This window comes from Enterococcus timonensis, from assembly GCF_900104595.1.
In the GTDB taxonomy this organism is placed as follows: Bacteria; Bacillota; Bacilli; order Lactobacillales; family Enterococcaceae; genus Enterococcus_J; species Enterococcus_J timonensis.
Map to the genome: position 1 here is coordinate 806,572 of NZ_FNVY01000004.1, position 57,671 is coordinate 864,242.

The following is a 57,671-nucleotide window of genomic DNA, read 5'->3' on the forward strand; positions in this document are numbered from 1 at the left end:
AAACTTTTTTTGTCAAGGTTTATTTGCTTACGGCTTAATGCGAATGACTTTGTAAAATTGAAAATCCGTAGTTGAATAAGTATCGCTTTGCTCTGTCGGCATAATGGTGCGGGCATATGGACTCAAAGGCATAATCGCTTCTAAAAGATTCGGCGCATTTAAATCAACGGGGCCATTTTTTAAGAGGCTCACTTTTTCCAGCAGTTGCCACGTGGATTGTCCGAGATTCATTTGCAGTCCAAACATATTTTCCTTCAATTGATATGGCGGGAGGACCTTTTGACCGTCAAAAAAAGTCTCGTGATGAACATAAGGAAATAAACGACGAGATCCAGCCGTCATCATATATTCAAACTCATCTTCTGTCGGCAAATAAAAATTAAAACGGCGCAATTTCTTTTTTAATTGCCCCAAATTTAGTAATTCGTGGGTGTAAAGATGATAATGATTATCTGCCGCATCCAAAAATCCATAATAACGACCTGGCTCAAAAATAGTTTTAGGAAATTCCCAGTCTAGCGCTTCTTTACTCGTTTGAGAAGGATAAATTTGTGGCAGGAGGTCATTTTCAAAGGTGGCATACACTTTTGTGTCGCCAGTAAAATTACCAGAAACAGTATCTAAATCGCCAATAAATTGTGCCCCCACTGGAACGGCATACTTTGAAACAAGCATCGGCAAAATAGTCGCTTTTCGCAGTTGAGAAGTGTGCTCATTGATAAAAGTAGCCAATTCGTGTGTTGTGGGGGGATTGATTTTTTCATGATGCTCCATAAATTGAAACGCCGCATCGCTAGCTAACCACTCGTTGATATTAATTTGGGTGCTACTTTGATCAAACCCTAAAATGGTTTCTGGGATGCCCGGAACAAAGACGAACGGTTCCCCGTTAATCGTAAATTCAAATGTCCGGCATGATATGCCTTGCATCGAAAAATTTTGGAGCTTTACATCTTTTACTAAAGTTAACGGCGAAACAAAATACATTAATACTTGTCGCATCAAAATCAATTTTTCTTGGTCATTTAAAGTTTGCCAGATGGACCAATTCATTTGTTCAAAGGCATTCATAATGATTTCCCCTCACATTTTTGCATTTTTTTTAATTTCATTATACCATTTTTTAAAAGGAGGCGAGGCGCCTAATGATTATTCACGGGACTCACCCAGTCATTCAAAAAGCAAGTTTTAAAATGCGGGCTGAAGTTTTTGTTAAAGAGCAAGGCATCCCAGCCCAACTGGAATTTGATGAAAAGCCAGGGGAAGTTTTTCGTTATTTTCTAGTCGTTGAAGACGGCCTTGTAATTGCTACTGCTCGCTATCAAGTGAAAAATCAACTGTTAAATCCTGATCGTTTCTGTGTCAAAAAAAATTTTCGAAATCAAGGTGTCGGTGAAAAATTATTGCAATCATTAGAAAAATATGGCGCCAATCACGGACTTTTGGCCGGATTTTTAAATAGTGAAGTTGATGCACGACCGTTTTATGAACATTCCGGCTGGCAAGTTGTGGGAGAACTTTTTTATGAAGATACAATCCCTGTTTGGCGAATGGAAAAAATATTAAAAAAACTTGACGAAAAAAAGCCATGAAAAGAAAACTTTTCATGGCTTTTTTATCGACAACCTCTAATTCACTGCGACCCAGAACACCAAAAAGACAACCTTGTTTAATATTCGCTGTTTTTCTTTTTGGTTTTGCGGTCGGTACGGAGACCTTGGCGTTTGGCGATTTTTGTTTTTTGTTTTTTAGATTTAACGATTTCTCGTTGAATTTCTTTTTTGTAACCTGGTTTAATTTTTTTCTTTTTCTTTTTCACCATACCAATAATTTTCGTATCAATATCGGCTTTGGCGGTGTCACTGCGTTTTCTCCGGCGATTACGATCATAGTCATCAACTAGGTCGCCACGTTTGAAAGTTTTAGGAATAAATTTAATTCCTTGAGATTCCACTTGTGCCACCAATTGTTCTTCTCCTGGAGCATACAATGTAATTGCCACGCCAGAAAGTCCGTTCCGTCCAGTCCGACCGATGCGGTGAATAAAAAAGTCTAAATCTTGAGGCAAGTCGTCATTAATAACTAACGAAATCCCTTCAATATCAATACCTCGAGCAGCTAAATCCGTTGCTACAACAAATTGATAATCCAAATTTTGAACTTGTTTCATCACTCGTTTCCGTTCGCGCGGAGGAATATCCCCATGAATTTTAGCAACTTTCAACCCTTTTTCTTGCAAAAAGCTAGTCAATTCATCCACACGTTGTTTCGTATTGGCAAAAATGAAAACCAAATAAGGTTGCCCCATCGTCAATAAATGGTAAATCACTTCATTTTTTTCATGCCCTTTGGTGGAAATTAAATAATTTTCAATGGCTGGTGCAATTTTATTATCAGGCGCAATTTCAACAATCGTTGGATTGTCGAGATATTTTTTCAAAAACGGACGCAATTTTTCAGGAATTGTCGCTGAAAAAATTAAGAATTGACTGCCTTTGCCAAATAAACCGGCAATTTGATCGACTTCTTTTAAAAATCCGAAATCTAAAGTCATATCTGCTTCATCGACTACTAAAGCAAATGCGGTATGGACTTTCAGCGCTTTGGCGTTAATCAAATCTAATAAACGACCGGGCGTACCAATAACAACTTGCGGTTGTTGGTTCCCTAATTTTTCGATTTGGCGCATTTTATCAGTGCCACCAAAAAAGCGAGCGACTTTTAAATCAAAGTCAGCATCAGCACTAAAAAATTTTGCTTCTTCATAAATTTGTTCTGCTAGTTCCCGACTAGGTGTTGTAATCACGACTTGCACATGGGAATCAGGCGTAATTTTTTCTAATAAAGGCAATAAAAATGCCAATGTTTTCCCGGAACCGGTTTGCGATTGGACCACGACACTTTTATTTCGTTGAATCATGGGAATCACTTTTGCCTGCACATCTGTTGGTTCGGCAAATTTTTTGCGGTCTAATGCTTTGTTTAAAAATGTTGGAAATTGAAATTCACTAAAGTTCATCTTTCACCTCTGGTATTTACTTTCTCGCATCAGTTTAACACAATTTGCAGGCCGTCAGTAGTTTTTTGGTCAAAATAAACAATTTTTGCTTTAATTCTGCTATAATTAAAGCAAAAATGAGGAGCAAATAATGCAATATATACTCGAAATATTTATCTTTTTACTTTTTATTAATACCGTTGCTTCCGTTGTTACCGTTTTTCGCAAACCTCGATCCATCCAGTCGGTTTTAGCTTGGATGATTGCCCTAGTTTTTTTGCCAGGGATTGGATTTATTTTATACGCTTTTTGCGGGCGCGGGATTGACCAGGAAAGTATTTTAAAATTAACCCCCGAAGACGTTCACGATATTGAATTAATTGAGTTGAAAGTCGAACAAGATGCGCTGGATTTTTCCGGTTGGGTCATCCCTCCGTTAGATTCCAACGGCCAAAAATTAGTGCGTTATTTGGATAAAACACAGCAGTCCCCTTTCACTCAAGGAAATGAAGTCGAATTATTTACCGATGGCAAGAAAAAATTTGACGGATTAATCGCTGATATTTTAAATGCCAAAGAAACTATTCATATTGAATATTATTCCATTTACAATGATCGTCTGGGCAATCGGGTGATGACGGCCCTTGTCCAAATGGCCGCAAAAGGTGTTAAAGTTCGGCTGATTTATGATCCGTGGGGTTCAAAAGGCGCCAATAAACGCTGGTTTAAACCTTTGATTACATTAGGCGGCGAGGTGGCGCCATTTGTCACAAGTAAAAATATTTTGTTGAAGTCCCGACTGAATTATCACTTGCACCGGAAAATTGTTGTTATTGACGGGAAAATTTCTTGGACCGGCGGCTTTAATATCGCTGATCAATATATTGGGGAAAATTCAAAATTCGGCTATTGGCGCGATTCCCACGCTAGAATTGTTGGGCCAGCCAGCTTTACTTTACAAGAAATATTTATTCGCGATTGGAATGCTTCTTGTGAAAAACAGCAAATGATTCACTATCAAGATCACTTTTTCCAACTTCCTGAAAAGAGTCAACGCGGTCCTTATAGTATGCAAATTGTTTCTGACGGCCCGGATTCTTTTGAAGATATTTTAAAAGGCGCCATTATTCGTATGAGCTCTGATAGCGAGCGGCGGATTTGGATTCAAACGCCTTATTTGATTCCTGATGATTCTATGATTACAACTTTATTGATTGCTGCTCGCTCGGACATTGATGTGCGGATTATGATTCCACAAATGCCGGACCACCCTTTTATTTATCGGGCCACCCAATATTACGCCAATTACTTGACGCGCCTCGGGGTGAAAATTTATATTTACAACAATGGCTTTTTGCACAGCAAAACTTGTATGGTGGATGATAATTTGTCTTCGATTGGTTCCATGAATCAAGATATTCGCTCTTATTCGCTAAATTTTGAAGTCCAAGCTTTTATTTATTCAGAGGAACTCAATCATCAATTCGAACAAATCTTCTTAGCCGATATGGAAAATTGCACGTTGCTCACAGAAGAAATGATTCAAAATCAATCTCGCTGGTTGCGTTTTAAACAGAATTTTTCAAGATTATTGTCGCCCATTCTTTAAAAGAAACTATTCGGGGCGATGGTTAGAGTCGCTTTTCACTATAAAAAGGATTTCTAGGCAATAAAAATAATAAGTTTAAAGCATTTGCTTACTATGGAAACAAACCAAATAACCTTTTAATATATTGTCAATTAATATAAAATTATTAAATAAATTGATTCAACAGTATGATTCCTCAAAATAGTGTTTATGATTTTGAGGAATCATACTACCGGTAGATTAATAGAGTTTTACAAGCTGAGTTAGCACCAATCTCCGCCACTAAAGTGACAATCTTCATAATGTGAATCACAGTGATTTAAAATACACTAAATATCGAGATTTTATGAAAAGTCTATTAATTTAGTAATTCAAAGAACACATATGAGAAAAAACGATGCATCTCAAGCGAAATTATAAAAATTCATGTAAAAAAAGCTCTCATTCGCTTGAACGAACGAGAGCTAGTTAGCAATTGTCCTAACTGTTAACAAAAAAATAATATCATACAATTGGAGGAAAGAAAATGAGTGTTTTTTTTAGTTTTGTATTATTGGTAGCAATTTTGGCTATTTGGTATTTTGCAAGAAAACGACCAAATAAGCTTTATCGTAATTTAGCGATCGGATTGGCAGCCTTAATGTTTATTATAGTAGGAATAACAGCCCCAGAACCCGAGAAAGTGGTTAAAACTGCACAGCCAAAAACAGGTTTAGTGGAAACCAAACAGTCTATTGAGAAAGAAGAGAAAAAAATAATTTTTTCTTCTGTTAAGCATAATTTTTCAGACGATTTTAAAAATGTTACATTTAGTGGCGGAGCCCCTAGTGATTTAGAAGTTATTATAGAAGCCGACGGGGAAACAGTTCAATCCACAAAATCTGCGCAAAATCATTTTGAAATTACAATAAGCACACCAACTGATAAAGAGATGAAATACATTTTAAAATGTGAAGATGACACGCGTACTTTTACAATAAAGACAGTTAGCCAGCTCGAAAATGATAAAAAATTAGCTGACGAGGCCCAAGCTCAAAAAGAGGCTGCAGAGAAGGCAGCCAAAGAAAAGGCAGATGCTGAAGAAAAAGCGGCTGCGGAGAAAAAAGCTGCAGAAGATGCTGAGGCAAAAGCAAAAGCAGATGCAGAAGCAAAAGCAGATGCGGAGAAAAAAGCTGCAGAAGAAAAAGCGGCTGCAGAAGCCCAGGCAAGAGTTGATGCGGAAAATGCGGCTCAAGCTGAAATTGACAATGCAACGAGAGAACAGCAAAATGCATTAGATCATGCATATAGTTATCTCGATTTTTCTTCCTTTTCAAAATCCGGTTTGTACGATCAATTAATTTACGAACAATATCCAGCTGATGCCGCTCAATTTGCTATCGATCACATTGAAACAGATTGGAACCAACAAGCATTAACGAAAGCAAAAAGTTATCTAGAATATTCTAGTTTTTCTAACGCTGGACTTAAAGACCAACTAATTTATGAAGGATTTTCTGATGCCGAAGCTCAATTTGCAATAGACAATTTACCAAACTGATAATTTAAAATGCTCAATTAGGTAGCTAACGAACGCATTAACCCTGTTTCACTACAGATTTTTACACTAGTAAATACTTGATAATTAAGAAAACACCTTAACAACCTGAATAATTCATAGCCTTAATTTTTTTGAATAGTTATTTAAAAAAAACGGACGTTTCTTTAAACGTTCTCTCTATTTCTAACAAAATTTAATTTTTTGTTCTACTTTTCTTGGCTATTGCTATTAAAGTGAAAGTCAATTCAGTTTTTTGGCAGACTCCACCCCTTTGATTTTTCATCCTTTTTTTCTAAGGTTAGGAAGGATTTATTGGCACCGCCTTAGGCGCCTGAAAATTGCATAGAATTCGTTTTGTTGCACATGATAGCTTGATAATTTAAGGTATATTTTTCTGGCTGTTTGAACAAGTTTTCCAGCAATTTTAAGAAAATGTAAACGAATCGTCTGGATAGTCATTCCTTGGTCTATTTTTTTGAATGCAATCGTTTTTAAAAAATTAACAAGGTTGTAAGCAAGAACGCTTATCATCATTCTCGTATGATTTTCTACAAAACGTGGACTATCTGTCTTGTCAAAAAAGAAACCCGTTTTGGCTTCTTTGATAAAATTTTCCATCGTTCCGCGTTTTTCATAAAGAGAGAAGACAACTTTAGGTGAGACATTTTCGGATAAATTGGTCACAATAAATGCGTGATGAAAGAGAAGTTCACCACTCTCGCGAACCGATCGTATGCAGACACGACGAGGTTTTGACCAAGATTGTGCTTGGTAAAAGGAAGAAAAATAATATACCTCTTGTTCATCCCATTTTTGATTGTCATCGTATTGAACAAATTGTTCTGCCAACTGGCTTAACTTGTTATTATTTTTCAATCGAATGACGTAGTGACTGTTGGTATTCTCGCAAGGTTCATACACCTCTGGTGTTGCAAACCCACTATCACCACGTACGAGTATATCTGTAGTAGGTAATGCTTCAATATAATGAGATAGCAATGGTTCAATGAACGCTTTTATTCCTTTCGAGGTGTATTGATTTCCTGGACGTAGTTCTGCTTTTAAAAAGTCACCAGTTAGTCCATCAAAGGCAACTAGCGGATGATATCCATAGGTTTGATAATGTGCATTGTAATTTGTTTGTTCTTGACGTCCAAATGTATCGGAGTGAGTGGAATCAATGTCAATCACTAATTCGGTGTTATTGCGAATCAAACGTACTTGATCTACCAATGCTTGATTTAACGCTTGCAATTGATGAATATTTTTCTCCATAAAACGATCAAAAAAACGAGAAAGTGAAGATTGAGAGGCTAGTTGCTTCTTACCTAAAATGGCTTGAAATACAGGGTCTTGTCTTAAAATATTCGCTGAAGAATCAGCCGAATAACCACTAATCAATTGCAAGATAAGTTGTTCCAATATTTCCACGTTATCATGTGTATAATAATTGCGCTTGTCCTCTATGTGAAGGAAATGCTTTGCTAGTTTTGAAAATTGAAGAGTATCCATTAACTCCTTCATTAGAACTAACCCTGAATCACTGGATAAGCAGCCACCTGTGTGTGAAATTATCATCGTTGAATTGAATTTCATTTGATTGTCATGTAAACTAGTCATTAGAAGAACTCCTTTCTTTTGGTTGGTTTAAGCACCTTTACCATAACAGAACGGAGTTCTTTTTTCATCACCTAATGGGTGAAAATGAAAAATGAGTGTTTTGATTATTGTTAAGCGATTTGTGAGCATTCGAATAGAATGTATGAATTATTCAGGTAACAATGTAATTTTTTAAAATTTTAAAAAGTAGGCATCAATAAAACAAGAACCCTATCGAATCACTCGTACAACAACATTTAACTAGGATTCTAATTTTTTACGCCTTCTAGATTCTGACAAATAATGGAAGGACAGATATTACAGAACGATTTTGACACAGTTTTATAGTGTTGAAAAACGTATAACCCTAGATTTTTCACAAAAATACTCGTCCCATATTTCACTTAAAGAATTAAGACAAAAAATATGCAGTAAAAAAATTTTATCTAATGTGAGGATACCGTTCACTTTATGGGCGGTTTTTTCTATAACCTAATTTTAACAACGCTGACTAACGTACCTATAACGCTCCCACGATTCATAGAACTATCATTCGATCACTTTTGCTGTAACTGGATGCTATCATTCCACTTTTGTATTTTTTTTTGCTTTCCAAATTACTTTTTCAATTTCATCACGTTCAATTGAAAATACGTCTTCTTAATCCGCTACCTCGCATGCTTCGTCATTTCCATGAATGAGGAGAATTGTCAGTTCTCGACCATCTTTCAAACGAACAACGTCATACAATTCTATCTTCATTTGTATTTCTCCTTAATTTAGGTTACAAAGATACTTACCTTTAATGGCAGGTGCAATTTATTCGATTACATCAATTATTGATTCACACATTATTCCAGTGTAGGTTGGATCGTAATACTTATCAAAACCTTTGATTTGTAACAAGTAAGAAGCTTTCTCTTCAATTTTGATGAAATCTTCGTCGGATAATTCACTATCGAAATTTACTTTAAATTCGTTTGCTTTCATAAAATCTATCTGATTTTTTGAAACATTCCTTCCGCCTCCGTACCTGACACGCTCAATCATCTTCGTGACTGGGTGCTATTACGATTCAATAAACAGTGAAATCTTAGGAAGAGGATAACTACTATCAAGTGGTCTTGGATTTACTAGATCATAAATATAATCTTCCTTACTATCATCAACAATTTTTATCGTCTTGGTTTCATCGTAAACTACATCATAAATACCTCCATTAGTTAAACTTTCAATACCAAAAGATTCACCAATATATTTTACTTTGCCTATATATTCTAGTGGAATTTCTTTATCAAGCACACACTGATAAACATTTATAGTCTTCATTACTTACTCACGCCTTCCAGATGATTCGTTTCTGTCAATTCTACAAAAAAAAAGATAACCGATCATCCGTTTCCCCTTCGACTACTTAAAAAAATTATCCGACTCAGCTTTAAGCAATTCAGCGGTATCTTCCAGTTCATCTAATTCTTAATTGAAAGAATATTACTTACCATTACCTTAAAATAAATCTTTTTGAATAGTTGTAAATTCTAGGAATCTTTTTTACAATAAAAGAGGTTCAAATAAAAATAGTAGGTGATCTTTTGCAAATTTATACAAGCAATCCAGAATTAAAAGGATTTGAACATTTGATTGAAAATGAACAACAAACCGTGACTCATTTGCTGATTAAAGCCGGTCAAGAAATTGCTTGGCACGCGGTGGATTATTCAGTTGTCGTAGTGCCAATCAATGGAACGTTGATTTTTGCTGACGAAAACAGCGAGGAAAAAATTTATCCCGGAAAAATTGTCCAAATGAAACCTCATGAAAAACATCGGATGATTGGTTTGGACGAAGATTCTGAGCTGATGGTGGTAAAAAGTCATCTAAAATAAATTTTTTTGGAATTTTCTTTGCCAAACGTCAACAAAAGCATTATAATAGTTTTTGTTGACATTTTGGGGCGTTGGTCAAACGGTTAAGACGTGTGATTCTCAGTCACGAAATAGGGGTTCGATTCCCCTACGCCCTATTTATGGAGAGTTGGCAGAGCGGTAATGCAACGGACTCGAAATCCGTCGAACCGGCTATAACCGGTGCGCAGGTTCAAATCCTGTACTCTCCTTACCTTTTTACCATTTATTAAACACTATAAATGCTTATCTGACATTGTTCAGAGCATTTATAGTGTTTTTTTATTTTCATAAGCAGTCCTCTTGGCATTTGAAAAAAATTTCGCTAGAATAAGGCGAGGTGTTATCAATGAATAAAAAAGATCAGTTAAACAAAACTTTAGTCGAAAAAATTCTCGACAAAGAAAAAATTCCCTACCAGCAATTAGAGCTGCCTTGGGAAGAAAAACATGACGTCGCTCAACTGCAATATGATAAATTATCCGTGGATCCTAATAAAATTTATAAAACTTTAGCCTTAACTGGCAACGTCACCGGACCGGTAATTGCGGTAATTCCCTTGAATCATACGGTGGTCTATAAACTGTTTGCCAAAGCGTCGGGCAATAAAAAAGTGGGGCTGATTCCCTTAAAGGATTTACAAAAAACTACCGGCTATGAGCACGGCGCCAATACGCCCATTGGTATTCATGCCACACATCCGTTTCCTATTTTTATTGACCAACAGGCAGCAATAGATGAAACAATTATTATTTCTGCTGGCAAAATTGGTCGTTCCATCGCCATTAAGTCTACTGATTTAGCTCAGATAGTCGCCGGCACATTTGCCCAAATTAGCGAAGAAAAAAAATAAAAATTGGTGTCAGCAACTCTCAATGCTGGCGCCAATTTTTATTTTTCAGTCGCCATTTTTTTTTGGCAATCTGGACATAGGCCGTAAACTTCTAAGCGATGTTCATCAATGGCAAAACCAGTTAAACTGGCAGCTGCTTGTTGGACATCTTCTAAACCGGGATAATAAAAATCCACCATCAGACCACAATTTTTGCAAATCGCGTGATAATGGTCCGACGTCACATAGTCAAAGCGACTGGCGTGATCACCATAAGTCAATTCTTTGACGACATTTAATTTCTTAAGCAAACGCAAATTGTTATAAACAGTCGCCACCGACATATTGGAAAAATTTTCGGCCAAAGCTTGATAAATTTCATCTGCTGTTGGATGGCGATGGTTTTCAATCAAAAATTGTAAAATGGCTTGGCGTTGAGGCGTAATGCGAATCCCCTTAGCTTGTAATTTTAAAATTTCTTGTTGGACAATCGTACTCATGTCTCCCACCTCTTTTATTAAATAATACTATTTCTAATCTAGTCAGGCAAGCGCAAAACAAAAAAATTGCAACCTAGAAAGGCTGCAATTTTGGCTCTATAATTTATTGGACTGATAGAATAAAAATTCTATCGGTCCCTATTTGTATTAAAAAACAAGAAAACATACAAATTTTCCGTTAGAATAGAATCACCATCATCACATTCTGGGGAGGAAAATTTATATGTTCGAATTTAATGATATCAAAAAATTGCTTAGAATAAAAGACTCAAATATTGAAATTCATAGCGTTGAGGAAGAAAGGGACAAAAAAGGTGGGCATCTCGTCGTCTATGCTTCCTTAATAAATCAGGTTTCACGCTGTCCTGAGTGTGGTCAGGCGGATGAAAAAACGATTGTTAAAAATGGCGGAAAACAGTCTCGAATCCTTTTGAATTCTGCGGGCAACCAGAGGACTTATCTCAATCTCAAGAAACAAAGATATCTCTGTCGCAACTGCCATAGTTATTTTACCGCCAAAACGTACCTAGTGGATCGCTTTTGCTTTATTGCTAAACAAGTATTTTACAAGGCATTTGAGGAGCTCACTGAAAAAAATACGGCTAAAAATATTGCCAAACATTGTTTCGTTTCTAGTTCTACTTTACAAAAATCAATCGACTTATTAGGTCAGGAAATCAACATTAAAAAGAATTGGTTGCCCAAATGTTTACTATTTGATGAATTTCGTTCTTTAACCACTGACAAAGGAAAATTTGCTTTTTCTTGTATGGATGGTGATACGGGCAAACTGTTTGATATTCTTCCTAGCCGCAGAAAGAATGACCTTGTGGACTATTTTATGAGCTTCGATCGCCAGGCCCGGCACAGTGTTCGTTACGTGGTGTCGGATATGAATGCCCCGTATCTAAAAGTTGTTAAAATTTGTTTCCCTAACGCTAAGCTTATCATTGACCGATTTCATATTGTCCAGCACATGAACCGTTGCTTTGATAACCTGCGGGTCAGAGTAATGAAAAGCCTCAATCAAAACGATCCCTCACAGGCCAAACAATACCGGCAATTAAAAAAGCTCAATCGTCTTCTTTTAATGAGTCACGATAAATTAGATTTTCAAACATTTAAAAAAAGAGCGAATTTTAGTTGGAGCTACTTAACACAAACCGAAATCGTGGACCGACTTTTAACCATTTCTGAGGATCTTTCCCTGGGATACAACTACTACCAAGATTTGATTTACGCCTTCAATCATAAGGATGGCGGCGAATTTTATCGTCTTTTAAGTGAGATGCCTGAAGAAATTCCAGCTGAGCTCCAAATATTAAAGCGCACTTTCCGTAAACATGAAGCAGGCATTCGCCTGTCCTTAGAAAAATCCTATTCCAATGCGAAACTAGAAAATATTCACACCCATATAAAAGTCCTCAAAAGAGTCGCTTACGGTTATCGAAACTTCTCCAACATGCGCGCCCGTATCTTCTTAACTAACAACCTTATTTCTATTAAATAAAAAAACAGCCAAAGCAGAAAATAAATTCTGCTTTAACTGTTTTAAATAATCCTATCAGTCCGATTTGACATTGAGCCGCAATTTTTTATTTTTCTTAAATTAAAGAGATTTAAATGTCTTAACAACGTGTTCTGAGGTGAAATCAAATGCTTCAATGATTTTTGGTCCTTGGGCACTTTCGCCGAAACGATCGATTCCAATCACTTTTCCGGCAGAACCTATTAAATCTCCCCAACCAAATGTTGCTGCCATTTCAACGGCCACGCGTTTAGTAACTTCTTTTGGTAAAACAGCTTCTTGATAGCTAGCGTCTTGTTTTTTAAATAAATCAAAACTTGGGACAGAAACGACAGAAACGTCAATATTTTCTGCGGCCAATTGTTCTTGCGCAGCCATAGCTAAGGCAACTTCAGAACCGGTAGCAAGTAAAATACCATCTGGCGTTGTTCCTTTTTGCGCCGATAATACATAAGCACCACGTTTCACTTGGTCAGCATTTTCGGCTGTCCCTGCTAACACTGGCAAATTTTGACGAGATAAAATCAAAGCAGTGGGATGATCTGTACTTTCTAAAGCAATTTCCCAAGCGGCAACTACTTCGTTAGCATCAGCAGGACGAATGACCGATAAGTTAGGCATTCCCCGCAAGCTAGACAATTGTTCCACTGGTTCGTGAGTTGGTCCGTCCTCGCCGACTGCTACTGAATCATGAGTAAGCACGTAAATCACTGGCAATTTTTGAATGGCTGCCAAACGAACCGCTGGGCGCAAATAATCTACAAAGACAAAGAATGTCCCGCCATAAATTTTTGTTCCCCCATGAAGTAAAATCCCATTCATAATAGCGGCCATCGCAAATTCCCGCACGCCAAACCAAATATTGCGGCCAACATAATTATCCGCTTGAAAATCTGTTTCAGCAGCAATCATTGTATTGTTAGAGGCTGAAAGATCGGCTGATCCGCCCCATAAACTTGGCATATTTTCTGATAAAATTTGTAAAACTTCTTTACTCGTCACACGACTGGCTTGAGAAGTTCCCACTTCGTAGACTGGTAATTTTTCTTGCCAACCTGCTGGCAATTCTGCTTTAACTCCTTGTAAAAATTGAGCAGCTAGTTCTGGATATTCTTTTTCGTAAGCAGCAAAATTTTCTTGCCAATTTTTTTCAGCTGCGCCACCTTTTTCAACGATTGCTTCTTGGAAACGTTCCGCCACTTCTTCTGGCACATAAAAATCTTCGCCAAAATTCCAGCCGTAAGTTTTTTTAGCAGCAACTACGCCGTCAACGCCAAGTGGTGCACCGTGGACTTTTGAGCTACCTGCATGAGGAGCGCCGTAACCAATCACGGTTTTCACTTCAATTAAAGTAGGTTGATCGGTATCTTTTTTCGCAGCTTCAATGGCTTGATCAATTGCTTGTAAATCATTGCCATCTTTCACTAAAATATGTTGCCAACCGTAAGCTTCAAAGCGCGCGCCAACATTTTCGGTGAAAGCTTTAGAAGTTGGTCCATCTAAAGAAATATCGTTGGAATCGTACAAAACATTTAATTTTCCTAATTTCAAATGGCCAGCTAAAGAAGCAGCTTCATGAGAAATTCCTTCCATCAAATCGCCATCGCCACATAAAGCATACGTGTAATGATCAACAATTTTGCCATCTTCTTTGTTATACGTCGCTGCTAAATGAGCTTCACTCATGGCCATACCAACAGCCATCGCAATTCCTTGTCCTAAAGGTCCAGTGGTGGCTTCAACGCCGTCTGTATGATTTACTTCCGGGTGTCCCGGTGTTAATGAACCCCATTGGCGAAATCCTTTTAAATCATCAATCGTTAAGTTATAGCCTGACAAATGGAGCAAACTATATAATAAAGCCGATCCATGTCCAGCTGATAAAACAAAACGATCGCGATCTACCCAGTTGCGAGATGTTTTAGGATTAATATTTAAATGTTTCGTCCATAAAACATAGGCCATGGGAGCGGCTCCCATGGGTAATCCCGGATGACCGGAATTGGCTTTTTGGATCATATCCATACTTAATGTGCGCACCGTATTGACGGCTAAAAAATCAGTTGTATCAAACAAAAAAATTGACCTCCTTCAAAGTTCTCCATTATTTTTTAACGATTGTGTAGTCCTTTTTCTTTTTGAATCTTTTTTAATTTATCGGGGGTAACGTCGTGGCCTTTGTCATCGACAATTTTTAACCCTTCAATATGGTGGCGCATATTTTTTTTGAATGATTGTAAATATTCTTGGCGGAGTTTCTCCTGCTCAATTTTTTCATCAGCACTTAAACCAACCGTCTTCTTCTTTTGCGAAAGCTCGTTAATGCGAGTAATTAATTCATCATTAATCATGGCGTCCTCCTTTTAAAACGATTATATCAAAAATTTGCGGCAAAATACACGAACACTCGTTTGATTCTCACAATTTTTATGTTATACTTAAAAAAGGAACAAGTGTTCAAGTAAAAAAAATGAAAAGGCGGTGGCACTGATGCCTCCAAAAGGTGAAACGAGACAAATGGAGATTCTCCGCTTCATTTATCAAGAAGTGGACGAACATGGTTATCCCCCAACCGTTCGAGAAATTGGTGAGGCAGTGCATTTGGCCTCGACATCAACAGTTCACGGGCATTTAGCTCGTTTAGAAAAAAAAGGGTTGATTGCCCGCGATCCAACCAAACCTCGCGCCATTGAACTAACGAGTGACGGCTTACGAGAATTGGGAATTGAAAGTCCATTGATTCCTATGATTGGAACGGTTACTGCCGGCCAACCGATTTTAGCGGTGGAAGAAACGACAGATTATTTTCCATTACCGCCCGATATTAAATACGAAGCCAGTCAATTATTTATGCTAACCATTCGCGGAAATAGCATGGTGAACGCCGGAATTTTTGATGGCGATTATGTGATTGTCAACAAACAAAGTGCCGCCAATGATGGTGAAATCGTGATTGCGATGACAGAAGATGATGAAGCCACTTGTAAAAGATTTTTCAAAGAAAATGGCTATTATCGCTTGCAGCCGGAAAATGATACGATGGCACAAATTATTTTAGAACAAGTTTCTATTTTAGGAAAAGTGGTTGGACTTTATCGCAGCCACATTTGGTAATATGAATTCTCCCTTATTAACGAGGGAGAATTTTTTTTTGAAAAAAAATAGTTTGTTCCCCTTTACTTTTAGAACGAGTGTTCGTATAATAAAAATATGAACAGGTGTTCGTATAAAAAAGAATGAAGGTGAGCGCATGAAAGGAATTCGTCGTGCAGGTTTATTATTTATTATTTTAATGATTGGAATTTTCGTTGGCCGCTTAGATTATACTGCAATTTTATTGATTACTTCGCCACTGGCCTTATTATGGTTTATGAACTGGGATGAAAAACGTTACCGTAAAATGATTAAACAAAATAAAAAAGTAATCCCTCGCTCCAATTGAAAAAAATAAAAAAAGTAAAATAAATGGCATTAGTGGCGCAAGTATTTTTGCGCCATTTTTTTAATCTCCGTAATAAAAAGTTGACAAGCCTCTTATTTCAGCGTATTTTTACCTTAATAACCAATAGAAAGAAGAGGGAAAAATGGCTAAAAAAAAATTAATTTTAATCGCTGGGGTTGCCCTTTTAATTACGCTATTGATTAGTATCTTTAATCATCATTTCTTTTTAACCCTCCCCTTTGCACTCTTAATGACTTGGGGTTTTTCCACCGGGTTTACTAAAGCTGAATAATATTATATAGATTTGCCTGTAAAAAGCGCCGCTAACTATAAAGTCAGCGGCGCTTTTTTTATATTAGGCTAACACTTTTGATAAAAAATCTTGCGTGCGGGAATTTTGTGGATTTTCAAACACTTCTGCTGGCGTGCCTTTTTCTAAAATCAAACCATCATCCATAAATAAAATCTCTGAGCCGACTTCTTTAGCAAAGCCCATTTCATGAGTCACAATGACCATCGTCATTCCTTCATGAGCAAGACCTTTCATCACGTTTAATACTTCTCCGACCATTTCAGGATCTAAAGCCGAAGTTGGTTCATCAAACAACATCACATCTGGTTCCATCGCCAAAGCTCGGGCAATCGCAATCCGTTGTTGTTGTCCACCAGATAAAGATTTTGGATAGCTGTCGGCTTTATCAGCTAAACCAACTTTATTTAACAAATCTAAAGCGACCAAATTAGCCGCCTCTTTTGTCATTTTTTTTACTTGCCGAGGGGCGAGGGTAATATTTTCTAAGACCGTAAGATTTGGAAATAAATTAAATTGTTGGAAAACCATTCCCATTTTTTCTCGCATTTTAAAAACATTATTTTCTTTGGCGGTAATATTGACCCCTTCAAAAGCAATCGTACCACTGTTGGGTTTTTCTAATAAATTTAAACAGCGCAAAAAAGTCGATTTTCCTGAACCAGATGGCCCAATGACTACGACCACTTGCCCTTTTTCAATCGTTTGATTAATTCCTTTTAACACTTCATTGGGACCGAAAAATTTATGCAGTCCACTAACTTCGATTAAGGCTTCAGCCATTATTTGATCCCCTTTCTACATCCCTTTGTTTAATTTTTTCTCCCAGAGACCTAACAGGCGACTGGTCGTAAAAGTTAAAATAAAATAAATCATCGCCGCAGCCAGTAATGGTTCTAAGCCGATGTAAGTAATATTTTGCACACTAGTGGCTCCAAAAACAAGCTCAGCGACACCAATGGCCGATAACAAGGAAGAATCTTTAATGACGGTGACAAATTCATTTCCTAAAGCCGGCAAAATATTACGAATCGCTTGCGGCAAAATAACAAAGCGCATCGTTTTTGATTGTTTCAATCCTAATGAATAAGCAGCTTCCGTTTGGCCTTTGTCCACCGCTTGAATGCCGCCACGAATTATTTCAGCCACATAAGCCGCCGAATTCATCGCAAGTGGAATTAAGCCGGCCAAAAGCAAGCTTAAATCGACATTCATAATGGAAATTCTCGGCACCGGAATTTTGCCATAAAGTAAAATAAAACCAATCAAAATTTGGAGAAACATCGGGGTGCCACGAAAAATTTCAATATAAGCACTGGCCAAAAAACGTAAAAAACGATTGCCCGATAATTTTAGTAAGGCGAGTAAAGTACCCAAAACCGCTCCTAAAACAACGGTGATTAACGAGATAAATAAAGTTACCACAGTCCCATTAATAAAGTAGCTGGAAAAATCGGATAAAAAAGAAAAATTCAAAACATGTCCTCCTTTAAAAATTTCAACACAGAAACCTTCCTTGAATATTTCAAGAAAGGTCGGTCTTTTTAATAGTATAACTTCTTTTGGACTTTTTTAAAAATTTTCTTATTGGGCGTTTTCGTCGGCCAACTCAGAATTTTTTTGGACAATCTCGTTGATCTTGTCATTTTCAATTAAATCGTTGATTACTTTGTCGACTTCCGTTTTCAAATCGCCGGAATTTTTTGGTAAGGCAATGGCATAACTTTCATCATCACTTGAGGTCAATTCGATATCGGCAATCGCTAAATCAGTATTTTGTTTAACGTAAGCTTCTGCCACGGCACCTTCTAAGACCATGGCATCGAGGCCACCTGAAGAAATTTGGATTAACATCGTAGTGTTTTTAGGAATTAAAATTAAGTTGGCATCTGCTAATTGTTCTTTAGCGACATCTTCTTGAATCGAACCTTTTTGGGCGCCAACATTTTTTCCAGCTAAACTTTCTGGCGTTGTATATGTTGCTAAATCTTTTTTATTAATAACTACTTTTTGTGAAGGGGTAAAATAAGGCGTTGAAAAATCGGCGCTCGCTTGACGTTCTTCAGTTGCTGAAATCCCAGCTAAAACCATATCTAATTTACCCGCTTGCATGGATGGCAATAAATTATCAAAATCTAATTGCATAATTTTAAGATCGACGCCTAAAGAATCGGCGACTGCTTGGGCAATATCAATATCGACACCGACAATTTCATTTTTGCCATCGACTTGCATTGGAAATTCAAATGGTGCGAAGTCTGGCGATGTACCAATCACTAACTCGCCGGCCTCTTTAATATCGGCTAAAGCGGTTGTGTTGTCTGCTGTATTTGCGTTGGGTGTGCTACTTGTATCCGTTGAACTTTCTGGTGTTGACGAACATGCTGCCAAAAGAAAAATAGAACTCGCTGTAAGTAAGGTTGCTAAAATTTTTTTCATATTAAAAACTCCTTTTATAATTATGCAATTTTGTTTTTCATTCTTGCATAATTATCATAACAAAATTTAAAATAATTGCAAGCATTAATTCGAAAAAAATTCATCTGAAAGCGAATTATTCAAAAAAACTTTTTAAAAATAGCGATTTTTTGTATATTATACGTTAATTTAGCATAAAAAAACTGAGTCAAATAAATTTTTGACTCAGTTTTTTGTTTTATTCCATTTTTTATTCTTTTTCGTGGCGTTTTGCTCGGCGAGCTAAACGACGTGCTTCTTTTTCGTCTACTGCAGTGTTTCCTTCAGTTGATGAACTTTCTACGACTTCAACTTTTTGTTCGTTTTTTTCAATCCGTTGGCGAATTTTTTCTTCTTGGCCCGTTAAGCGTGCATAACTATAAAATCGCCGTTTGGCATCACTGACCGTTTTAGCAAAAAGTTGCCCGGCTTGATCTGGATTAGTCGTTTCTAAAGCTGAAAAGCGCGTTTGTTTGCGCATAAAATCAGGCATCAATGAAAAATCAGGTTTCTTGAAATCTAAAACCATCGGCACTTTTCCATTTTCTTCTAATAGAGGATTATATCGATACAATGACCAGTAACCAGATTCCACAGCTTCTTTGGCTTCAGCCAATGTTTGGCTCATGCCAGCTTTCAAACCGTGATTGATACAAGGAACATAAGCAATAATTAATGATGGTCCAGGGAATTTCTCCGCTTCTTCAAAGGCGCGAATGGTTTGCATTTGATTGGCACCGGAAGCAATTTGCGCTACATAAATATTGCCATAGCTCATAGCCATCATGCCTAAATCTTTTTTCCCAAAATATTTACCAGAAGAAGCAAACTTGGCAATTGCTGAAGTTGGTGTAGCTTTTGAAGTTTGACCACCAGTATTGGCGTATACCTCGTTATCTAGTACTAAAATATTTACATCTTCACCAGTTGCTAACACATGATCAATTCCGCCAAAACCAATATCATATGCCCAACCATCGCCACCAATTAACCATTGAGATGGTTTAGCAAATTGATCTTTTTGTTCTAATAAATGCAGGAGATGTGTGGTTGGTCTTTGCTCATTTTCAGCAGTTAAAGCTGCCAATAATTTTTCTGCTCTTTGACGCGTTCCTTCGCCTGTTGAAAAATGTTCCAACCAATCACTAATTAGCACTTGAATTTCTTCAGAACTTTCTTTAGCATAAGCAATTAAATCTTGGGCTAATTTTTCCCGCCGTGTTTGATTGGCTAAATACATCCCAAAACCAAATTCAGCATTATCTTCAAATAAAGAATTTGACCAGGCTGGACCTTGTCCTTGATCATTTTTCGTATAAGGCGTTACTGGGAAAGATCCCCCGTAAATAGAAGAACAACCCGTCGCATTAGAAATCATCATCCGATCGCCGAACATTTGAGTAAGTAATTTCAAATAAGGGGTTTCTCCACAACCAGAACAAGCAGAAGAAAATTCAAATAAAGGTTTATTAAATTGCGTTGCTAAGACGGTATTATTATTTTTGATTGGATTTTCTTTAGCATTTAAAGTCATGGCAAAAGCCCAATCCATCGCTTCTTCTTTTTGCGTTTCGTAAGGCATCATTTTTAAAGCAGCGCCAGCTTTTGGACAAGCTTCGACACACAAACCGCAACCGGTACAATCTTCAATAGAAACTTGAATCCGATACAAAAGTCCGTCTGAACCTTTCATGGTTTTAACAATAAATCCTTCTGGTGCTTCTTCCATTTCCTTTTCATTAGCTAAAAATGGACGAATCGCCGCATGAGGACAAACAAAGGCACATTCATTACATTGAATACAAAAGTCCGCATTCCATTCAGGAACTTCTAAAGCAATTCCCCGTTTTTCATATTGCGTCGTCCCCACAGGCATGGCGCCTTCTGTTAAACCGTGGTCAGCCAAATCTTTCACTGAAATTGATTCGCCTTCTAGCGCATTGACGGGTTCGCTAATTTCATAGAAGAATTTTGGCAGATGACTTGGTAATTCTTTTTGAATTTCCACTGCTTGTGCCCAATCTTCTGGCACATCCACCCGGTGCAATAAGGCGACTGCCCCATCGATGGCGGCAATATTTTTCTCAACTATAGCTTGCGATTTTTTTCCGTACGCTTTTTGAGCGGACTCTTTTAAAATGGATAATACTTCTTCAAAAGGAATAATTTCCGCTAATTTGAAAAAGGCCGTTTCCATTGCTGTATTAATCCGTCGACCTAATCCCAAATTTTGAGCTAAGCTAACCGCATCAATCGTATAAAATTGAATTTGATTTTCGGCTAAATATTTTTTAAGTTTGGCTGGTAAATTTTGTGCTAATTGTTGATCATTCCAAACGGTATTCAGTAAAAATGTGCCGCCAGGTTTTAATCCTTTAGTCAAATCATACAAATGTAAATAAGATGCCGTATGACAAGCAATAAAATCAGCATGTTCAATTAAATAACTGGAACGAATGGGCGTATCACCAAAACGTAAATGAGAAACCGTTAAGCCGCCAGATTTTTTGGAATCATAATAAAAATAGCCTTGGGCAAATTTATCCGTGTTATTTCCGATAATTTTAATAGCTGATTTATTCGCTCCCACTGTTCCATCTGAACCAAAGCCCCAGAATTTTGCTTGGAAAGTTTGCGGATTCGTTAAATCTAAAATCGGTGTTTGCGGTAAACTCAAGTGGGTCAAGTCATCGTCAATCCCCACTGTAAAACGAGTTTTCATTTGGGACTGAGATTTCGCCAATTCATCGTAAACTGCGACAATATGATTAGGTAAAACATCTTTTGAACCTAAACCATAACGCCCGCCGATAATCACGGGATGTGTTTTTGCATCATAAAAAGCACTTTGAACATCTAATAAAAGTGGTTCGCCACCAGCCCCTGGTTCTTTTGTCCGGTCTAAGACGGCAATTTTTTCCACGGTATTAGGCATTATACTTAATAATTTTTCAATTGGAAATGGGCGATACAAATGAATATTTAAAAATCCTACTTTGCGTCCTTGTTTACGCAAATAATCCACTGTTTGTTCAATAATCGGACCGACACTACCCATCGAAATAATCACTTCGGTAGCTTCAGGGTCACCATAATAATTGACTAAATCATAATTTGTGCCCCGCAATTCGTTGATTTTTTCCATATAATGGCTAACCATTGCTGGCAACTGATCATAATATGAATTGACCGTTTCTCTTTGTTGGAAAAAGATTTCTGGCGGTTGGTTGGTCCCGCTGACGGTAGGATGATTAGGATTCATGGCTTTATTTTTAAATTCAGCCAAAGATTTTTGATTTAAAAGTGGCGCCAATTCTTCATAATCAATCACTTCAATTTTTTGAATTTCATGACTCGTCCGAAATCCGTCAAAGAAATTAATAAATGGTAATCGTCCTTCAATAGCTGCCAAATGCGCTACCGCTGTTAAATCCATCACTTCTTGAACAGAAGATTCTGCTAGCATCGCCACTCCTGTTTGGCGAGCGGCCATAACGTCGGAATGATCACCAAAAATACTTAGCGCGTTACTGGTGACGGCTCTTGCTGCCACATGAAAGACTGCTGGTAACAATTCGCCAGCCATTTTATACATATCGGGAATCATTAATAATAATCCTTGTGAAGCTGTATACGTGCTGGAAAGTGCGCCTGTTTTCAAAGAGCCGTGCAAAACACCGGCAGCTCCTGCTTCAGATTGCATTTCCACGACTTTAACTGGTTGTCCGAATAAATTTTGGCGCCCGACACTGGCCCACTCGTCCACTAACTCAGCCATGGTGGAACTAGGGGTAATTGGATAGATTGCTGCTAACTCTGTGAAAGCATATGAGATATAAGCTGCTGCTGTATTCCCATCCATTGTCTCTTTTTTTCGCATCGATTAAGACTCCTAATTTTTTAAATTTTACTTCCTCTTCATTATAGTCCAAAATTTCACAAATTCAAATAAAGACTAAAAAGGTTATGGAAAAAGAAAATCTTTTCCATAACCTTTTTCAATTGATTATTTTAATATAGTTCCAAATATTGTTCGCGTTCCCATTCGGAAACCGTTTGACGGAAAGCTGCCCACTCCATCTTTTTAGCTTCGACAAAATTATTTAAAATATGGCTGCCAAGTGCCTCTTTAACAACTTCATCTTCACGCAATACTTTAATCGCGTTGTGGAGCGTTGAAGGCAAATCTTCAATACCATTTTCTTTGCGTTCGGCTTCAGTCATGCCATAAATATTTCGATCAATCCCAACAGGCGGTTCCATTTGATTCACCACGCCATCAAGTCCTGCTTCAAGTAAAACGGCCATTGCTAAATAAGGATTCGCCGCTGGATCGACGGAACGTAATTCTAAACGCGTGGATAAGCCGCGAGATTCTGGAACTCGCACTAAAGGTGAGCGATTATGCCCACTCCAAGCAACATAAACTGGCGCTTCATAACCAGGCACCAATCGTTTGTAAGAATTTACCGTTGGATTACAAATCGCCGTATAACCTCTGGCATGTTCCAAAAGTCCAGCTAAAAATTGATAAGCCGTTTGAGACAATCCAGCTTCATTTTCTGGATCATAAAAAGCATTCGTGCCATCTGTATGAAATAAACTCATATTGCAATGCATCCCGCTACCATTAATGCCATAAAGTGGTTTAGGCATAAACGTGGCGTGAAGTCCGTGTTTGCGCGCGATTGTTTTGACAACTAATTTAAAGGTTTGAATATTATCACAGGCGTCAAGCACGTCGGCATATTTAAAATCAATTTCATGTTGGCCAGGCGCGGCTTCATGATGGCTTGCTTCCACTTCAAAACCAAGATGTTCTAACTCTAAAACAATATCGCGGCGGCAATTTTCACCTAAATCCATAGGGGCAAAGTCAAAATAAGATCCTTTGTCATTTAAATTTAAAGTGATTTCACCTTTTTCATCTAATTTAAATAGGAAAAATTCTGGTTCAGGTCCTAATTTAAAAGAAGAAAATCCTAATGTTTCCATATGTTTAATGGCTCGTTTTAAATTCCCCCGAGGATCGCCTGCAAAAGGGGTGCCATCTGGATTATAAATATCACAAATCAAACGAGCGACTTTACCATGGGCATTCTCCCAAGGAAAAATCATAAACGTATTTAAATCAGGATACAAATACATATCGGACTCTTCAATCCGGACGAATCCTTCGATGGAAGAGCCGTCAAACATCATTTTATCGTCTAATACTTTTTCTAATTGGCTAATGGGTACTTCGACATTTTTAATCGTGCCCATAATGTCAGTAAACATTAAACGCAAGAAACGTACATTTTCTTCTTCAACTAATTTAATAATTTGATCTTTTGTTTTCATCTTGATCATCCTTTACGGTTTATTAAGGGATTGACTGGCCCTAGTCCGCCTTGTTGGGCGATTTCATCATATAAAATTTTTCGAACTTCTTCATCGGTGAGCTGTGTTGCTTGAGACTGCTTTTGTGCTTTTTTTTGTTGATACAATAATTTTATTCCCGCCATGTTCAAGCCTTCTGTCAAATAATCTTTGATCTCTAATAAACGATCTAGATCATTGAGGGAATAAAGTCGGCGATTGCCACTGGAACGAACGGGTTCAATTAATCCTTGATCTTCATAATAACGAATTTTCCGAGCCGTTAAATCGGTTAAAGAAATAACCGTACCAATTGGAAAAACGGCCAACGATCGGCGCAATTCTTTTTCTCTCATAATGCCCCCTGCCTTTAAAAATTATCATTTACATTGGTTACTATACCAACTGATAAAAAATTTGTCAAGTTTTCATGTGAGGTTTTCTGACATGAAAAAAAGACCTCCCAAAATTTTTTTGGAAGGTCATCTTTTTTATTGGTAATACACTTCATTGACTGCTTGGCAAACTGCCAGTTTTACATGTTCGTAAGTTAATCCACCTTGCAAATATAAAATATATGGCGGGCGAATCGGACCGTCACTAGATAATTCAATGCTGGCGCCTTGAATAAAAGTTCCGGCGGCCATAATTATTTGATCGTCGTAACCTGGCATTTCAGAAGGAATTGGTAAGACGTTGGCATCTACTGGCGAATATTTTTGAATTTCTTGGCAAAAAGTAATCATCGCTTCTTTTTCATTTAGAGCAATTCGCTGAATTAAATCCGTTCTAGGTTCGTCCCAACGCGGACTTGTCACCACTCCATGCAAATCTAATAAAGCTGCCGTAAAGACGGCCCCTTTAATTGCTTGGCTAACCGTGTGAGGTGCTAGGAAAAATCCTTGCAACATCGTAGGAACCGTATCTAACATTGCACCGGTTTCTAAACCAACGCCTGGTGTAGTTAAACGATAACCACACATTTCTACTAAATCACTTCGCCCAGCAATATAGCCACCCGTTTTAGCAATGCCACCGCCAGGATTTTTAATTAAAGAGCCGGCCATTAAATCCACACCGACATCGGTTGGTTCTAAGACTTCAGAAAATTCGCCATAACAATTATCGGCAAAAATAATAACCGATTGGGAAAGTTCGCGAATTTTTTTGACCATTTCCGCCATTCTTTCAATGGTAAAAGAAGCACGATCGGCATAACCACATGAACGTTGCAAAGCGACAACTTTAACGTCTGGCGTTAATTTTTCGGCTAGTTGGGTAAAATCAACTTCACCATTTTCTAACAAGTCCACTTGGTCGTAAGTAATGCCCCATTCTTTTAAAGAGCCAATGCCAGAACCCGTCAAGCCGATGACTTCCATTAACGTGTCATAAGGCGTTCCTGTCAAATACAATAATTTATCTCCTGGCCGTAAAACGCCAAATAGAGCAGTGGAAATCGCATGAGTGCCAGAAATAATTTGCGGGCGAACCATGGCTTTTTCAGCGCCAAAAACTTCCGCATAAACTTTTTCTAACGCATCTCGCCCTAAGTCGTCGTAACCGTAACCTGTAGACGGCGCAAAGTGGGTTTCAGAAATTTGCGCGTGATTAAAAGCTTGTAGTACTTTGGCTTGATTTTCTAAAGCAATATTCTCTAAACTTTCTATTTGTAGAGCAATTTTTACTTGAGCTTCATTAATTTTTTCTTGGAGTTCTTTTGAGAAATTTTTATTCCAATTCATCTTCAGACGATAATCGTCTTTCACTTCCTTTATTTTAGTTGGCGTTTTTCTCGTCATCTGAAGCATCGTTTCTTTCAATCAGTGGCATATTTTTTTTGGCGAAACCTTTTATTTGATAGCGTTCAGTTTCTTCATCAAAATTTTCTTGGACAATCAAGGTTTCTGTTTTCAAACGAGCCAACTTATCTCCTTGATTAGCCGCAATCACCACTACGTATGGTTCCAAAATTTCTAACATTTCTCTTTTCACTGCCGTAGTTAATATTTCGCGGCCATTTTCTGACCTTGTGGAAATGAGACAATTAGGAAAAAGCGTCGGGACAAATGATTCATCACCTAACAAATCAGCTTTATTATAGACCGTTAAACGAGGAATTTCCATTAAATCTAAATCTTTCAGCAAGCCCAACACGGTTTCTTCTTGGCTTAAACGCGTGGGACTGGCGGCATCGACGACATGCAATAATAAATCCATCTCCGCACTCTCTTCTAAAGTCGATTGAAAAGCATCAATCAATTGGGTGGGCAAATCTTGAATAAAGCCAACCGTGTCAGTAACGGTCACTTCAAATCCTTGTGGAAAACGCCAGCGTTTCGTTAACGGATCCAATGTGGCAAATAATTGATCCTCTTCGTAAGTATTTGTTTCAGTTAATAAATTTAAAATAGAAGATTTACCAGCGTTAGTATATCCTAATAAACCAATTCTAAACGTTGAGCCGGAAAGTCGTTTTTGCCGAGCGACTTGACGTTTACGCCCGACCTCTTGTACTTCGCGTTTAATTTGCAAAATTTTATCGCGAATATGACGGCGATCCGATTCTAATTTAGACTCCCCGGGTCCGCGGGTACCAATCCCGGCCCCAAGACGAGACAAACTCGTTCCCATCCCGCTTAATCTTGGCAATAAATAATTTAACTGAGCTAGTTCAACTTGCAATTTTCCTTCTTTGGAATGGGCTCGCAACGCAAAAATGTCTAAAATTAATTGAATGCGATCGATAACTTTAACACCTAACTGCTCACTTAAATATTGTCCTTGGCGCGGCGATAATTCTTGGTTGAAAATAACTAAGTCGGCCTCATGGGCTTCCACCATATTTTCAAGCTCTTGTAATTTTCCAGAACCAATTAAAGTTTTACGGTCAAAATTTTGTCTTTTTTGAGTCAGGGTTTCCACCACTTGACCATTTGCCGTTTGCGTTAAATTAGCCAGTTCTTCCATTGAAGCTAAAAAGTCGGTCTGTCCTGCTGTTTCTACCCCGACCAAAATTACTTTTTCTTGTTCTTCCATAGTTTCTCCTTTACTCCTGCTTTAGCCATTGACTAAGCTGGTTGAGAATTTCCTCTTTTACCCCTGGCTCGTCCAGCTGATAAAAAGTTAAATCCATCCGATTTTTAAACCAGGTGATTTGGCGTTTGGCATAGCGACGAGAATTGCGTTTCACTAATTCTATTGCTTCAGTTAAAGAAATCTCCCCTGCAAAATAAGGGAAAAATTCTTTATAGCCAATCGCTTGTAAAACGGTTCGTTTCTCTTGAAAATTTTCTTTTTGAAAATGATATAATTTTTCTGCTTCTTGTAACAAGCCCTCTGTCATCATTTCATCCACTCGTTGATTGATCCGCTCATAAAGTGTCGGACGTGGCAAAGTTAACGGAATGAAAAAAATATCAAACCCGGGATCTGCTCGGGTAGTTATTTTCCGATCTAGTGCACGAGTGATCCGCCGCTGATTATTAGGATGAGTGGTGGCGGCGAGCTGGGGATCTTTTTTTTGTAATTTATCCCACGCGTTTTCTTGTTGACTCGTCGATGTTGCTAATTGATCCGTCACCGAAAATCCTTCTAGCAAAGCTTGCACGTAAAGACCGGTACCACCAACAATCATCGGTAAATGGCCACGTTCTTCAATTTCTTTTATTTTTTCATTTGCCGCTTTTTGAAAATCAAAAGCTGAATAATTTTGATCCCACGGTAAAAAATTTAACAAGTGGTGAGGAACGCCTTGTTGTTCATCTAAAGACACTTGATTGGTACCAATCGGCAAATTTTCATAAACTTGCATCGAATCGCCGGAAATAATTTCGCCTAAAAACAGTTGGGCGATTTCAATACTTAAAGCCGTTTTTCCTACAGCGGTTGGTCCAACAACGACAATTATTTTTTTCATAGACGTCCTTTCCAGATGGCTTCCCGCGCCTCTTTCGGGTAATCGGTAATAATCGCACTTAGGCCTAAATGTTTGGCATAGAGCAAATCTTTTTTCGTATTAACGGTCCACGGACGAATTAATTTTGGGAACAAAGCTATTTCACTTGCTTGGCGCTGCACCCATAAAAAATCAGGATGCAAACTAGTGATAAAGGGATACTTTAAGACTTTGGCAATTTTTCTTTGATTGTGGCTAGCTAAAAGTGCCAAAGATAATGCCGGTTTTTCTTCGTGAATGGCCAGTAACGTCTCTAAATTAAAACTAGAAATTAAAATAGAAAACGACCAATCTTGCTTATTCAAAGCTTCTACTAGTAAAGGCACCAACGTTGGATAAGCAAATTTATTCGTTTTGGCTTCAATATTCAATGTGCCGGTAAATTTTTTTTGCTGTAAAAAATGTAAGACTTCTGGCAGCGTCATGATGGTGCTAGGATGATTTGTCGAACCAATATTTAATTGTTGCAGCTGGCTCAAGGTCATTTTTCGGACTAAACCTTTACCATCACTGGTGCGATCGACGGATTCATCGTGAATCACTACTAATTGTTGGTCACTTGAAACGTGAACATCTAACTCTAATCCATCCGCATAATTTAGCGCATCGGCAAAACTTTCCTTTGTATTTTCTGGAAAATGAGCGCTACTTCCTCGGTGAGCAAAAATTTCCATTTGCATTCACCTCCTATCCCTATCTTATCAATAATTTTGATATTTAAAAACCCTGAAACTTTTCTTTTTTACAAATTGAGTGCATACTTAATGTAAGGAATAAAAAGGAGGAAGAATCATGAAAAAATTTTTCGTCGGCGTATTAGTAGGAAGTGCCATTACAGTAGGAACGGCGGCTGCATTTGCCTATTGCGTGAAAAAAAATGTCATCGCTCCGCTTGAAGAAAAAGAAGATATTTTATATGACAAACGGCAAAAAGCTCATCGTAAAAGTTTTGCCCGTTAAACACAAAAAAGCTGCGACTTTAAAAAGTCGTAGCTTTTTTTGTGTTTAGATTTTTTCAGCCTTGTTTATCGGTGAAATAAATGCAATTCCTAGGTAAATAGACAAAATGCCTACTGAGTGCTTTGCACTCATTCACCATTTTCCTAATTTACTACGGAATTATTCGCATTTTTTTCAACCTTGTTTATCGGTGAAATAAATGCTGTGCTTAGGAGAATAGATAAAATTTTAAAAAATCCAACTTCATGATTTTCCAAAAATTTTCCTAATTCTCTACAGCACAACCCGCTTTTTTTTCAACCTTAGCCTTGTTTTACTTTGCCGGTCCAGTTGCGGAAGCCGCCTTTTAAGATGTAGATATTTTCAAAACCGGCTTTTTTTAACTTGAAAGCTGCTCGAATGGATAATGTTTTTTTTGTGTCGTATAAGTAAATGGGTTGGTCGCGACGAATGGAGGTCATCAATGTTTTAAATTGGGTGTAAGGCATATTGCGGGCGCCTAAAATATGGCCGCCGCGAAATTCGTCTTTTTCCCGTAAATCTAAGACTTGTGCTTTGCGCATGCCTTCTTTAAATTCATCTTCTTCAATCGTTGTGGCTGACATTTTGCCCATCAAGCGCAAATACAGATCATATCCGCCCCAAACTAAAATCACCGCTATCAAAATAATATTTACTACGGTAATTGAGCGTATTGCTAATAATGATAATTGTAACAAATTATTTTCCTCCCAAAAATTGTAATGCTAACGAAGCTGCCCCAATGACACCGGCGTCGTTTCCTAGTTGTGCAAGTTTTAAATGCGTGCTTTCTCGCACTTGTGTAAATGAAAATTGTTCAAAATATTTTTGAACCCGTTCTAATAAAAATTCTCCAGCGGCACTCACGCCTCCGCCAATGACGATATCAGATGGATTCAGCATATTGCCGATATTTCCGGTGGCTAGTCCCAAATAATAGCAAACTTTATCCACAACTAATAAGGCAAAATGATCGCCTTCTTGAGCCGCATCAAAAATATCTTTAGAAGAAATATCTTCCCCATCATCAATTTGCTGTTTAATTTCTGAGTCGCCGGCAAATTCTTCAGACATTTTCCGCGCCACCCGAACAACACCAGTAGCAGAGGCCACTGTTTCTAAACAGCCACGTTTGCCGCAAGTACACATAAAGCCATCAGGATCAACTGTAATATGACCAATCTCGCCTGCTGCGCCGACTACACCGTGAAGAAGATGTCCTTCTGCCACAATTCCGCCACCAACGCCTGTGCCTAAAGTAATAAAAGTTACATCAGGAGAATTTTCACCCGCCCCTTGCCAGCGTTCGCCAAGTGCGGCCACATTGGCATCATTATCAATGGCAAATGGAATTCCTAATGCTTTTTCCATTTTTTCTTTCACTGGTTGCAAAGTTGCCCAATTTAAATTGTACGCACCAACCACAGTTCCAGCTTTTCGATCAATTACTCCCGGGGAACCCATGCCAATACCAACGAAATCTTCGGCGGTCATTTGATATAAATTTAAGCGGTGTTTAATCGACGCAATAATATCGTCAACAATATGAATCCCATCGTCTAAAATATTCGTTTCGATAGTCCATTTTTGTTGGATATCGCCTTCTTGGGTTAAAATGGCAAATTTGGCCGTCGTTCCTCCCAAATCGATGCCCAATAATTTTTCTTCAGCCAACTGTTTCATCCTCTCTTTGGCGCTTTTCTTCTAGGCGATGTTCTCGTTTCAAGACTAATATCCCTGAGCGAAATAACTTCTCGTCAATTAAGCGGCCTTCATATAATTTTCTAAATTCAATTTCCATCAGCTCGATATCGAACAAACGATTCCCCAAATAAACAAAAATTCCAAATTTTTTGAGGACCTGCTGTACGTCATATAAAGTCTTCATGGCACTTCCCCCATTATAAACTGAACCCGTACTTTTTAAAACCATAGATGAATAAAATTCCGATTAAAGCGACAAATAAAATTCCGGCAACAATCCGCTCATGAATATTTACTTTTCCTTTCACCGGCACGGCAACGGCCAGACTCACTAGAACACCGCCTAAAAGTCCACCAATATGGCCCATCATATCGACACTAGAACTGAATAAATTAAATATCAAGTTCATCACAATAAACGTCAAATAGCGTTGGACCAACATTTTTACCGCCGGATTATTACGATAAATGCGCCCTAAAATCACAAAAGCGCCAAACATTCCAAATAACGCCGTGGAAGCCCCCGCTGAAATGGTGTTAGGTTGTCCTAAAGCAAAGCTCAAGACATTCCCGGCGATCCCACTGAGCAAATAAATCACCAAAAAGCGCCAATGCCCGTAAACTGTTTCTACTTGTTGGCCGATAAAATAAAGGGTGACTGAGTTTATGGCAAAATGCGCCCAACCAATATGCAAAAACATCGGCATAATAAAACGCCAATATTCATGATTAATAATAATCGAGCCTCGTTCCATCGCCCCAAAACGCAAGAGCACAGAAATATTTTCCGATCCGCCATAACCAAGACCGTCTATTTCCATCCAAAGCATCATCACTGTTTGGAACAATAATAATCCGTACATGACAAAAGGCCGCGCCGAGAAATTTCGGCTAAATCTCGTCTTATTCATTTTTGCTCCTATCCAATAAATAATTTTTGTATTTTTTGATCGAATGACTCTGGTGGAAACACGCCTAGTTGCTCTTTAAAAATTAAGCTGACCGTAACCCCTTTAAAATCGCTCAAGAAGCGATCATAATACCCGCCCCCAAAACCAATCCGATAGCCTTCTTCAGTAAATAACAAACCTGGCACAATTAATACATCTAACGAAGCTTTAGCAATTGGTTTTTCCGGCTCTGGTTCTAAGACGCCAAATGTCGAGCGATTAAATTTTGTTTTTTCAGTCACTTGAAAAAAGTGCATTTGGTGATTTTTAGCAATTGGCGCGGCCATGATTTTTCCGGCATGTAATCCTGCAGAAAATATTTTATCTAAAGGAATCTCAATTTCACTAGGCAAATAAAAACCAATCACTTGCGCTTCTTTAAAATAAGTACTGGCTAAAAAATCTTTTTGAATTTTTTCTGCTCGACTTAATTTTTTGCGATCACCAGCTAACGCCTTTAATTTTTCTAGCATTTCTAGCCGTAATTCTTTTTTCATGGTTCACCTACTTATTATACAAATTTATATGTAAAAAAACTAGCCACCACAACGGCTGCTAGTTTTTCTTTATTATTTAGTTTCCCGGTGTAACGTAACTTTACGTTCTCTTGGGCAATATTTTTTAACTTCCAAACGGTCTGGATGGTTCCGTTTGTTTTTGCTTGATAAGTAATTCCGTTCTTTGCATTCTGTACATTCTAAAGTAATATGGACGCGCATTTTTTCTCCTCCTTCAACTGTCAATGTGTTCTACTTGACTATCTTATCATAAATGGAAATTTTTGCCTAGCTTTTTTTTATTTTTCGTATAAGTCGTAATAAGCATCAAGAATTTCTTTGCCGACATTTTGACTAAATCCACCTGAGGAATCAGTTAAATGAGGCAACATCACCGCAATCGTAATTTTAGGATTATCCGCTGGTGCATAGGCCACAAGGGAAGAGTTAATCGCCGCATGTTGCGTGCCGTCTCCTGGGAAATAATAAGTTTCAGCGGTCCCGGTTTTAGCAGCCACATCATATTGAGCGCCAGCTAAAATGGAACGAGCTGTCCCATAACTTTCATGAGTCGTTGCATAAAAACCATCGTGAATAATTTGCCATTGACTAGCTTCTAAAGAAACAGTGTTCAAAAGTTGCGGTTGGAAATTTTCAGACACGGCGCCAAGTTGGCCAGCTTCATCGTTGGCATAAATGCCTTTGACTAAACGCGGGGCGTAACGTTTCCCACTAGTAGCAATGGTTGAAGCATATTGAGCCAGTTGCATCGTTGTGTAGTTATCGTAGTTACCAAACGATAAGTCAAGCGCTAGTCCCATCGATCCTGGCGTAATGGTTGTGCCATCGCCTTCTAAAAAGTTTTGCGTCGGTGTCACTAAGCCGTTAGAATAATTTGGCACATCTAAACCCGTTGCCGAACCTAAACCAAATTGCGCATAAGTTGATCGTAGTTTGTCAAAAACACTTAAATCATTTGGCAAACCCATATTTGGCGTATAACTTACCCCCATCAAAGAAAGTGCAATGTTCATCATGTAAACGTTGGACGATTGCCCCAGCGCCCGCACGGTATCCATGGGAATTTGCGTGCCAATCGTTTTATTATAAATGGAAGCTTTAATCGGCGTGCCGGAAAATTGCAGCGGTTGGTCAATAAAAACTTGATTTTCAGCTAAGACGCCATTTTGATAACCAGAAGCGACCGTCGCTCCTTTAATGACCGATCCGGGAACAAAAACATTATTAATCGTCGATAATGGATTATTGGTAAGTTCATCGGTTACTAAATTATGATCCAGTCCTGCCATCGCCAAAACATCACCTGTATTCGGATCCATCGCCACCGCATAAATCCCATCAGAATACGTGGTTTTTTTCTGAGCAATCATATCGGTATAATAACGATTTAAAATTTCTTCCACTTTTTGTTGGAAAGTGATATCAATGGTGGATACAAGATTTTCACCTTTTTGTCCGGCAAAAGTTTGTACTTGATTAATAATTTCACCGTTAGCATTAACTTCCACTTGATTTTGCGCCTTGGTTCCTTGCAGCGCTTGTTCGTACTGAGCTTCTAGAAAACTCGTCCCCACCCGATCATTCATAGCGTAACCTAACGCCAAATATTTATCAGCCAGTTCAGCAGGCAAACCGGTTTTTTCGGTGGAAACTGTTCCTAAAACAGAACGCAAAGTCGAACCAAATGGATATTCCCGTTGCCAATCCGTTCCAGCAGCTACTCCAGGAATTTCTTGTGCTCGTTCGCCAATCACGGCAATTTCTTGATCGGTGACTCCTTCATTTTTCAAAAAAATCGTCGTTAAAGAGTACGCGGCATTCATTCGTTTAAATAAAGTGGCTGCAGCAACTTGGGTGGCATCAAACGTAATTTCTTCGTCGGTGACATTGTCCACCACTTTTTGATAAATTTGGCCTTCTGATAAATTATCGCCATGCTCATCTTTTAAATCTTTGTCAGCAATACGATCATGGACGGTGTCATAATTCTTTGTTTCGGCCAAAAAATAATCTTTTAAATCTCGCGGCGTGATGCCTTTGTCTTCTGGAACGGCAATTAAAGTAATTAATTTTTCTGCCACTGCGCGCATTTGACTAGCCGTAGTTCCAGAGCCTTTCGTATAAGTAATAGCGGGCACTGCTTGATTTCCTACTAGTACTTGCCCATTGACATCGTAAATCATCCCGCGAGGTGTCGCTTGAACGACAGTTTTTTTAGACGAAGCGTCAATTCTCGTTTGAAACATTTCTCCGTTAACAATTTGCAAATAGGCAAGTTGTACAATCAGAGCCACAAAGGCCGCAAAAATTATAAAAAATAAAAAATTTAAGCGAAAGGGAATATGGGATTTTCCATTTGATTTCCCGTTGTTTTTTTTGGATGTGTTTTCTTTTAACCAGCGATTTTTTGGCATGTTTTGCTCCTTTTTTAAAAGTCCTCCTCATTGTAGCGGAAATTACGAGAAATTTCTAGAGCCTCTTAGAAACTTCAGAAAAACTTGAAGAAAAAACAAACAGTGGACATAAAACATCCACTGTTTGAGATTTTACTTTTGATTTTGCATTTTTTTCTTAGAAAATTTAATCTTCCCGAGAATAATTTTTCACTTCGGCATTCAAAGCTTCTAAAAACATATCGGCACTTTCTGAATGGGTTTCTTTGGAGCCGTAATGACGGACATTAACCGATCCTTCGCTAACTTCTTGGTCGCCGACAACTAATTGATATGGCACTTTTTGTTTTTGCGCTTGACGAATTTTATAGCCCATTTTTTCATTGCGCAAATCAACTTCCACGCGAATGCCTTGTGCTAATAAGCGTTCTTTAATTTCATCAGCGTAAGCCGCATGAGCATCTAGTGAAACGGGAATAATCACTGCTTGAACAGGTGCTAACCACGTTGGGAATGCCCCTTTATATTGTTCCGTTAAGTAAGCAACGAAACGTTCCATAGTTGAAACAATTCCTCGGTGAATCATTACAGGTCGATGCGTATTTTCCCCGTCTTCACCAACATACGTTAAATCAAAACGTTCTGGCAATAAGAAATCTAATTGGATAGTAGATAAAGTTTCTTCCATCCCAATGGCCGTTTTCACTTGGACATCAAGTTTTGGACCGTAAAAGGCTGCTTCACCAATCGCTTCGGTGTAAGGCAAATGCAATTCATCCATGGCGGCTTTTAATTTTGTTTGGGCGTTGTCCCACATGGCATCATCGTCAAAGTATTTTTCCGTATTTTCAGGATCACGATAAGACAAGCGGAAAGTATAATCGTTAATATTGAAATCATGGTAAACTGCCACCATTAAATCAAGCGTCCGTTTAAATTCGTCTTTAATTTGGTCAGGACGAACGTAAGTGTGACCGTCGTTTAAAGTCATTTCCCGCACGCGTTGCAAACCAGATAGCGCACCAGATTTTTCGTAACGATGCATCATGCCAAGTTCAGCAATCCGAATAGGTAATTCGCGATAAGAATGAATATCATTTTTATAAACCATGCAATGGTGCGGACAGTTCATAGGACGCAACACTAACATTTCACCGTCCCCCATGTCCATTGGCGGAAACATATCGTCATGATAATGATCCCAGTGACCACTTGTTTTGTACAAATCCACATTGGCCATAATTGGCGTATAAACATGTTGGTAACCTAAAGAAATTTCTTTATCAACAATGTAACGCTCAATAACGCGGCGAATCGTCGCACCTTTTGGCAACCAAAATGGCAAACCGGAACCAACTTCTTTTGAAATCATAAATAAATCTAATTCTTTACCTAATTTACGATGATCACGTTCTTTAGCTTCTTCTTGCATCCGAATAAATTCTTTCAAATCTTTTTCGTTAAAGAAGGCTGTTCCGTAAATCCGTTGCATCATTTGATTTTCAGATTTCCCTCTCCAGTAAGCTCCAGCTACTGACAAAAGTTTGAAGACTTGCATTTTGCCAGTGGATGGCACGTGTGGTCCGCGGCATAAGTCAACGAAATCTTTTTGACGATAAGCAGTAATTTCTTCATCGGCTGGTAATTCTGTAATTAATTCTACTTTATAAGGATCATCTGAAAACATAGCTAGTGCTTCGTCTTTCGTTAAAACTAGCCGTTCAATCGGATTATTTTCCCGAACGATTTTTTTCATTTCAGCTTCAATTTTTTCTAAATCCGCTTCAGTAACCGGTTGTTCGTGATTGTCCGTATCATAATAAAATCCAGTAGCAATGGCTGGACCCACCCCCAAATGAATATGAGGATACAAGCGGCGCAGAGCATTGGCCATTAAGTGAGCTGTTGAGTGACGCAATAATTGCAAAGCGTCTGGTGAGTCTGGGGTAATAATTTCTAAAGAGCCATCGCCTGGTAAAACGCGGACAAGATCTAACAGTTCGCCATTAAATTTGCCGGCTAGAGCTTTTTTTGCTAATGAATTGCTAATTGATTTGGCAACATCCAGCGTTGTTGATCCTTGTGGAAATTCTTTTTTGCTGCCATCGGGTAAAGTAATAATCATCTTTCTTCCTCCTTAAAATAAAAAAAGTCCTAATTTGCGTATGCAAATTAGGACGTATTCACGTGGTTCCACCTAAATTTAAAGCCGAAGCTTCCTTCAAAGTCTTAACGAGCTGCCCCGAATCATAATAAAAAAGTGGTCAAAATAAATTTTTCTTAGAAAACTTGCAGCCAAGGTTTTCCTCTCTAAAAAGTCCAAATTATTTCGGTATCTTTTTCTGATTTATGTTTCCCATTTAACCACTAATTCGCTAAAGTTTCAAGGGAAAAGTGAAAAAAAGAAAACACAGCTGAACACTATGTTTCCTTTCATCTCAATTCGGATTAAACTTCTAACAATTCTTTTTCTTTAATCGCAGTTAAATCGTCGATATTTTTAATGCTGTTATCGGTGATAACTTGGATTTCTTTTTCTAAATCCCGTTGGTCATCTTCCGTAATTTCGTTGTTGCTTTTTTGTTTTTTAATATTATCCATTGCGTCACGGCGTTCGTTGCGGACAACAATTTTAGCATTTTCAGCCATTTTTTTAACTTCTTTAGCTAATTCTTTCCGACGATCTTCTGTCAGTTGCGGAATTACTAAACGAATCACATTGCCGTCATTGGCAGGTGAAATGCCTAAATCTGAAGCTAAAATTGCTTTTTCAACATCACCAATAATACTTTTATCAAAAGGTGTCACCATTAAGACCCGTGCTTCAGGAATGGTAATGGATGCCATTTGATTAAGAGGCGTTGGTGCGCCATAATACATCACCGAAATCCGATCTAACAACGAAGCATTGGCGCGTCCGGCCCGGACTTGTCCAAATTCACGTTGCAAACTTTCTTCGGCTTTTTTCATTTTGTCTTTTGTTTCTTTTTTTAAATCAGCCACAATTATTTCCTCCTTATTTTACTGTCGTACCAATATTTTCGCCTAAAACTGCTCGACGAATATTTCCAGGTTCGTTCAAATTGAAGACTACAAGTGGAATATCATTATCCATTGATAAAGAGCTGGCGGTAGAATCCATCACGTGAAGTCCTTTAGAAATCACTTCTAAATGAGTTAGTTCCGCAAATTTTGTCGCCGTTTTATCAATTTTAGGATCGGCAGAATAGACGCCGTCAACATTATTTTTCGCCATTAAAATCACATCTGCATCGATTTCCGCAGCTCGTAAAGCAGCTGTTGTATCGGTGGAGAAATAGGGATTTCCAGTGCCACCTGCAAAAATTACAATCCGTCCTTTTTCCAAATGACGAATGGCCCGACGCCGAATATAAGGTTCAGCAATTTGGCGCATTTCAATTGAAGATTGCACCCGGGTTGGTACGCCAACATTTTCCAAAGTGTCTTGCAAAGCTAAAGCATTCATAACTGTAGCTAGCATCCCCATGTAATCAGCTTGCGCCCGCTCCATCCCCATTTGTTCGCCAATGGTGCCGCGCCAAATATTTCCGCCGCCGACAACAATCGCAATTTCCACACCGAGGGAATGGACGTCTTTGATTTCTTGAATAATTTCTTTAATGACTGGCGGTTTAATACCAAAGCCGTCTTGTCCGGCTAAAGCTTCACCACTTAATTTTAAAATAATCCGTTTGTATTTTGGTTTTTCCACTTGAAAGATCCTCGCAATCTATGTTTGTTCTAAGTTTATTCTACCACGATTTGAAAAAAACTTTAAAAAAAGGAGCGCCATATCGACGTTCCTAGTTTGTTTTATTTTTTCACTTGGTTCATAACTTCTTCAACAAAGTTATCTTCTTTTTTCTCGATACCTTCGCCTACTTCAAAACGAACAAAGTTAGCAACTGTAGCGCCTTTAGAAGAAACATATTGTTCAACCGTTTGATCAGGATCTTTAACGAATGGTTGGTCAACTAAAGTAATTTCAGCTTTGAATTTATGCAAGCGGCCTTCCACCATTTTTTCAACGATTTTAGCTGGTTTGCCTTCGTTTAAAGCTTGTTCAGTTAAAACTTCTTTTTCGTGTTCTAATTCTTCAGCTGGAATTTGTGCATCGTTAACATAACGAGGGTTAATCGCAGCCACGTGCATCGCAACATCTTTAGCAATATCGCTATCTGTTGTACCATCTAAAAGAGTTAAAGCAGCAATCCGACCACCCATATGCAAATAAGCGCCGAATGCAGCATCATCATTTTTTTCTAAAACAGCGAAACGACGGAAGCTAATTTTTTCACCGATAACAGTAGCGGCTTCAACTAGGTCAGTTTCAATCGTTCCTTTTTCAGTTTTAATTTTTAAGGCACTTTCAAGGTCAGCTGGTTTGTTTTCAGCAACTAATTGTGCGAAATATTGAACTAAATTTTGGAACATAACATTTTTAGCAACAAAGTCTGTTTCAGAATTAATTTCTACAACAGAAGCCACATTGCCGTTCACGTAAGTGGCAGCCAAACCTTCCGCTGCAATCCGATCATTTTTCTTAGCAGCTTTAGCCATTCCGTTTTCACGTAAGTAATCAACAGCTTGTTCAAAATCTCCATCGACAGCTACTAAAGCTTTTTTAGCATCCATCATCCCAACGCCAGTTGCGTCACGTAATTCTTTTACTTGTTTTGCAGTTACATTTGCCATTTTTATATTTCCTCCTAAAATTTTTTCTTTTAAAAAAAGCCGTCCAAAGGGTGAAGCCGGCTTTTCCGCCTTGCCCTTGAGACAGCCTCAAAATTTTATTTACGATTATTCAGCTGAGTTGCTACCTTCAACAACATCAACAATTTCTTCGATAGAAGCTGCTTCGTTTGTTTCGTCAGCAGATGCTTGTAGAGTTTCTTCAACAGAAACTTCAACATCTTCGCCTTGACGACCTTCAACAAAAGCGTCAGCCATTTTAGCAGTGATCAATTTAACGGCGCGAATAGCATCGTCATTTGATGGAATGATTACATCGATTTCATCAGGATCACAGTTCGTATCAACCATAGCTACGATTGGAATGTTTAATTTATGAGCTTCTTGAACAGCGATGCGTTCTTTGCGAGGATCCACGATGTACATTACATCAGGAATTCTTGGCATTTCAGCAATCCCACCTAAGAATTTTTCTAAACGTTCGCGTTGTTTGTTCAAGTTTGAAACTTCTTTTTTAGGAAGAACTTCAAAAGTTCCGTCTTCTTCCATGGCTTGAATTTTTTTCAAACGAGCGATCCGTTTTTGAATTGTGCCCCAGTTAGTCAAAGTTCCGCCCAACCAACGATGGTTAACGTAATATTGACCAGCGCGGACAGCTTCATCTCTGATAGCATCTTGTGCTTGTTTTTTAGTTCCGACAAATAAAGCAACGCCGCCGTCTTGAGCAACATTTTTCATATAGTCGTAAGCAACGTCTACTAATTTAACCGTTTTTTGTAGGTCAATAATGTAGATTCCGTTTCTTTCAGTGAAGATATATTTTTTCATCTTCGGGTTCCAGCGACGTGTTTGGTGACCAAAGTGTACGCCAGCTTCTAGCAGTTGTTTCATGGAAATTACAGCCATGATTCATTCCTCCAATATGGTTTTTTAGTTCCTCTTAAGAAAATCATTTCGCCTGCAAACTTTTTTCAAAGCACCTTGCAGACAATCTTCCTTAATGTGGATTTGGTGTTTAGACACCTCTAGTAGTATATCGTAATTCTCTTTAACTTGCAAATATTTTTTAAACTTCTATTTCTTGTTGTTCTGGAAAACTTAAACCTGGTTTCGCATTTAAATTTCCAGCGGCAAAATGATTTTCTTTCGCTTCAATAAAAGCGGCGGAACCAATCATGGCCGCATTATCGCCACACAAAGCCACTGGAGGAACGATTAATTGTAAATCCAATTGTTCTTGGGCGATAATTTTTGTAAATGTTTCTTTAAGTCCGCGATTGGCTGCCACGCCACCGGCCACAACTAATTGTTTAACACCTAATTCTTTGACGCAGCGCAAAGTTTTAGTCACCAAAACTTCAATAACCGATGCTTGAAAACTTGCTGCCAAATCATTGGCATCTAAAGTGATCTCTTTTTGTTGAGCATTATGAACGGTATTAATAAAAGAGGATTTTAATCCTGAAAAACTAAAATCAAAATTATCTTCTTTTAGCATCGCCCGAGGAAAATGAAAAGTATCGTTGCCATGATGAGCCATTTCGTCGATAATTTTTCCAGAGGGATAACTTACACCTAGCACTCGGCCAATTTTATCATAAGCTTCCCCGGCGGCATCGTCTCTTGTTTGGCCGATAATTTCATAACTGCCGGGAGTCTTCATATAAACAAGTTCCGTGTGGCCCCCGCTGACAAGTAGCGCTAGTAGCGGATAATGAAGCTCAGTAACAAAATTAGCGGCTGCAATATGGCCTGCCATATGATTTACAGGAATTAAAGGCAGATTGTGAGCCCAAGCAAAAGTTTTTGCCGCTGTAATTCCAATCAGGAGTGCTCCCACAAGGCCGGGACCATAAGTGACTGCCACAGCATCGATTTGATCCATGGTTACGCCAGCTTGTTTCATTGCTTCGTCAAAGCAGCTAATAATTTGCTCCACATGATGACGACTAGCAACTTCTGGCACAACGCCGCCGAAACGTTGATGACTTTTAATTTGTGAAGCGACAATATTACTGAGAATCTTTTGCTCGCTAGTAACAATGGCCACACTGGTTTCATCACAACTTGATTCCACAGCTAAAATAATTTTAAAATTTTGCGGATTTTTTTCCATCTTCAACTTCCTTTATGTATTTTTGCAAAATCAGCGCATCTTCTTGTGGCTGATCATAATAATTGTGACGCCGGGCGATTTCTGAAAAACCAAGACCTTGATATAATTTTTGGGCGGGTACATTACTTTGACGGACTTCAAGAAATAATTTATTGGTTTTTTGACTGGCCAAAATTATTTCTGCTTCCATTAATAATTGGGCGCCGATTTTTTTCCCTTGCCAAACGGGGTCTACAGCGAGATTCAAAATTTCAGCTTCATCGACAACTTGAGTAATTTGTAAAAAGCCAATCAGTTTTTCATTTTCAAAAGCTGCCATCCATAAATGACTCTCGTTTTGCAAACTATTTTCGATATCTTTTTGTAGCCAAGTACTATGAGAAAAGGCGGTAGATAAAACCTTACAAATTGCTGGTGACCACTGGGTCCCAGCAATTTTTTTAATCTTCAAATTCATAGACCATATCCACCGCATCTTCCCCATTTTCATCGTAATATTTCTTTTTAATTTGCCGGGCAACAAAGCCGAATTTCCGATATAATTTTTGCGCCCCTAAATTTGAAACTCGAACTTCAAGGGACATTTGCTGGCAGTTATTTTCTTTGGCAAATATTTTTCCTTCATTTAATAAAAAAGTGCCCAGTCCCGTTCCTTGTAAGGACGGTTTGACGGCAATATTGGTGACGTGACAATCCCGGCCGTGAATGCGTAGACCAATAAAAGCTTGTGGTTTTTCGTCTTTTTCTAAAAGCAAATACCGATGCAATGCGATGGATTTTATTTCTAATAAAAAGGCCGAGCGCGTCCACGGCGTAAGACCGGCATAAACCTCGCGTTCCAAGGTCAAAAGTTCCTTGATATCGGCCATATTGATTTCTCGCATCCAAAATCTGCGTTCAGATAAATAAACTTCTTTTTCGTAAGTGGTTTCCGGTCCAAACCAAAAATCAGCTAGCCGTTTTAAGAAACTAGATTTTTTCAACATATTGTTCATCTTTAGCTCCTGGATGGGCTTGGCGCCATTTTTCTTCGGCTTCTACCCGTTTTAAATATTTCGGCACAAAACTTTCTAAGTCAGCCACCGGTTTTTCAGCAGCTCCGATTAAACCTAACACAGCAGCGTCTAACAAATCAACTTCTGGAAATGAATTGACTTTGTGACTTGCATCCATTATTTCTTGGGAAAAATTTTGCGTTTCTCCTAAAAATAAAACTTTTGTTGAATAATTCGTCAATTGGGTCAACCAATCAGAAAATGAAATATGTTGATCGTCTGTCAGTCGTTTTAGTTCGCCATTTTTTCTTTCGAATAATGCCGTATAAACATTGCCTCGTCTCGCATCAATCACTGGAGAAATCAGCCCATCTTCTTTAACATTGGCAGCTAGCCCTTTTAAAGTTGACATGCCGACTAATTCTTTTTCCAGCGTCCAAGCCAACATTTTGGCAAAAGTCACGCCAATTCTCAGACCCGTATACGATCCTGGTCCTTGTGTCACGACGACTCGATCAATTTCTGAAGGCGTCATTTGCAAATCAGTAAACAATTGTTCAATCACTGGCATCATGGTGATGGAATGATTTTTATTGACATTTAAACTAAATTTCCCGAGAATTTTTTCTTCGGTAACAACAGCCACATTTAAGGCATTCCCGGCTGTATCCACTGCTAAAATTTTCACTATTTTGACCTCCCGACTCTGACACATTTTACCACAGCCTGCTGCAATAAAAAAAGTTTCTTGAATTATTTGCAGATTTTGCATCGTATTAAAAGAATTTTATTAAAAAAAATGTTGAGCCCAAAAAATGGCTCAACGCTTTTTTATTCATTTGATTTTAGAGCTTCAATCATGTCAACTTTTTTTAATTTTTGGTGCATGAAAAACATGACCAATAAAGTAAAGGCAATCGTCAACAGTGATGAGTAAACAAAACTTAACCAGTGAATATTAGGACCAAACATAATCATATCCACCTCGACTGTTTGCAAAACAAAGCGGTGAACGACAATACCTAACAGACAGCCGAAAATAATTCCGAAAAAGGTTAAGACAATATTTTCCCTGTAAATATACATGGTGACTTCTTTATTGTAAAAACCTAGCACTTTAATGGTGGAAAGCTCGCGAATCCGTTCGGAAATATTAATATTGGTCAAATTATACAAGACAATAAAGGCCAATAGAGCCGCGGAAATTATTAACACCCAGACAACAATATTCAAAGAACTCATAGTGTCATCCATCGCCCGCGAAGTTTCTGATAAGAAGCTGACATTTAATACTTTCGCTTTTGCCATTAAATCTTTGGCGATGTTTTCTTCGTCATCGCTAGATAATGCTTCATCAAAAAGTAAATAATCGCTATTGTAAACTGGTTCCTGCCCAAAAATTTCCTGGTAATAAGTTGGAGTCATATAGGCAAAATGCATGGCGTAATTTTCCGTGACCGCTGAAACTTTTATTGTGTATTCATTTAAATCAGCGTCTTTTAACGTAAATGTATCGCCTGCTTCAAGGTCAAACAAGTTGGCCAATTTTTCATTTATAATCGCGCCATCGTCGGTTAAAGAATATTTTTTGCTCGTTTTACGATCATTAAAGGAAATAAAATCAGCAATTTGTTCAGGATCTTCTGGCACATTAACGGTAATTTCTTGTTGATTTACATTTTTAGTTTCCTTAGTAAAACTCGTGGAAGACATAGGCATCGTTTTATTTAAGCCGTCCAGCTGGTCCAGCGCTTCTTGGTAATCAGTATTATCCTCAGCGCTTGCTTCATCGTTAAAAGTCACCACGCTTTGATAATGCCAAAGTTTGCCAAATTGCAAATTAACAATATCGCCAATGGAATCTCGCAAACCAAAACCGGTAATCATTAACGACATACACCCGGCAATTCCAAAAATCGTCATAAATGCGCGGGCCTTATAGCGAAATAAATTACGAACCGTAACTTTACGAATAAAACTTAAACGGGACCAAATAAAAGTCAGTCGCTCAATAAATAATCGTTTGCCGGCTTTGGGAGATTTTGGCCGCATTAATGTCGCTGGTGCATTAAGTAAATCCACTCTTAGAGCAACTAGGGCGCTGACCACCGTGCACAATAATGCCACGACAAAGGCAATCAGAATATCGAATGGATACCAAGCAATAACAATTTCCGGCAAATTATAAAGTGAGCCGTAAGCATTAAAAATCATCGAAGGAAATAATAAATTCCCCACTACAATTCCTAAAATCGAACCAATCACTGCTGAAAGTCCAGCGTAAAGTAAATATTTTTCAGAAATTTCTCCATTAGAATAACCTAATGCCTTCAGAGTGCCGATTTCCCCCCGCTTTTCTTCCACCATTCGCGTCATAGTCGTAAAACTAATTAGCGCGGCAATTAAGAAAAATAACACCGGAAAAACCGTGGCAATATTCGTAATCCGAGTCGCATTTTCGGAAAATTCTTGGTACCCTTGATTATTAGTCCGATCAAAATAAAAATAATCGGCTGCTTCTAAGGAATCAAGTTGATCAATTTCTGCTTGAATTTCATTTTGGGCATCATTTAATTGCGGCATATTTTCCGCCAGCTGCTCTTGATATTGCGCTAGTCCTGTTTCATATTGTGTGCTAGCTTCATCAAGTTGGGCTTGCGTTTCGGCAAAAGTTTCGTTAGTCTGGGCAATTTGTTCGTCTAATTGAGCTTGACCGGCATCTAATTGCGTTTGGCCGTCTGCAAGTTCTTGCGTTTTTTCTGCCAATTGACTTACCGCATCATCATATTGCGCAATTCCTGATGCTAATTGGGCTTGGGCCGCTTCTAATTGGGCCAAGCCGCCTGCAATTTGCGCGTCGCCGTCTTGAACTTGTTGCACGGTGACGGTCATTGTTTGGTCGACTTCTTGAAGAAATTGAGCCAAGGCCGTCTGCAAAGCTGTTCCATTTTGGCGGTCGCTAGGATTGGCGGAAATATTTTCTAAAGCGCCATTTAAATTATTTGCCGTATTAAATAATCCTAGTTGCGGGAAATTTGTCAGTTGCGTTGAAAGATTCCCAGCGAGGGCGGTTATTTGTGCGGCGTACTGATTTTCATCAGTTAATTGTAAAATAGTAGTCAGCTGGCTATTGACTGGCCCAAAATTTTCTTGGAGTGTTTGTAAGCCGGTAATCGACGTTTCAGCTTGCGCTTTTAATTGTTGCCAGTCGGTTTGTTGTTGTTGAAAATTTTCTTGGGCACTAGCAAGTTCTTGACTCGTTGCATCTAAAGTTGCTTTTGTTTCGTCTAAAGTTCCTTGAGCAGTGGCAAGTTCTTGTTGGCCTTGTTGAATTTCAGCCGCATTTTCATCTAACTGCGCTTGTGCTTCGGTAATTTGTTCTTCAAATTCCGCTTGGCCGGCCGCTAATTGATCGCGCCCGCTTTGAATTTCAGCTGCGGCTTGTTCCAAATCAATTCCCGCTTGATCTAACTGATCTTGCCCTTGCGTCACGTCTTGTTGAGCGTTAGCAATTTCTTCATTGGCGGCGTCTTTTATTTCAGTCAGGCGCTCTTGAGGTCGGTCGCTAAAATCTTTTTTGACATCGGAAATATTTTCAGCCACTTGATTTTCATAAGCGGTGCTGTATGTTTCTGTGGGCAAATTTTTAAAACGAACCGAAAGACTTGTGATTATTTCTTGATCAAAATTATCTTTAGTAATCACGCCAAAGAAATCAATCGTTCCACTACCGACTGTCGTCACCCCACGCGTCATATGTTCGATATATTTTGGGGAAATTACAAAACCAACAATCTTATATTCTTGACTAGCAAGTGTTTCTTCTTCTACTGTAAATGTGTCGCCGATTTTAAAATTGGCCGCTTGATTTTGATCGAGGGCAATTTCGCCATTATTTTTAGGCAAATGTCCGGAGACTACTACCAGTGTGTCGGTTTCTTCTGGCAAACTAAAAATTCTCGCCACTTGATTTGTCGTACTGAGCACTGTATCGACGGAAAAATTTTCTTCAACAGCAGCAACATCTGGATTATTTTCTAAAAGGGTGCGGTCAGCTTGCGTCAAACCTAGCGAACTTTGGACCGTTAAATCACTCAGCTTTTGTTGGGCAAAATACTGATCTGCGGTTTTTTCCATATCTGGACCGGTAGCTTTAATTCCAGAAAAAAAGCCAACACCAAGAAAAATAATTCCTAAAATTGACAAGAAACGCGCTTTTGAATTGAAAATTTCTCGCCAAGCATTTTTGTGGAGCGCAGTTTTTTTCATCGTCTCACCAACTTATTTCTGAAATCGGCGTTGGTGTTGGATTAACTTTCATTTCTCGCACCCGGGCATCGTTGATTCGAATCACCCGATCGGCCATGGGGGCGATTTGCGAGTTGTGGGTAATAATAATGACTGTCGTGCCGGTTTTTTGGGCGGTATCTTGCAAAATCTGCAGCACTTGTTTTCCCGTTTCGTAATCTAGTGCTCCAGTCGGTTCATCACATAATAATAATTTTGGTTTTTTCGCTAGCGCGCGGGCGATGGTCACCCGTTGCTGCTCGCCCCCTGAAAGTTGCGCTGGAAAATTATTTTCTCGCTTGCTTAAGCCCACTTGTTCCAAAACTTCTTTGGCATCTAGTGCATCGGCGACAATTTGTGAAGCTAGCTCGACATTTTCTTTGGCAGTTAAATTTGGCACCAAATTATAAAATTGAAAAACAAATCCCACTTCATTGCGGCGATAAACGGTCAATTGTTTGTCATTCATTTGGGCAATATCCACGCCATCAACTAAAACTTGACCAGAATTTGGCGTATCCATCCCGCCTAAAATATTTAAGACGGTGGATTTCCCGGCACCAGATGGCCCTAAAATCACCGCCAATTCTCCTTGGTTCACGTGAAAATTGATGCCGGCATTGGCAAAAATCTCATTTTCCCCTTCGCCGTATTTTTTTACTTCATCAATTACTTCAATGTAACTCATTCATCCACGTCCTCTCGCATTAATCTTATCACATTTTTTTGCTATAATGTTACTGAAAAGGAGGAAAGAAAGTGGCTCGCAAAAAGAAAACAAGCAAAAACCCAACGAAAATTTTAGTTGGCGTTATTATTTTATTAGTTTTAGGATTCGCTGGTATCAATGCGCCAGAAAGTCTTTATGAATTTTTCGGCTTAACTTCCCTAATCGAAGAAGTCCAAACGCCGGTTTCTGAAAAAAACAATCCCGGTGTGGAAGATCTCGGGAAAAGTTCATTTACTACAGAACAATTGCAAGATCAAGCAGCCTTCATTGAATATGAAGAACTGGATAGTTTAAAACGACCTCAAGGCGCATCCGCCCTGTTAAAGAAAAATTTAATTAATACCGGCACTAGCGCCAACCGCGATATTCGCCCCCCGGGTTTTATTAGTGGCGAAAAACCGTATTTTCATTCTCGCGGACATTTAATCGGTCGCCAACTTGGTGGATCCGGTGATGACCCGCGTAATCTGGCTACCTTGTATCAAAATCCAGTGAACACGCCTTACATGACTACTTATGAAAATCAAATCCGCCAAGCAATGGAAGATAATTTAACTGTTTTTTATCAAGTCAAAGTCGAATACGATGGCAATAATTTATTTCCAAAAGCAGTAGTTCTATCTGCTAAAACTTTAAATAATCCGACGCTTGATTTTTCGGTGCGCATTTATAATTTACAAGCAGCCGATAGTGAAAACTAAAAATGATTAAAAGGAGGTGACCTGTCGATGGATGGTCATCATTTATTAGCAGAACTGATAGAAGCTGGACAAACGAACCTCGATGATTTTTTATTCTTTGACGATTTTAATGACGAGTTTTTACAATTATCCCGCGCACTCGCTAGCCCAGCAACTTGTGATGAAACTTTTTTTTCTAAACTTTTTGACACCGGCAGTCTTGTGTTTGCCCGTTCGATTGACGGCGACTTTTTAATGGCCAAAAGCGCAACTGAAACTTGGGTCATCCCTCGCTCTTTTAACAATACTGATATCGAAAAATTTTTTATAGCTCCAAAAATTTTCTTAGAAAAATTTCAACAACACCAATCCCCTTCACAGTATATTCGTTAAAAATATTTGCAAAAAAAAGCTGTAACCAAAAATTTTGGTTACAGCTTTTTTTGCTATTTTTATTTTTTGTCTTGCAGTTCAGTCAAAAAATATCCTTATCTTTCGTAGCGTTTTTTGCCGTCTAGGTAAGTGGCGGCTAATTCTAAGTCGGGATCTAACACGATAAAGTCAGCATCGCGGCCTGGGGCGATGAAGCCACAAACGTCGTCAATTTTACAACTTGTAGCGGCAACTGAGCTGGCCATGGCGATGGCTTCTTCTGGTGTTGCAATGCCCCAGTCCACGACATTTTTCACGCCTTCTTTTAATTTCAAAATCGAACCGGCTAAATTATTATCTTGTTTCAAACGCGCCGTGCCATTTGCCACGGTCACTGGAAATTCTCCTAAAATATAATCGCCATCAGGCATGCCGCCAGCCATCATACAGTCGGTAATCAATGCCACATGATCACGACCGCGAACATCCATGTACGCTTGAGCTGCTTTTGGATGGACATGATGACCATCACAAATCATTTCGCCAAAAACATTTCGCAAAGTCATCGCAGCGCCTACCATTCCTGGTTCGCGATGATGCAATCCCCGCATACCGTTATAGACGTGAACAAAAACGCTGGCGCCAGCTTCAACAACTTCGGCAGCTTGTTCAATCGTCGCATCGCTGTGCCCTAAAGAAACCACTACGCCTTGTTGGGTCACGTGTTTAACAAATTCAACAGCGCCAGTCCGTTCTGGAGCCATGGCAATTTTTTTAATTAATCCACCGGCAGCTTCTTGCCATTTATCAAAAACTTCAATTGATGGATCGGAAAAATAACTAGGATTTTGGGCGCCTTTATGTTCCGGCGTGAAAAATGGTCCTTCAAAATAAATTCCTTGAATTTTAGCACCAGTTACTTCTTGATAATGGTCGCCAATTGTTTGAGCGACATCTTGTAATTTTTCATGAGTGCTCGTTAATGTTGTTGGCAAAAAAGAAGTGACACCGCAACTTAGCAAAGCTTCAGACATGACTTTGATTCCTTCAAAATCATTGTCCATCACGTCATGATTTTTGAAACCATGAATATGAGTGTCCACTAAACCTGGAGCAATCCATTGTTGCCCGTAATCAATAATTTCGGCATCTGCCGGAACATTTTTTGAAAAGTCGCCAAATTTACCGTCGACTAATTCTAAATAACCCGGTCCTTTCACTTCATTTTTCAAAAAGAAGCGCGCTGCTTTTACAAATTTTTTCATATCTTCTCCCCTTTTCTTTCGCTACATTAACGATAACTCTTTTTATTTAAAAACGCAAGATTGGTGTAGACCACTGATTTTCCAATTTTATTTCCGGCGCCAATTTCTGCGTCTATTTTTCGCGTTTTATTTTTGCTGATACGTGCTTAAAAATTGTTCTAAAGAATCGGTGGCGATTTTTAGTTCTTCCATTTGCGGTAAATAAACAAAGCGGGCATGATCTGGCTGGGGCCAATTAAATCCTCGGCCATGAACTAATAAAATATGATATTGATGCAAGAAATCCAACACAAATTGTTCATCATTTGTTATATTAAATTTTTTCACATCAAATTTTGGAAAAATATAAAAAGCCGCTTTTGGTTTAACCGCACTAACCCCAGGAATCGCATTTAAAGTATTGTAAATAAATTCCCGCTGCTCGTAAATTCGTCCGCCAGGCAGTAATAATTTGTCAACACTTTGGTAGCCGCCAAGTGCGGTTTGAATAATTTGTTGAGACAAAACATTGGAACATAAACGCATGGAACTTAACATGTTCAAGCCTTCAATATAATCTTTCACATGACTTTTATCCCCGGACAAAATCATCCAGCCACAACGAAAGCCAGCGACTCTGTGGGATTTGGACAAACCATTTAACGTTACGACAAAAAGATCTGGTGCCAAAGTGGCAATTGGAATGTGAACGAGTCCGTCCATCACTAAGCGATCGTAAATTTCATCAGAATAAATAATTAAAGAATTTTGCCGAGCGACTTCAACGATTTCTTCTAACAATTCTTTCGGATACAAAGCGCCGGTCGGATTGTTAGGATTAATAATGACGATGGCTTTGGTGTTACTAGTAATTTTTTTCTTAATGTCGTCAATATCTGGATACCACTCGGCTTGTTCATCACAAATATAATGGACCGGCGTTCCACCAGCTAAAGAAACCGACGCCGTCCACAGCGGATAATCTGGCATAGGAATCAAAACTTCGTCGCCATGATCCAGCAAACCTTGCATGCACATCGTAATCAGTTCGCTAACCCCGTTGCCTGTATAAATATCGTTAATCCCCACATTAGGAAAATTTTTGGTTTGGCAATATTGTTCAATCGCTTTTCGCGCTGAAAAAATTCCTTTTGAGGCCGAATATCCTTCTGAAGAGCGAACATTTAAAATCAGGTCCCGGACAATTTCGTTCGGGGCGTCAAAACCAAAAGTTGCTGGATTTCCGGTATTTAATTTTAAAATCCGGATCCCTTCTTCTTCCATTCGTTCGGCTTCTTCAAGGACTGGGCCTCGGACATCGTAGCTTACGTGTTCTAATTTTTTTGATTTACTGAATTCCCGCACATCTTCATCTCCAAATTCATTGCTTTTAACTTAAGATTAGTTTATCGTAAGAAAAAAAGCGAGCAAAAGCAAATAATTTTAACAATATTTAGGAGAATTTTTTGGAAAATTTATTAGAACAGGCACGCCTCTTGCCGGAGACGCCGGGAATTTACGTGATGAAAGACGAACACGAAAATATTTTATATATTGGTAAAGCCAAAAATTTAAAAGCGCGGGTCATGAGTTATTTTTTAAACAGTACGCCTCATTCAAAAAAAATTTCGCAAATGTTGATGCGGGTGGATCATTTTACAATGGTTAATGTCGCTAGCGAATTTGATGCTTTATTGTTGGAGTGCCACCAAATTCATGAAAATCGTCCGGCATATAATACTTTAATGAACCATTATGAAAATTACGGCTATTTCGTTTGGCAAAAAAATCAGTGGCGCGTTTCTGCCGACTGGATTGATAACGCGCTTTGTTTAGGACCTTTTTATCGCCAAGAAAAAATGAAAGAATTTTTGCAAGTGGCGGACGGCTTGTATCATTTAAGCGGCCCGTTGCAATTTGTCAAAGGAATTATTTTTCCTTATAAACCCAATAGCACGCCGGAAGAAAAGAAAGCCGAATATAAATTGCGCCAAGCAGAACTGCAAGAAGTGATGCTAGGTGAAAATACAAAAATGCTGGCCCGACTGGATAATAAAGTCAGTCACCTAGCAGAAATCGAAGCTTTTGAACAAGCCAGTACTTGGTGGGAAAAACGTCTGATCGTCCAACGCTTTTTACGTCGCAATCAGCAACTTTTAGCTGCCAATGGTGACTTTTTATTTGTTGGTCAAATTCCAGAAAAAAACGGCGTCGCTTACTATTTATATGGTAAAGGAGAAATTTTAGGCAAAACAGTTTATCAAAGAACAGCAAGCCCTGCCCAAGCGTTAAAAAAATTAAAAAATCAAGTGAAAACAGAAAAATGGCGACAACTTTCAGCTAAAAAATATTTAAACAAAAGTGATGCTGATCTGTTTCCAATTTTCTTTAATTATTTATATCGCAACGGGTCTATTTCCCGCTTTGATTTTAACTGGGCGCTTGACAAGTGAGCGGATTCGTTATATTTTAAATAAGGTTTATTGGGATATAGCCAAATTGGTAAGGCACAAGATTCTGATTCTTGGTATTGCGGGTTCGAACCCTGCTATCCCAGTTTTTTTAGGAAATTTTGTCATTTTTTCTGAAAAATAAAAAAAGTTTTGACAAATGCGTAAATTTCACGTAAAATTTATTCTTGTTAAGCGGACGTGGCGGAATGGCAGACGCGCTGTCTTCAGGTGGCAGTGACCACAAATCGTGTGGGTTCGAGTCCCACCGCCCGCATTAACCAACTTTTTAAGATTTATCCACTTGCGGAAGTGGCGGAATGGCAGACGCGCAACGTTGAGGTCGTTGTGGGCAATAGCTCGTGTGGGTTCGACTCCCATCTTCCGCATAATAAAAAGAGATTCTTGACTGAGGTCAGGAATCTCTTTTTTACGTTTATTTCAAAACAAAATGCAAAATAAAGGAAAGAACGAACCAGCCGATTACACTAATCCCAATGGCAATAATCCAGCCTAAAATATTATTTTCCAGCGGCAGCGGCATATTCATTCCAAAAAATCCAGTAACAATCGTTGGAATGGTAAGCAAGATTGAAAGAACGGTTAGTGTTTTCATGGTGTCATTTAAGTTATTATTCAAAATATTATTGTACGTGCCGGAAAGTTGTTGCAAAATTTGCGAGGCTAATTGCGACATTTCTACTAACTGGCTAGCTTCAATTAACGTATCTTCTAACTGCTCTTTTTCAATATCGTCCAACGTTTGAAAAATCGGATTCTTTTTTAATTGTTCTAGCAAAACAGTATTTTGTTTAGTGGCCGAAACAAAATAAACGACCCCGGTTTCTAAATCCGATAAAGCCAGCAAGTTTTTCTTAGTAGTTTTTTCTTTCAACATATCATTAATATAATTGCGCTCTTTGTTCATCTCTTCAATCTTTGGAAAATAATTATCAGAAATAATAAACAAACTCGAAAAAAGAAATTTGAAAATAGAAATCTCCGGATTTTTATTTAAATAATCTTCTATGGCTTGAACAATATGGGCATTTCCGCTATTTGAAATAGTAATCAAGCGCTTATTTTTAACCAAAAAAGTCATTGGCGTCGTCTTATAATGATTATTGATTTTCGTATTTTTGGCAACATTATAAATTAAAGTAAACGTGGTAGATTCGCTATCGTATTCAATCCGGGCGCGCTCATTTTTATCCATGGCGTAAGAAATAATTTCTTCGTCGATGCCGTAAGCTTTATATAAGTCCAAATCTTCATTCAGATGATCGGAATTGATATTCATCCAATAGTTCTGTCCATCGCCAAACTTTTTTTCTGTAATCATCTAAGTACCTCCCACTAGGCTATACGTAAATAGCCTAATTTTATCGCTAAATATTCTTCCGTCATTAGCCTAAACGATTATAACATTTTTTTATCGGAGCGCCCTAAATTTTCAAAAAAAAGTCCACCCAAATTTTTTGAGTGGACTTTTTGCTAACTTATGAACATTTTTTAAGCAGACCATGGCAACGGCCACAGACATAGCGCTTCGTATTAATTTGTTTGACTCGCCAATATTCTTGAGCACAACTAGTGCAAATGTAATGATTTTTTTTAGCAGTTGGCGTACTTTTTTCACTTCTTGGAGCAAAGCGCAAGCCGCCGACTTCTTTTAATAGCCATTTAAAATCGGCATCTTTATGTTGATAGCCTTTTTTGGCCAAATGCAAATGGTAATGACACAATTCATGCTTAATAATATTGGCAAAAACTTCTTGGCCGTAATCTAACATCAAGGGATTAAAATCCAAATGATGGTCTTTTAAATGATAACGTCCGCCAGTCGTTTTTAAACGAGAATTAAAAATCGCTTGATGAACAAATGGTTGATGGAAGGACGATAGCGAAATTTCTTCCACTAAAGCTTGCAGTTGTTGATTAGTCATTTTCTTTTTTCGGTGGCACCATAGTTAAAGAAATCCGTCCACGTTTGGCGTCGAATTGTTCCACCCAGACGGTCACCACATCGCCGACTGCCACGACATCTGTTGGATGTTTGACAAAGTTTTTGGCTAATTTGGATAAATGAACTAGTCCATCTTGTTTGACGCCAATATCAACAAAAGCTCCGAAATCGACGACGTTTCGAACGGTGCCTTCCATTTCCATGCCCGGTTGCAAGTCTTCGATTTTAACAATTCCTTTTTTTAGTATTGGTTGGGGCAAATCATCCCGCACATCGCGTCCGGGTTTTTGCAATTGTTCAATAATATCTTGTAAAGTAACCGCACCAATTTCTAATTCAGTTGCCGTTTTTTGAATATTAATTTCTTTTAAAGCTTCGACTAATTCTGGCGTACCTAGGTCGGCCGCTGAAAGATTGAGGCTTTCCAATAATTTTTTGCAAGCGGCATAACTTTCTGGGTGAATACCGGTTGCATCTAATGGATTTTTTCCATTTGGAATTCGCAAAAATCCTACTGCTTGTTCAAAAGCTTTCGGTCCTAAACGCGGCACTTTTTTAAGTTGGCTTCGGCTTTTAAAGACGCCCTCTTCTTCTTTGTAAGTCAAAATATTTTGGGCGATAGTTTTATTAAGTCCAGCTACAAATTGTAATAATTCGGCACTGGCGGTATTTAAATTCACGCCTACTCGGTTAACAGCAGTTTCCACAACAAAACCTAATTGTTCTTGTAATTTCTTTTGCGGCAAATCGTGTTGATATTGCCCCACTCCAATCGCTTGGGGATCAATTTTCACAAGTTCGGCTAGTGGATCTTGAATCCGTCTTGCAATGGACACGGCTGAGCGTTGCTCCACTTGCAAATCAGGAAATTCCGCCCGCGCCACACTGGAAGCTGAATAAACCGAAGCGCCTGCTTCAGAAACAATTAAATAATAAATTTCTTCAGGAATTTCGCTTAAAATTTCAGCGACAAATTCTTCTGATTCACGAGAGGCGGTACCATTTCCAATGGCTATCATTTCTACATGAAATTCTTGTAAAAGTTTTTTGAATTTTACTTTGGCTTCTTTTCGTTTGGCATCATTGGCTGGTTTATGCGGATAAATGACATCAATGTCCAACACTTTTCCAGCTTCATCGACAATCGCTAATTTACAACCGGTGCGATACGCTGGATCAAAGCCCAAAACAATCTTACCTTTTAGGGCTGGTTGCAATAATAAATTTTTCAAGTTTTCCCCGAAAATTTTTATCGCTTGGTCGTCGGCTTTTTCTGTTAATTCTTTACGAATTTCCCGTTCAATAGCGGGCCCGATAAACCGTTTATACGCTTCGTTAATGGCATCGTCTACCACCTGGGCGCTTTCGGAATTGTTTTTAATTAATTTTTCTTGTAAGTAATCGATAATTTCTGGTACTGGCGCAATTAGTTCAACTTTCAAGACGCCTTCTTTTTCCCCGCGATTGGTGGCCAACACGCGGTGGGAGGACATTTTTGCTAAAGGTTCTTTAAAGTCATAATAATTTTCGTAAACACCTTTTTCATCAATTGTCACCTCTTTAACGGTGGTCGCAAAAAGAGCTTTTCTTTGGGTCCGGCGCCGAATCACATCGCGATATTGGGCATTTTCAGAAATACTTTCTGCAATAATTTCCACACTGCCAGCTAGCGCTTCTTCTATAGTGGGCACTTCTTCAGTTACAAATTCAGCTGCCAACACTTCAAGCGCTCCAAAAGTTTGGGCCAAAATTTTTGCCGCCAAAGGTTCTAACCCATTTTCTTTAGCAATCGTCGCTTTCGTGCGGCGTTTTTGTTTAAATGGCAAATACAAATCTTCCACTTGATTTAATTGTTGGGCGTTTTTAATTTTATTTTCGAGTTCTGGCGTTAATTTTTCTTGTTCAGAAATAATCCGCAACACTTCTTCTTTGCGCTTTTCCAAATTATCTAAATACGTTTTTCGCTCAGCAATCGTTTGAATTTCGACTTCATCTAAATTCCCGGTAGCTTCTTTTCGGTAGCGGGCAATAAAAGGAATCGTGTTGCCTTCTTCCAATAATTTTAAAGTCCCCAAAATACTTTCTTTTGGTATCGTTGATAGTTCTTTAATTAATAAATCAGTTGTCTCCATGAAATCCTCCGTTTTTTAAAATTGCGCGCTGTCATTTGACGTGTTATCTTCAAGCGGTCCAAACTGATAATCTTTTAACAGCTTGTCCTTAGAAAATAAAACACCGTGCATCGTTCCACCATAAACAGCTCCGCCATCAATGCCAATCTTATGATCACTTTGCCAAAGATTGGTCGTCTGATTATCCCCATGCAAATGCGGCGTAATCGTGTGACCAAAGACGATCGTTTTTCCCGTATTATTTTTCCCAAGATGAAATGGTTCCCTAATCCAAATCAAATCATGTAAGCTCGTTTCTTTCCAATTATTTAAAGTCAGATCGACACCCGCATGAACAAAAATAAAATCGCCAAATTCATAATAATAAGGGCGATTTTGCAAACTTGGTAAAAGTTGCGGATAATAATTTTGCCAAAGAACAGCTAACTCTTCAATGGAATATTCGCCGAGAACTCCCGGGTGCATGAAACTTTCCATCGTCACTTCGCCCCCATTACGCAAATAATTATCTAGGCGGTCGGCTGGATTTTGCAAAAAATTTTCTAAAATATCTTCGTGATTTCCTTTTAAATAAATCGCGCCGTATTTTTCAACGAGTTCAAGAGCTTTACGCCAAGTTTTTTTACTGTCTGGACCGCGATCCATTAAATCGCCAATCAATACTAGTTGCATAGTGGCCGGGTCAAATTTTTCCAACGCTTGTTCCATTAAATCATAACAGCCGTGCACATCGCTAATCACATAAACTAGTTCCATTTCTTCCACCTCATTTTTATCATAAACTATTTTTACGCCAAAAAAAAGAAACAGTGGTGACTGATGAGGTCAGTCACTGCTTCTCTCACTATCATTTTCATTGTCTCTAATCGGTGCAATTAATGGATGGTCTAAAATCACCAGTGAGTCGATTGTCGTTTTAATCATTTCAGTAATTTCATTTTCAGATGGATGCAAGGCGCCTGAAGAAATCAAAGTAGCAATTCCGGTTGCCGTGACCCAAGTCCCATAAAAAAGTGAATGTTTAGTGTCAGAAGTTAATACATGATAATTTTCATCAGCTTCAATTAAGGACATAAATAAATCCCGCGAAAATTCGCGCGTTTTTTCGCCATCCGTGCCTGGATCCACATACAAGGAATAATATAGGCGCCGCTGAGTAGTAGCAAAACGAATATAATTTAGGCAAAGATCAATTACTGCATCGCCGGAGCGTTCCGTGGAAAACACAGTCTTTCCTAAATGAGTAAAAATCCGTTCATAGACTTCTAATTTCAATTCTTTCATACTTTTAAACTCTGCGTAAATTGGTTGAGTGGAAGAGCCCACCTTATCGGCAACCGCGCGCGCAGTTAATTCACTGATACCGTCGTTAATCGCCACTTTATAAGCAGCATTTAAAATCGCATCCCGCGTAATCAATTTC

The 57,671-nt window shown here is 38.5% G+C and carries 56 protein-coding genes and 5 tRNA genes (1 of these 61 running past the window's edge); 18 read left to right on the top strand and 43 right to left on the bottom strand.

Annotation, left to right across the window (positions count from 1 at the left end; all coding sequences use genetic code 11):
• Window positions 1-27: 27 nt before the first annotated feature.
• A complete protein-coding gene (locus tag BQ5341_RS08525; protein WP_071131577.1) occupies window positions 28-1,071 on the bottom strand; it encodes a DUF7278 family profilin-like fold-containing protein in 1,044 nt (347 codons plus the stop codon).
• A 74-nt stretch (window positions 1,072-1,145) separates the two neighbouring features.
• On the opposite strand from BQ5341_RS08525, the gene BQ5341_RS08530 reads away from it, so the two are divergent.
• Entirely contained in the window at window positions 1,146-1,592 is a 447-nt protein-coding gene (locus tag BQ5341_RS08530) for a GNAT family N-acetyltransferase (protein WP_071131578.1), read from the top strand.
• Between the two features lie 77 nt (window positions 1,593-1,669).
• On the opposite strand, the gene BQ5341_RS08535 is transcribed toward BQ5341_RS08530, so the two are convergent.
• Window positions 1,670-3,019, bottom strand: coding sequence for a DEAD/DEAH box helicase (locus BQ5341_RS08535; protein ID WP_071131579.1), 1,350 nt, complete (start codon window positions 3,017-3,019; stop codon window positions 1,670-1,672).
• A 130-nt stretch (window positions 3,020-3,149) separates the two neighbouring features.
• Here BQ5341_RS08535 and cls point away from each other — a divergent pair, with 130 nt between their 5' ends.
• Window positions 3,150-4,607, top strand: a complete 1,458-nt coding sequence (gene cls, locus BQ5341_RS08540; RefSeq protein ID WP_071131580.1) for a cardiolipin synthase — start codon at window positions 3,150-3,152, stop codon at window positions 4,605-4,607.
• Window positions 4,608-5,112: 505 nt separating this feature from the next.
• Window positions 5,113-6,126 (top strand): Ltp family lipoprotein, encoded by a 1,014-nt coding sequence (locus tag BQ5341_RS10695; protein WP_071131581.1) that lies wholly within the window; start codon window positions 5,113-5,115, stop codon window positions 6,124-6,126.
• A gap of 309 nt (window positions 6,127-6,435) precedes the next feature.
• Here BQ5341_RS10695 and BQ5341_RS08550 read toward each other — a convergent pair whose 3' ends face one another.
• From BQ5341_RS08550 to BQ5341_RS08560, 3 genes are all read right to left on the bottom strand, one after another.
• A complete protein-coding gene (locus BQ5341_RS08550; protein WP_071130199.1) occupies window positions 6,436-7,746 on the bottom strand; it encodes an IS1380 family transposase in 1,311 nt (436 codons plus the stop codon).
• A 798-nt stretch (window positions 7,747-8,544) separates the two neighbouring features.
• The gene (locus BQ5341_RS10525) at window positions 8,545-8,775 is read right to left on the bottom strand and encodes a hypothetical protein (protein WP_071131582.1); all 231 of its coding nucleotides are present in this window, start codon (window positions 8,773-8,775) and stop codon (window positions 8,545-8,547) included.
• A gap of 18 nt (window positions 8,776-8,793) precedes the next feature.
• Window positions 8,794-9,054 carry a hypothetical protein gene (locus BQ5341_RS08560; protein ID WP_235836392.1) on the bottom strand — a complete coding sequence of 87 codons (261 nt, stop codon included), beginning with the start codon at window positions 9,052-9,054 and terminating at the stop codon, window positions 8,794-8,796.
• A 263-nt stretch (window positions 9,055-9,317) separates the two neighbouring features.
• Between BQ5341_RS08560 and BQ5341_RS08565 the strand changes: the two genes are divergently transcribed.
• From BQ5341_RS08565 to BQ5341_RS08580, 4 genes are all read left to right on the top strand, one after another.
• Window positions 9,318-9,611 carry a cupin gene (locus BQ5341_RS08565; protein WP_071131583.1) on the top strand — a complete coding sequence of 98 codons (294 nt, stop codon included), beginning with the start codon at window positions 9,318-9,320 and terminating at the stop codon, window positions 9,609-9,611.
• Between the two features lie 65 nt (window positions 9,612-9,676).
• A tRNA-Glu gene (locus BQ5341_RS08570) sits at window positions 9,677-9,748 on the top strand.
• Window positions 9,749-9,753: 5 nt separating this feature from the next.
• Window positions 9,754-9,841: transfer RNA gene (locus tag BQ5341_RS08575), tRNA-Ser, on the top strand.
• 137 nt (window positions 9,842-9,978) lie between these two features.
• Complete coding sequence (locus tag BQ5341_RS08580) at window positions 9,979-10,482, top strand: aminoacyl-tRNA deacylase (protein ID WP_071131584.1); 504 nt, start codon at window positions 9,979-9,981, stop codon at window positions 10,480-10,482.
• 38 nt (window positions 10,483-10,520) lie between these two features.
• Here the strand turns inward: BQ5341_RS08580 and BQ5341_RS08585 are convergent, their stop codons facing one another.
• The gene (locus tag BQ5341_RS08585; RefSeq protein WP_071131585.1) at window positions 10,521-10,961 is read right to left on the bottom strand and encodes a Fur family transcriptional regulator; all 441 of its coding nucleotides are present in this window, start codon (window positions 10,959-10,961) and stop codon (window positions 10,521-10,523) included.
• 223 nt (window positions 10,962-11,184) lie between these two features.
• Between BQ5341_RS08585 and BQ5341_RS08590 the strand changes: the two genes are divergently transcribed.
• Window positions 11,185-12,471 carry an ISL3 family transposase gene (locus BQ5341_RS08590; RefSeq protein ID WP_071131586.1) on the top strand — a complete coding sequence of 429 codons (1,287 nt, stop codon included), beginning with the start codon at window positions 11,185-11,187 and terminating at the stop codon, window positions 12,469-12,471.
• Between the two features lie 99 nt (window positions 12,472-12,570).
• On the opposite strand, the gene tkt is transcribed toward BQ5341_RS08590, so the two are convergent.
• On the bottom strand, window positions 12,571-14,565 hold the full coding sequence (gene tkt / locus BQ5341_RS08595) for a transketolase (protein WP_071131587.1): 1,995 nt from the start codon (window positions 14,563-14,565) through the stop codon (window positions 12,571-12,573).
• Between the two features lie 35 nt (window positions 14,566-14,600).
• The gene (locus tag BQ5341_RS08600) at window positions 14,601-14,840 is read right to left on the bottom strand and encodes a DUF896 family protein (protein ID WP_071131588.1); all 240 of its coding nucleotides are present in this window, start codon (window positions 14,838-14,840) and stop codon (window positions 14,601-14,603) included.
• 139 nt (window positions 14,841-14,979) lie between these two features.
• Between BQ5341_RS08600 and lexA the strand changes: the two genes are divergently transcribed.
• The 3 genes from lexA to BQ5341_RS10530 all read left to right on the top strand — a co-directional run bounded on the left by lexA (window position 14,980) and on the right by BQ5341_RS10530 (window position 16,223).
• On the top strand, window positions 14,980-15,603 hold the full coding sequence (lexA, locus tag BQ5341_RS08605; protein ID WP_071131589.1) for a transcriptional repressor LexA: 624 nt from the start codon (window positions 14,980-14,982) through the stop codon (window positions 15,601-15,603).
• Between the two features lie 136 nt (window positions 15,604-15,739).
• Window positions 15,740-15,931 carry a hypothetical protein gene (locus tag BQ5341_RS08610; RefSeq protein ID WP_071131590.1) on the top strand — a complete coding sequence of 64 codons (192 nt, stop codon included), beginning with the start codon at window positions 15,740-15,742 and terminating at the stop codon, window positions 15,929-15,931.
• Window positions 15,932-16,073: 142 nt separating this feature from the next.
• Complete coding sequence (locus BQ5341_RS10530) at window positions 16,074-16,223, top strand: hypothetical protein (RefSeq protein WP_158661765.1); 150 nt, start codon at window positions 16,074-16,076, stop codon at window positions 16,221-16,223.
• 63 nt (window positions 16,224-16,286) lie between these two features.
• On the opposite strand, the gene BQ5341_RS08615 is transcribed toward BQ5341_RS10530, so the two are convergent.
• From BQ5341_RS08615 to BQ5341_RS08660, 10 genes are all read right to left on the bottom strand, one after another.
• Entirely contained in the window at window positions 16,287-17,024 is a 738-nt protein-coding gene (locus tag BQ5341_RS08615; protein ID WP_071131591.1) for an amino acid ABC transporter ATP-binding protein, read from the bottom strand.
• Window positions 17,025-17,039: 15 nt separating this feature from the next.
• Complete coding sequence (locus BQ5341_RS08620; protein ID WP_071131592.1) at window positions 17,040-17,717, bottom strand: amino acid ABC transporter permease; 678 nt, start codon at window positions 17,715-17,717, stop codon at window positions 17,040-17,042.
• Between the two features lie 108 nt (window positions 17,718-17,825).
• A complete protein-coding gene (locus tag BQ5341_RS08625; protein ID WP_071131593.1) occupies window positions 17,826-18,680 on the bottom strand; it encodes a transporter substrate-binding domain-containing protein in 855 nt (284 codons plus the stop codon).
• A 229-nt stretch (window positions 18,681-18,909) separates the two neighbouring features.
• Window positions 18,910-22,578 (bottom strand): pyruvate:ferredoxin (flavodoxin) oxidoreductase, encoded by a 3,669-nt coding sequence (nifJ, locus tag BQ5341_RS08630; RefSeq protein ID WP_071131594.1) that lies wholly within the window; start codon window positions 22,576-22,578, stop codon window positions 18,910-18,912.
• Window positions 22,579-22,709: 131 nt separating this feature from the next.
• Window positions 22,710-24,041 carry a type I glutamate--ammonia ligase gene (gene glnA, locus BQ5341_RS08635; protein ID WP_407920128.1) on the bottom strand — a complete coding sequence of 444 codons (1,332 nt, stop codon included), beginning with the start codon at window positions 24,039-24,041 and terminating at the stop codon, window positions 22,710-22,712.
• A gap of 5 nt (window positions 24,042-24,046) precedes the next feature.
• Window positions 24,047-24,415 (bottom strand): MerR family transcriptional regulator, encoded by a 369-nt coding sequence (locus BQ5341_RS08640; protein WP_071131596.1) that lies wholly within the window; start codon window positions 24,413-24,415, stop codon window positions 24,047-24,049.
• Between the two features lie 135 nt (window positions 24,416-24,550).
• A complete protein-coding gene (locus BQ5341_RS08645) occupies window positions 24,551-25,804 on the bottom strand; it encodes a methionine gamma-lyase family protein (RefSeq protein ID WP_071131597.1) in 1,254 nt (417 codons plus the stop codon).
• A gap of 34 nt (window positions 25,805-25,838) precedes the next feature.
• On the bottom strand, window positions 25,839-27,098 hold the full coding sequence (gene hflX, locus BQ5341_RS08650) for a GTPase HflX (protein WP_071131598.1): 1,260 nt from the start codon (window positions 27,096-27,098) through the stop codon (window positions 25,839-25,841).
• Window positions 27,099-27,108: 10 nt separating this feature from the next.
• Entirely contained in the window at window positions 27,109-27,978 is an 870-nt protein-coding gene (miaA, locus tag BQ5341_RS08655) for a tRNA (adenosine(37)-N6)-dimethylallyltransferase MiaA (RefSeq protein ID WP_071131599.1), read from the bottom strand.
• The gene (locus BQ5341_RS08660) at window positions 27,975-28,691 is read right to left on the bottom strand and encodes a glycerophosphodiester phosphodiesterase family protein (protein WP_071131932.1); all 717 of its coding nucleotides are present in this window, start codon (window positions 28,689-28,691) and stop codon (window positions 27,975-27,977) included. The genes miaA and BQ5341_RS08660 overlap by 4 nt, the downstream gene beginning before the upstream one ends.
• A 118-nt stretch (window positions 28,692-28,809) precedes the next feature.
• On the opposite strand from BQ5341_RS08660, the gene BQ5341_RS08665 reads away from it, so the two are divergent.
• Window positions 28,810-28,977, top strand: a complete 168-nt coding sequence (locus tag BQ5341_RS08665; protein ID WP_071131600.1) for a DUF3042 family protein — start codon at window positions 28,810-28,812, stop codon at window positions 28,975-28,977.
• Between the two features lie 302 nt (window positions 28,978-29,279).
• On the opposite strand, the gene BQ5341_RS08670 is transcribed toward BQ5341_RS08665, so the two are convergent.
• From BQ5341_RS08670 to BQ5341_RS08755, 18 genes are all read right to left on the bottom strand, one after another.
• Window positions 29,280-29,663, bottom strand: coding sequence for a rhodanese-like domain-containing protein (locus BQ5341_RS08670; RefSeq protein ID WP_407920140.1), 384 nt, complete (start codon window positions 29,661-29,663; stop codon window positions 29,280-29,282).
• Between the two features lie 34 nt (window positions 29,664-29,697).
• Entirely contained in the window at window positions 29,698-30,672 is a 975-nt protein-coding gene (locus BQ5341_RS08675; protein ID WP_235836393.1) for an ROK family glucokinase, read from the bottom strand.
• Window positions 30,665-30,886 carry a YqgQ family protein gene (locus BQ5341_RS08680; RefSeq protein ID WP_071131602.1) on the bottom strand — a complete coding sequence of 74 codons (222 nt, stop codon included), beginning with the start codon at window positions 30,884-30,886 and terminating at the stop codon, window positions 30,665-30,667. The genes BQ5341_RS08675 and BQ5341_RS08680 overlap by 8 nt, the downstream gene beginning before the upstream one ends.
• A gap of 13 nt (window positions 30,887-30,899) precedes the next feature.
• Window positions 30,900-31,613 carry a rhomboid family intramembrane serine protease gene (locus BQ5341_RS08685; protein WP_071131603.1) on the bottom strand — a complete coding sequence of 238 codons (714 nt, stop codon included), beginning with the start codon at window positions 31,611-31,613 and terminating at the stop codon, window positions 30,900-30,902.
• Window positions 31,614-31,621: 8 nt separating this feature from the next.
• The gene (locus BQ5341_RS08690; protein WP_071131604.1) at window positions 31,622-32,149 is read right to left on the bottom strand and encodes a 5-formyltetrahydrofolate cyclo-ligase; all 528 of its coding nucleotides are present in this window, start codon (window positions 32,147-32,149) and stop codon (window positions 31,622-31,624) included.
• Window positions 32,150-32,221: 72 nt separating this feature from the next.
• On the bottom strand, window positions 32,222-32,371 hold the full coding sequence (gene rpmG, locus BQ5341_RS08695; RefSeq protein WP_071131605.1) for a 50S ribosomal protein L33: 150 nt from the start codon (window positions 32,369-32,371) through the stop codon (window positions 32,222-32,224).
• A gap of 77 nt (window positions 32,372-32,448) precedes the next feature.
• Window positions 32,449-34,584, bottom strand: a complete 2,136-nt coding sequence (locus BQ5341_RS08700; protein WP_071131606.1) for a peptidoglycan D,D-transpeptidase FtsI family protein — start codon at window positions 34,582-34,584, stop codon at window positions 32,449-32,451.
• Window positions 34,585-34,750: 166 nt separating this feature from the next.
• Window positions 34,751-36,688 carry a threonine--tRNA ligase gene (gene thrS, locus BQ5341_RS08705; protein WP_071131607.1) on the bottom strand — a complete coding sequence of 646 codons (1,938 nt, stop codon included), beginning with the start codon at window positions 36,686-36,688 and terminating at the stop codon, window positions 34,751-34,753.
• Window positions 36,689-37,011: 323 nt separating this feature from the next.
• A complete protein-coding gene (gene frr, locus BQ5341_RS08710; protein WP_407920141.1) occupies window positions 37,012-37,533 on the bottom strand; it encodes a ribosome recycling factor in 522 nt (173 codons plus the stop codon).
• Between the two features lie 46 nt (window positions 37,534-37,579).
• Window positions 37,580-38,296: a UMP kinase gene (pyrH, locus tag BQ5341_RS08715; RefSeq protein WP_071131609.1), complete on the bottom strand. Its 717-nt coding sequence runs from the start codon at window positions 38,294-38,296 to the stop codon at window positions 37,580-37,582.
• A 101-nt stretch (window positions 38,297-38,397) separates the two neighbouring features.
• Window positions 38,398-39,279: a translation elongation factor Ts gene (gene tsf, locus BQ5341_RS08720; RefSeq protein WP_071131610.1), complete on the bottom strand. Its 882-nt coding sequence runs from the start codon at window positions 39,277-39,279 to the stop codon at window positions 38,398-38,400.
• Between the two features lie 105 nt (window positions 39,280-39,384).
• Window positions 39,385-40,182: a 30S ribosomal protein S2 gene (gene rpsB, locus BQ5341_RS08725; RefSeq protein ID WP_071131611.1), complete on the bottom strand. Its 798-nt coding sequence runs from the start codon at window positions 40,180-40,182 to the stop codon at window positions 39,385-39,387.
• A 160-nt stretch (window positions 40,183-40,342) separates the two neighbouring features.
• Window positions 40,343-41,392: a tRNA (adenosine(37)-N6)-threonylcarbamoyltransferase complex transferase subunit TsaD gene (gene tsaD / locus BQ5341_RS08730; protein WP_071131612.1), complete on the bottom strand. Its 1,050-nt coding sequence runs from the start codon at window positions 41,390-41,392 to the stop codon at window positions 40,343-40,345.
• On the bottom strand, window positions 41,367-41,849 hold the full coding sequence (rimI, locus tag BQ5341_RS08735) for a ribosomal protein S18-alanine N-acetyltransferase (RefSeq protein WP_071131613.1): 483 nt from the start codon (window positions 41,847-41,849) through the stop codon (window positions 41,367-41,369). Before rimI (BQ5341_RS08735) ends, tsaD begins: the two co-directional genes overlap by 26 nt.
• On the bottom strand, window positions 41,833-42,387 hold the full coding sequence (rimI, locus tag BQ5341_RS08740; protein WP_235836394.1) for a ribosomal protein S18-alanine N-acetyltransferase: 555 nt from the start codon (window positions 42,385-42,387) through the stop codon (window positions 41,833-41,835). The genes rimI (BQ5341_RS08735) and rimI (BQ5341_RS08740) overlap by 17 nt, the downstream gene beginning before the upstream one ends.
• Window positions 42,362-43,075 (bottom strand): tRNA (adenosine(37)-N6)-threonylcarbamoyltransferase complex dimerization subunit type 1 TsaB, encoded by a 714-nt coding sequence (gene tsaB, locus BQ5341_RS08745; protein ID WP_106396190.1) that lies wholly within the window; start codon window positions 43,073-43,075, stop codon window positions 42,362-42,364. The genes rimI (BQ5341_RS08740) and tsaB overlap by 26 nt, the downstream gene beginning before the upstream one ends.
• Window positions 43,076-43,218: 143 nt before the next feature.
• The gene (locus tag BQ5341_RS08750; RefSeq protein ID WP_071131614.1) at window positions 43,219-46,656 is read right to left on the bottom strand and encodes an ABC transporter permease; all 3,438 of its coding nucleotides are present in this window, start codon (window positions 46,654-46,656) and stop codon (window positions 43,219-43,221) included.
• A gap of 4 nt (window positions 46,657-46,660) precedes the next feature.
• Window positions 46,661-47,362 (bottom strand): ABC transporter ATP-binding protein, encoded by a 702-nt coding sequence (locus BQ5341_RS08755; protein ID WP_071131615.1) that lies wholly within the window; start codon window positions 47,360-47,362, stop codon window positions 46,661-46,663.
• 71 nt (window positions 47,363-47,433) lie between these two features.
• Here BQ5341_RS08755 and BQ5341_RS08760 point away from each other — a divergent pair, with 71 nt between their 5' ends.
• Both BQ5341_RS08760 and BQ5341_RS08765 read left to right on the top strand, forming a co-directional pair.
• Entirely contained in the window at window positions 47,434-48,105 is a 672-nt protein-coding gene (locus tag BQ5341_RS08760; protein ID WP_071131616.1) for a DNA/RNA non-specific endonuclease, read from the top strand.
• A gap of 27 nt (window positions 48,106-48,132) precedes the next feature.
• Window positions 48,133-48,477: a hypothetical protein gene (locus BQ5341_RS08765; protein ID WP_071131617.1), complete on the top strand. Its 345-nt coding sequence runs from the start codon at window positions 48,133-48,135 to the stop codon at window positions 48,475-48,477.
• 95 nt (window positions 48,478-48,572) lie between these two features.
• On the opposite strand, the gene nagA is transcribed toward BQ5341_RS08765, so the two are convergent.
• A complete protein-coding gene (gene nagA, locus BQ5341_RS08770; RefSeq protein ID WP_071131618.1) occupies window positions 48,573-49,721 on the bottom strand; it encodes an N-acetylglucosamine-6-phosphate deacetylase in 1,149 nt (382 codons plus the stop codon).
• Window positions 49,722-49,847: 126 nt separating this feature from the next.
• Window positions 49,848-51,065 (bottom strand): pyridoxal phosphate-dependent aminotransferase, encoded by a 1,218-nt coding sequence (locus BQ5341_RS08775; RefSeq protein WP_071131619.1) that lies wholly within the window; start codon window positions 51,063-51,065, stop codon window positions 49,848-49,850.
• Window positions 51,066-51,166: 101 nt separating this feature from the next.
• Here BQ5341_RS08775 and BQ5341_RS08780 point away from each other — a divergent pair, with 101 nt between their 5' ends.
• From BQ5341_RS08780 to BQ5341_RS08795, 4 genes are all read left to right on the top strand, one after another.
• On the top strand, window positions 51,167-52,153 hold the full coding sequence (locus BQ5341_RS08780; RefSeq protein ID WP_083378655.1) for a GIY-YIG nuclease family protein: 987 nt from the start codon (window positions 51,167-51,169) through the stop codon (window positions 52,151-52,153).
• Window positions 52,154-52,184: 31 nt separating this feature from the next.
• A tRNA-Gln gene (locus BQ5341_RS08785) sits at window positions 52,185-52,257 on the top strand.
• Between the two features lie 88 nt (window positions 52,258-52,345).
• A tRNA-Leu gene (locus BQ5341_RS08790) sits at window positions 52,346-52,427 on the top strand.
• A gap of 29 nt (window positions 52,428-52,456) precedes the next feature.
• A tRNA-Leu gene (locus tag BQ5341_RS08795) sits at window positions 52,457-52,539 on the top strand.
• A gap of 47 nt (window positions 52,540-52,586) precedes the next feature.
• Here BQ5341_RS08795 and BQ5341_RS08800 read toward each other — a convergent pair.
• From BQ5341_RS08800 to BQ5341_RS08820, 5 genes are all read right to left on the bottom strand, one after another.
• Window positions 52,587-53,492, bottom strand: a complete 906-nt coding sequence (locus BQ5341_RS08800) for a magnesium transporter CorA family protein (protein WP_071131620.1) — start codon at window positions 53,490-53,492, stop codon at window positions 52,587-52,589.
• A gap of 157 nt (window positions 53,493-53,649) precedes the next feature.
• Entirely contained in the window at window positions 53,650-54,096 is a 447-nt protein-coding gene (locus BQ5341_RS08805) for a SprT family protein (protein WP_071131621.1), read from the bottom strand.
• Window positions 54,089-56,248 (bottom strand): Tex family protein, encoded by a 2,160-nt coding sequence (locus BQ5341_RS08810; protein ID WP_071131622.1) that lies wholly within the window; start codon window positions 56,246-56,248, stop codon window positions 54,089-54,091. The genes BQ5341_RS08805 and BQ5341_RS08810 overlap by 8 nt, the downstream gene beginning before the upstream one ends.
• A gap of 15 nt (window positions 56,249-56,263) precedes the next feature.
• A complete protein-coding gene (locus BQ5341_RS08815) occupies window positions 56,264-57,004 on the bottom strand; it encodes a metallophosphoesterase family protein (RefSeq protein ID WP_071131623.1) in 741 nt (246 codons plus the stop codon).
• A gap of 69 nt (window positions 57,005-57,073) precedes the next feature.
• Window positions 57,074-57,671, bottom strand: partial view of a TetR/AcrR family transcriptional regulator gene (locus tag BQ5341_RS08820; RefSeq protein WP_071131624.1) — the 3' portion only. Its footprint extends 11 nt past the window's final position; only the last 598 of its 609 coding nucleotides appear in the window; its start codon lies beyond the right edge, outside the window; the stop codon is at window positions 57,074-57,076.

What these genes read in the sequence shown, in the direction of transcription:
- BQ5341_RS08525 (WP_071131577.1), bottom strand. Translation starts at nt 1,071, where the DNA reads ATGAATGCCTTTGAACAAATGAATTGGTCCATCTGGCAAACTTTAAAT.
- BQ5341_RS08530 (WP_071131578.1), top strand. Translation starts at nt 1,146, where the DNA reads ATGATTATTCACGGGACTCACCCAGTCATTCAAAAAGCAAGTTTTAAA.
- BQ5341_RS08535 (WP_071131579.1), bottom strand. Translation starts at nt 3,019, where the DNA reads ATGAACTTTAGTGAATTTCAATTTCCAACATTTTTAAACAAAGCATTA.
- cls (WP_071131580.1), top strand. Translation starts at nt 3,150, where the DNA reads ATGCAATATATACTCGAAATATTTATCTTTTTACTTTTTATTAATACC.
- BQ5341_RS10695 (WP_071131581.1), top strand. Translation starts at nt 5,113, where the DNA reads ATGAGTGTTTTTTTTAGTTTTGTATTATTGGTAGCAATTTTGGCTATT.
- BQ5341_RS08550 (WP_071130199.1), bottom strand. Translation starts at nt 7,746, where the DNA reads ATGACTAGTTTACATGACAATCAAATGAAATTCAATTCAACGATGATA.
- BQ5341_RS10525 (WP_071131582.1), bottom strand. Translation starts at nt 8,775, where the DNA reads ATGATTGAGCGTGTCAGGTACGGAGGCGGAAGGAATGTTTCAAAAAAT.
- BQ5341_RS08560 (WP_235836392.1), bottom strand. Translation starts at nt 9,054, where the DNA reads ATGAAGACTATAAATGTTTATCAGTGTGTGCTTGATAAAGAAATTCCA.
- BQ5341_RS08580 (WP_071131584.1), top strand. Translation starts at nt 9,979, where the DNA reads ATGAATAAAAAAGATCAGTTAAACAAAACTTTAGTCGAAAAAATTCTC.
- BQ5341_RS08585 (WP_071131585.1), bottom strand. Translation starts at nt 10,961, where the DNA reads ATGAGTACGATTGTCCAACAAGAAATTTTAAAATTACAAGCTAAGGGG.
- BQ5341_RS08590 (WP_071131586.1), top strand. Translation starts at nt 11,185, where the DNA reads ATGTTCGAATTTAATGATATCAAAAAATTGCTTAGAATAAAAGACTCA.
- BQ5341_RS08600 (WP_071131588.1), bottom strand. Translation starts at nt 14,840, where the DNA reads ATGATTAATGATGAATTAATTACTCGCATTAACGAGCTTTCGCAAAAG.
- lexA (WP_071131589.1), top strand. Translation starts at nt 14,980, where the DNA reads ATGCCTCCAAAAGGTGAAACGAGACAAATGGAGATTCTCCGCTTCATT.
- BQ5341_RS08610 (WP_071131590.1), top strand. Translation starts at nt 15,740, where the DNA reads ATGAAAGGAATTCGTCGTGCAGGTTTATTATTTATTATTTTAATGATT.
- BQ5341_RS10530 (WP_158661765.1), top strand. Translation starts at nt 16,074, where the DNA reads ATGGCTAAAAAAAAATTAATTTTAATCGCTGGGGTTGCCCTTTTAATT.
- BQ5341_RS08615 (WP_071131591.1), bottom strand. Translation starts at nt 17,024, where the DNA reads ATGGCTGAAGCCTTAATCGAAGTTAGTGGACTGCATAAATTTTTCGGT.
- BQ5341_RS08625 (WP_071131593.1), bottom strand. Translation starts at nt 18,680, where the DNA reads ATGAAAAAAATTTTAGCAACCTTACTTACAGCGAGTTCTATTTTTCTT.
- nifJ (WP_071131594.1), bottom strand. Translation starts at nt 22,578, where the DNA reads ATGCGAAAAAAAGAGACAATGGATGGGAATACAGCAGCAGCTTATATC.
- glnA (WP_407920128.1), bottom strand. Translation starts at nt 24,041, where the DNA reads ATGAAAACAAAAGATCAAATTATTAAATTAGTTGAAGAAGAAAATGTA.
- BQ5341_RS08640 (WP_071131596.1), bottom strand. Translation starts at nt 24,415, where the DNA reads ATGAGAGAAAAAGAATTGCGCCGATCGTTGGCCGTTTTTCCAATTGGT.
- BQ5341_RS08645 (WP_071131597.1), bottom strand. Translation starts at nt 25,804, where the DNA reads ATGAATTGGAATAAAAATTTCTCAAAAGAACTCCAAGAAAAAATTAAT.
- hflX (WP_071131598.1), bottom strand. Translation starts at nt 27,098, where the DNA reads ATGGAAGAACAAGAAAAAGTAATTTTGGTCGGGGTAGAAACAGCAGGA.
- miaA (WP_071131599.1), bottom strand. Translation starts at nt 27,978, where the DNA reads ATGAAAAAAATAATTGTCGTTGTTGGACCAACCGCTGTAGGAAAAACG.
- BQ5341_RS08660 (WP_071131932.1), bottom strand. Translation starts at nt 28,691, where the DNA reads ATGGAAATTTTTGCTCACCGAGGAAGTAGCGCTCATTTTCCAGAAAAT.
- BQ5341_RS08665 (WP_071131600.1), top strand. Translation starts at nt 28,810, where the DNA reads ATGAAAAAATTTTTCGTCGGCGTATTAGTAGGAAGTGCCATTACAGTA.
- BQ5341_RS08680 (WP_071131602.1), bottom strand. Translation starts at nt 30,886, where the DNA reads ATGAAGACTTTATATGACGTACAGCAGGTCCTCAAAAAATTTGGAATT.
- BQ5341_RS08685 (WP_071131603.1), bottom strand. Translation starts at nt 31,613, where the DNA reads ATGAATAAGACGAGATTTAGCCGAAATTTCTCGGCGCGGCCTTTTGTC.
- BQ5341_RS08690 (WP_071131604.1), bottom strand. Translation starts at nt 32,149, where the DNA reads ATGAAAAAAGAATTACGGCTAGAAATGCTAGAAAAATTAAAGGCGTTA.
- rpmG (WP_071131605.1), bottom strand. Translation starts at nt 32,371, where the DNA reads ATGCGCGTCCATATTACTTTAGAATGTACAGAATGCAAAGAACGGAAT.
- BQ5341_RS08700 (WP_071131606.1), bottom strand. Translation starts at nt 34,584, where the DNA reads ATGCCAAAAAATCGCTGGTTAAAAGAAAACACATCCAAAAAAAACAAC.
- thrS (WP_071131607.1), bottom strand. Translation starts at nt 36,688, where the DNA reads ATGATTATTACTTTACCCGATGGCAGCAAAAAAGAATTTCCACAAGGA.
- frr (WP_407920141.1), bottom strand. Translation starts at nt 37,533, where the DNA reads ATGAAAAAAGCCGAAGAAAGTTTGCAACGTGAATTTGGACAAGTCCGG.
- tsf (WP_071131610.1), bottom strand. Translation starts at nt 39,279, where the DNA reads ATGGCAAATGTAACTGCAAAACAAGTAAAAGAATTACGTGACGCAACT.
- rpsB (WP_071131611.1), bottom strand. Translation starts at nt 40,182, where the DNA reads ATGGCTGTAATTTCCATGAAACAACTGCTAGAAGCTGGCGTACACTTT.
- tsaD (WP_071131612.1), bottom strand. Translation starts at nt 41,392, where the DNA reads ATGGAAAAAAATCCGCAAAATTTTAAAATTATTTTAGCTGTGGAATCA.
- rimI (WP_071131613.1), bottom strand. Translation starts at nt 41,849, where the DNA reads ATGAATTTGAAGATTAAAAAAATTGCTGGGACCCAGTGGTCACCAGCA.
- rimI (WP_235836394.1), bottom strand. Translation starts at nt 42,387, where the DNA reads ATGAACAATATGTTGAAAAAATCTAGTTTCTTAAAACGGCTAGCTGAT.
- BQ5341_RS08750 (WP_071131614.1), bottom strand. Translation starts at nt 46,656, where the DNA reads ATGAAAAAAACTGCGCTCCACAAAAATGCTTGGCGAGAAATTTTCAAT.
- BQ5341_RS08755 (WP_071131615.1), bottom strand. Translation starts at nt 47,362, where the DNA reads ATGAGTTACATTGAAGTAATTGATGAAGTAAAAAAATACGGCGAAGGG.
- BQ5341_RS08765 (WP_071131617.1), top strand. Translation starts at nt 48,133, where the DNA reads ATGGATGGTCATCATTTATTAGCAGAACTGATAGAAGCTGGACAAACG.
- nagA (WP_071131618.1), bottom strand. Translation starts at nt 49,721, where the DNA reads ATGAAAAAATTTGTAAAAGCAGCGCGCTTCTTTTTGAAAAATGAAGTG.
- BQ5341_RS08800 (WP_071131620.1), bottom strand. Translation starts at nt 53,492, where the DNA reads ATGATTACAGAAAAAAAGTTTGGCGATGGACAGAACTATTGGATGAAT.
- BQ5341_RS08805 (WP_071131621.1), bottom strand. Translation starts at nt 54,096, where the DNA reads ATGACTAATCAACAACTGCAAGCTTTAGTGGAAGAAATTTCGCTATCG.
- BQ5341_RS08810 (WP_071131622.1), bottom strand. Translation starts at nt 56,248, where the DNA reads ATGGAGACAACTGATTTATTAATTAAAGAACTATCAACGATACCAAAA.
- BQ5341_RS08815 (WP_071131623.1), bottom strand. Translation starts at nt 57,004, where the DNA reads ATGGAACTAGTTTATGTGATTAGCGATGTGCACGGCTGTTATGATTTA.